General features: G+C 51.4%; 41 protein-coding genes and 1 tRNA gene. 22 read left to right on the top strand and 20 right to left on the bottom strand.

The window, feature by feature from the left end; translation table 11 throughout:
• Positions 1-130: 130 nt before the first annotated feature.
• Positions 131-204 (top strand) — tRNA-Asp (locus AC23NW_RS05305).
• Between the two features lie 126 nt (positions 205-330).
• On the top strand, positions 331-1,092 hold the full coding sequence (locus AC23NW_RS05300) for a DUF6602 domain-containing protein (RefSeq protein WP_487448158.1): 762 nt from the start codon (positions 331-333) through the stop codon (positions 1,090-1,092).
• A gap of 198 nt (positions 1,093-1,290) precedes the next feature.
• Here AC23NW_RS05300 and AC23NW_RS05295 read toward each other — a convergent pair whose 3' ends face one another.
• The 7 genes from AC23NW_RS05295 to AC23NW_RS05265 all read right to left on the bottom strand — a co-directional run bounded on the left by AC23NW_RS05295 (position 1,291) and on the right by AC23NW_RS05265 (position 8,125).
• The gene (locus tag AC23NW_RS05295; RefSeq protein WP_487448157.1) at positions 1,291-1,470 is read right to left on the bottom strand and encodes a hypothetical protein; all 180 of its coding nucleotides are present in this window, start codon (positions 1,468-1,470) and stop codon (positions 1,291-1,293) included.
• A gap of 41 nt (positions 1,471-1,511) precedes the next feature.
• Positions 1,512-2,624, bottom strand: a complete 1,113-nt coding sequence (locus AC23NW_RS05290) for an ATP-grasp domain-containing protein (RefSeq protein ID WP_487448156.1) — start codon at positions 2,622-2,624, stop codon at positions 1,512-1,514.
• A gap of 1,208 nt (positions 2,625-3,832) precedes the next feature.
• On the bottom strand, positions 3,833-6,025 hold the full coding sequence (locus AC23NW_RS05285; protein ID WP_487448154.1) for a DUF5906 domain-containing protein: 2,193 nt from the start codon (positions 6,023-6,025) through the stop codon (positions 3,833-3,835).
• Positions 6,026-6,136: 111 nt separating this feature from the next.
• A complete protein-coding gene (locus AC23NW_RS05280; RefSeq protein WP_487448153.1) occupies positions 6,137-6,325 on the bottom strand; it encodes a hypothetical protein in 189 nt (62 codons plus the stop codon).
• A 14-nt stretch (positions 6,326-6,339) separates the two neighbouring features.
• Positions 6,340-7,629 carry a hypothetical protein gene (locus AC23NW_RS05275; RefSeq protein WP_487448151.1) on the bottom strand — a complete coding sequence of 430 codons (1,290 nt, stop codon included), beginning with the start codon at positions 7,627-7,629 and terminating at the stop codon, positions 6,340-6,342.
• A gap of 59 nt (positions 7,630-7,688) precedes the next feature.
• The gene (locus tag AC23NW_RS05270; protein ID WP_487448150.1) at positions 7,689-7,907 is read right to left on the bottom strand and encodes a hypothetical protein; all 219 of its coding nucleotides are present in this window, start codon (positions 7,905-7,907) and stop codon (positions 7,689-7,691) included.
• A 2-nt stretch (positions 7,908-7,909) separates the two neighbouring features.
• Complete coding sequence (locus AC23NW_RS05265) at positions 7,910-8,125, bottom strand: helix-turn-helix domain-containing protein (RefSeq protein WP_487448149.1); 216 nt, start codon at positions 8,123-8,125, stop codon at positions 7,910-7,912.
• Between the two features lie 136 nt (positions 8,126-8,261).
• On the opposite strand from AC23NW_RS05265, the gene AC23NW_RS05260 reads away from it, so the two are divergent.
• Complete coding sequence (locus AC23NW_RS05260) at positions 8,262-9,035, top strand: helix-turn-helix domain-containing protein (RefSeq protein ID WP_487448148.1); 774 nt, start codon at positions 8,262-8,264, stop codon at positions 9,033-9,035.
• A 224-nt stretch (positions 9,036-9,259) separates the two neighbouring features.
• Here the strand turns inward: AC23NW_RS05260 and AC23NW_RS05255 are convergent, their stop codons facing one another.
• Positions 9,260-9,796, bottom strand: coding sequence for a hypothetical protein (locus tag AC23NW_RS05255; protein WP_487448147.1), 537 nt, complete (start codon positions 9,794-9,796; stop codon positions 9,260-9,262).
• Between the two features lie 260 nt (positions 9,797-10,056).
• Between AC23NW_RS05255 and AC23NW_RS05250 the strand changes: the two genes are divergently transcribed.
• A complete protein-coding gene (locus tag AC23NW_RS05250; protein ID WP_487448146.1) occupies positions 10,057-12,669 on the top strand; it encodes a fibronectin type III domain-containing protein in 2,613 nt (870 codons plus the stop codon).
• Between the two features lie 368 nt (positions 12,670-13,037).
• On the opposite strand, the gene AC23NW_RS05245 is transcribed toward AC23NW_RS05250, so the two are convergent.
• Positions 13,038-13,859, bottom strand: coding sequence for a hypothetical protein (locus tag AC23NW_RS05245; RefSeq protein ID WP_487448145.1), 822 nt, complete (start codon positions 13,857-13,859; stop codon positions 13,038-13,040).
• Between the two features lie 429 nt (positions 13,860-14,288).
• Here AC23NW_RS05245 and AC23NW_RS05240 point away from each other — a divergent pair, with 429 nt between their 5' ends.
• The 4 genes from AC23NW_RS05240 to AC23NW_RS05225 all read left to right on the top strand — a co-directional run bounded on the left by AC23NW_RS05240 (position 14,289) and on the right by AC23NW_RS05225 (position 19,936).
• Positions 14,289-17,456 carry a choice-of-anchor Q domain-containing protein gene (locus AC23NW_RS05240; protein ID WP_487448144.1) on the top strand — a complete coding sequence of 1,056 codons (3,168 nt, stop codon included), beginning with the start codon at positions 14,289-14,291 and terminating at the stop codon, positions 17,454-17,456.
• 132 nt (positions 17,457-17,588) lie between these two features.
• On the top strand, positions 17,589-18,167 hold the full coding sequence (locus AC23NW_RS05235) for a hypothetical protein (RefSeq protein ID WP_487448143.1): 579 nt from the start codon (positions 17,589-17,591) through the stop codon (positions 18,165-18,167).
• Positions 18,168-18,316: 149 nt separating this feature from the next.
• Complete coding sequence (locus AC23NW_RS05230) at positions 18,317-18,913, top strand: SHOCT domain-containing protein (protein WP_487448142.1); 597 nt, start codon at positions 18,317-18,319, stop codon at positions 18,911-18,913.
• A gap of 84 nt (positions 18,914-18,997) precedes the next feature.
• Positions 18,998-19,936 (top strand): alpha/beta fold hydrolase, encoded by a 939-nt coding sequence (locus AC23NW_RS05225; protein ID WP_487448141.1) that lies wholly within the window; start codon positions 18,998-19,000, stop codon positions 19,934-19,936.
• An 85-nt stretch (positions 19,937-20,021) separates the two neighbouring features.
• On the opposite strand, the gene AC23NW_RS05220 is transcribed toward AC23NW_RS05225, so the two are convergent.
• Positions 20,022-24,758, bottom strand: coding sequence for a translocation/assembly module TamB domain-containing protein (locus AC23NW_RS05220; protein WP_487448140.1), 4,737 nt, complete (start codon positions 24,756-24,758; stop codon positions 20,022-20,024).
• A 151-nt stretch (positions 24,759-24,909) separates the two neighbouring features.
• On the opposite strand from AC23NW_RS05220, the gene tsaD reads away from it, so the two are divergent.
• From tsaD to AC23NW_RS05155, 13 genes are all read left to right on the top strand, one after another.
• Entirely contained in the window at positions 24,910-25,923 is a 1,014-nt protein-coding gene (tsaD, locus tag AC23NW_RS05215) for a tRNA (adenosine(37)-N6)-threonylcarbamoyltransferase complex transferase subunit TsaD (RefSeq protein WP_487448139.1), read from the top strand.
• Between the two features lie 140 nt (positions 25,924-26,063).
• Positions 26,064-26,876: an MOSC domain-containing protein gene (locus AC23NW_RS05210; RefSeq protein ID WP_487448137.1), complete on the top strand. Its 813-nt coding sequence runs from the start codon at positions 26,064-26,066 to the stop codon at positions 26,874-26,876.
• Between the two features lie 207 nt (positions 26,877-27,083).
• On the top strand, positions 27,084-27,716 hold the full coding sequence (locus AC23NW_RS05205; RefSeq protein WP_487448136.1) for a DinB family protein: 633 nt from the start codon (positions 27,084-27,086) through the stop codon (positions 27,714-27,716).
• Between the two features lie 208 nt (positions 27,717-27,924).
• Complete coding sequence (locus tag AC23NW_RS05200) at positions 27,925-28,770, top strand: hypothetical protein (RefSeq protein WP_487448135.1); 846 nt, start codon at positions 27,925-27,927, stop codon at positions 28,768-28,770.
• A 13-nt stretch (positions 28,771-28,783) separates the two neighbouring features.
• Complete coding sequence (locus AC23NW_RS05195) at positions 28,784-29,722, top strand: D-2-hydroxyacid dehydrogenase (RefSeq protein ID WP_487448134.1); 939 nt, start codon at positions 28,784-28,786, stop codon at positions 29,720-29,722.
• A 35-nt stretch (positions 29,723-29,757) separates the two neighbouring features.
• On the top strand, positions 29,758-30,942 hold the full coding sequence (locus tag AC23NW_RS05190) for an aldose epimerase family protein (RefSeq protein ID WP_487448133.1): 1,185 nt from the start codon (positions 29,758-29,760) through the stop codon (positions 30,940-30,942).
• 25 nt (positions 30,943-30,967) lie between these two features.
• Positions 30,968-32,101, top strand: a complete 1,134-nt coding sequence (locus AC23NW_RS05185) for a cellulase family glycosylhydrolase (RefSeq protein ID WP_487448132.1) — start codon at positions 30,968-30,970, stop codon at positions 32,099-32,101.
• A 176-nt stretch (positions 32,102-32,277) separates the two neighbouring features.
• Positions 32,278-33,255, top strand: coding sequence for a type I phosphomannose isomerase catalytic subunit (locus tag AC23NW_RS05180; RefSeq protein WP_293836864.1), 978 nt, complete (start codon positions 32,278-32,280; stop codon positions 33,253-33,255).
• A 247-nt stretch (positions 33,256-33,502) separates the two neighbouring features.
• Entirely contained in the window at positions 33,503-34,516 is a 1,014-nt protein-coding gene (locus AC23NW_RS05175) for a FecR family protein (protein ID WP_487448131.1), read from the top strand.
• Positions 34,517-34,640: 124 nt separating this feature from the next.
• Positions 34,641-38,033: a SusC/RagA family TonB-linked outer membrane protein gene (locus AC23NW_RS05170; protein WP_487448130.1), complete on the top strand. Its 3,393-nt coding sequence runs from the start codon at positions 34,641-34,643 to the stop codon at positions 38,031-38,033.
• Between the two features lie 17 nt (positions 38,034-38,050).
• The gene (locus AC23NW_RS05165) at positions 38,051-39,718 is read left to right on the top strand and encodes a RagB/SusD family nutrient uptake outer membrane protein (protein ID WP_487448128.1); all 1,668 of its coding nucleotides are present in this window, start codon (positions 38,051-38,053) and stop codon (positions 39,716-39,718) included.
• Between the two features lie 23 nt (positions 39,719-39,741).
• Positions 39,742-41,244, top strand: a complete 1,503-nt coding sequence (locus AC23NW_RS05160) for a sulfatase family protein (RefSeq protein WP_487448127.1) — start codon at positions 39,742-39,744, stop codon at positions 41,242-41,244.
• Positions 41,245-41,370: 126 nt separating this feature from the next.
• Positions 41,371-42,045 (top strand): RNA polymerase sigma factor, encoded by a 675-nt coding sequence (locus AC23NW_RS05155; protein ID WP_487448126.1) that lies wholly within the window; start codon positions 41,371-41,373, stop codon positions 42,043-42,045.
• Between the two features lie 61 nt (positions 42,046-42,106).
• Here AC23NW_RS05155 and AC23NW_RS05150 read toward each other — a convergent pair whose 3' ends face one another.
• The 9 genes from AC23NW_RS05150 to AC23NW_RS05110 all read right to left on the bottom strand — a co-directional run bounded on the left by AC23NW_RS05150 (position 42,107) and on the right by AC23NW_RS05110 (position 54,424).
• Positions 42,107-42,937: a hypothetical protein gene (locus tag AC23NW_RS05150; protein ID WP_487448125.1), complete on the bottom strand. Its 831-nt coding sequence runs from the start codon at positions 42,935-42,937 to the stop codon at positions 42,107-42,109.
• Positions 42,938-43,039: 102 nt separating this feature from the next.
• Positions 43,040-44,365, bottom strand: a complete 1,326-nt coding sequence (locus AC23NW_RS05145) for a M20/M25/M40 family metallo-hydrolase (protein WP_487448124.1) — start codon at positions 44,363-44,365, stop codon at positions 43,040-43,042.
• 81 nt (positions 44,366-44,446) lie between these two features.
• On the bottom strand, positions 44,447-48,358 hold the full coding sequence (locus AC23NW_RS05140; RefSeq protein ID WP_487448122.1) for a PAS domain S-box protein: 3,912 nt from the start codon (positions 48,356-48,358) through the stop codon (positions 44,447-44,449).
• A 201-nt stretch (positions 48,359-48,559) separates the two neighbouring features.
• Positions 48,560-48,991, bottom strand: a complete 432-nt coding sequence (locus AC23NW_RS05135) for a DUF6331 family protein (protein WP_487448121.1) — start codon at positions 48,989-48,991, stop codon at positions 48,560-48,562.
• A 93-nt stretch (positions 48,992-49,084) separates the two neighbouring features.
• A complete protein-coding gene (locus AC23NW_RS05130) occupies positions 49,085-50,605 on the bottom strand; it encodes an MBOAT family O-acyltransferase (RefSeq protein WP_487448120.1) in 1,521 nt (506 codons plus the stop codon).
• Between the two features lie 13 nt (positions 50,606-50,618).
• Entirely contained in the window at positions 50,619-51,587 is a 969-nt protein-coding gene (locus AC23NW_RS05125) for a glycosyltransferase (protein WP_293839923.1), read from the bottom strand.
• 150 nt (positions 51,588-51,737) lie between these two features.
• Positions 51,738-52,400, bottom strand: a complete 663-nt coding sequence (locus tag AC23NW_RS05120) for a hypothetical protein (protein WP_487448118.1) — start codon at positions 52,398-52,400, stop codon at positions 51,738-51,740.
• 181 nt (positions 52,401-52,581) lie between these two features.
• Entirely contained in the window at positions 52,582-54,021 is a 1,440-nt protein-coding gene (locus AC23NW_RS05115) for a Gfo/Idh/MocA family protein (RefSeq protein WP_487448117.1), read from the bottom strand.
• A 106-nt stretch (positions 54,022-54,127) separates the two neighbouring features.
• Positions 54,128-54,424 carry an SCP2 sterol-binding domain-containing protein gene (locus AC23NW_RS05110; protein WP_293836966.1) on the bottom strand — a complete coding sequence of 99 codons (297 nt, stop codon included), beginning with the start codon at positions 54,422-54,424 and terminating at the stop codon, positions 54,128-54,130.
• Positions 54,425-54,549: 125 nt separating this feature from the next.
• On the opposite strand from AC23NW_RS05110, the gene AC23NW_RS05105 reads away from it, so the two are divergent.
• Positions 54,550-55,005: a hypothetical protein gene (locus AC23NW_RS05105; RefSeq protein ID WP_293836968.1), complete on the top strand. Its 456-nt coding sequence runs from the start codon at positions 54,550-54,552 to the stop codon at positions 55,003-55,005.
• 88 nt (positions 55,006-55,093) lie between these two features.
• On the opposite strand, the gene AC23NW_RS05100 is transcribed toward AC23NW_RS05105, so the two are convergent.
• The coding region (locus AC23NW_RS05100; RefSeq protein WP_487448115.1) for a putative Ig domain-containing protein at positions 55,094-57,671 on the bottom strand (2,578 nt) is incomplete at its 5' end.

Here is a 57,671-nt window from a genome sequence, read left to right as displayed (position 1 = left end):
TTACGATTTTTTTTCGCTGTTTTTTTTCAACTTTTTTTGGAGGAGGGCTTGCGTCGTATTGGTTTGCGCTATACTTTTGCACCACGATTTCACCACAACGGCAACGAAAAAATGAAATCGGAAAGCAAACGGTTCGGTAGTTCAGCCGGTTAGAATACCTGCCTGTCACGCAGGGGGTCGCGGGTTCGAGTCCCGTCCGGACCGCTGAAGTAAAGTAAACCCCTCAAAATTTAACGTTTTGAGGGGTTTTTGCTTATATACTGTACCCCATAACTGTACAACAAACACACCTTCTGAAAAGTACTGTTTTATTTTCTTATAACTTCTTCTATGAATCTATCAGAAAAGATCTCCAGGGCAGAAGCACAAATGCTCAGCACTATTGAGGAAATACGTTTAACCTACAAGCACGCAGGTAACAAAGGCACTTCAACTGAAAATATTTTTGCAGACTTTTTGAAACAGTACCTACCTAGAAAATACGAAGTTGGTAATGGGGAAATAATTGATTCGTATGGGAATCATAGTGGACAAACTGATATTGTGATCACCAATCAAGACCATCCTTTTACCTTTACACCTCATAAACCGGGTCTTTTTTTTGTGGAAGGTGTAACAGCTATTGCAGAAGTAAAAACCAATCTTACTAGTGCCCACCTTAAAGCAACTCTTGAAAATGCAGCTCAGTGCAAGAAGCTTACTCCAAAGTATCAAGATGGCGATCAGCTGTATGGTAACCCTGAACACAATAGATTTTATAAAAGTCCTCCTTTTTTTCTTATTGCATATGAATCTCAATTGACTTTGACAAAGGTTCATAGCATTATTTCCGAATACTGTAAAGACAAATCCATCTCATTTGAACAGTGTATCGATGCTGTTTATATATTAAAAAAAGGTTATTTAGTTAATCTAGGTGATGGGAAAGGGCCACTTGCAGGTATGGATGCTGATAGGAGACCTTTAACAGGCTGGCTTCAACATGATACACAAACAGTATTATTCCATCTGTTGGAATTTTTATCGTTATCTATGCCCACTATAGTAAGGTTCAAGCCTATTCTTAAAAACTATATGTTTATGAATCAATAATAGCGATAGATGAATATAAAAGGTAATGCCCTGAAAACAAGGCATTACCTTTTATATTCATCTATCGCTTCTCTTTATTCTCATTTACATATACATTCACAAACACAGTTGGCAGGGGTAATCTTGCATTCAACAAAACCTTGTTCACGTAAACGGATATGTGCTGTGGCTCCCTTGGCTTGCGTCGCTTTTTCATGCCTATTCTTGGTCTTGCCGGTCTGAATATGGCAGGCCAATTACACTCGCATACTCCTTACTTTTCTGCCGGTTGTGATCATAGAAACGCTTTTCATCAGCCGTTAACGCTTCCTTGCGCTTTTTCTTTCCCATGAGCTTTTTCATAAAACTCATGCCTTCTAACTCTCTTTCTGTTGACATTTCCTTTAGCTGTCTGAAATGTTGATGCGATATCCGGCTGGCTACTTCCAGAAAGGAATCCGGTTACGGAGCCAGGTCATATAGGCATGTTCCTGAATATCCAAACCAGTACTTTCCGATTTAGCTTTTAGCCGCTTATACTCATTTAGCTGCCGGGTTTGGGTTTCATCTATGTTTGTGCTTGCGCTGGCCTTTGCTTCCTTCTTTTCCTCTTTTGGCTTTGACTGAGAAGATGACCGTTTACCCGTTTTCTGCTCAATGTGTTTAACCAGGTCGATAAAGTAGTTATGGCCCGTAATGTCGATAATGCCCGTTCCCGGATTACCATTTACTTCCGTCGCATACGTTTTACCCTTCTTTTCCCGGATCAGATCGACGCCGGCAAATTCCAGCTTTACCGCTTTGGCCGCATCAATACACATTTGGGTTTCGTCGTCGGTTAATTCGATTTGACGGCCGCTACCACCTTTTGAGAGGTTCGCCCGGAAATCTCCGTTATTGGCGGTACGTTCCATGGCCACTACTACTTTCTCCCCTACTACAATGGCCCGTATATCGGTTGCCTGTCCGTTTGAACTGGCAAGGGCTTTAATAAACCGCTGAAGCTTAACAGGGATACCAGCCTTTGCAAAGCTCTCTAATGTGGTATTCGTCGAAAGCGGGGTTTCCAGGATCGACACGCCGGAACCCTGAGAGCCTGTTAACTGTTTGGCAACAACCGGCAAACCGCCTGATTTATCGACCAGAAAAGGCACATGATTAGGCCGTATGGCAAAGACCGTAAGCGGAGTTCGTACACCATTAGCACTTAATGCCTGAGTTGTCCAAAGCTTGTCCTGAGCCATTAAAAGTCCTAATGAGGTCTGCGGGCAGTAGATACCCAGATTCTCCGTCAGATGGCGCAGCGTTGAGACGCAAAGAGAGAGCTGATTCCCTATTCGGCTGATTACAGCGTCATAGTTCTGAACTACCAGCCGTTTGGGTGATTCGAGCGCCGATGAGCCGTTATAGATACGGTCATACCCGTTAACGCTCTCAGACGTGAACAGATAGGTATCACGTGCATCAATGGTGTCATAGGTATGCCCACGCTCGTCAAGAGCTTGCTTAAGGTACTTGGATGGTGTACCCGTAACCAGGTTCAATACATGCATAACTGTTATGCCTTTGGCTTTAAATGAATGGGACAAAGCTCACTCCAGTACCATCAAATCTAAAGGACCAATTTGCACAAGCTGAAAAGGATATATGGCTTTTAAAATTGGAAACAATCCGAGTTTTATACTGGAAATTTCCATATATCCGGATGTTGTCCTGCATACTCAAAAGCCGTCAACTCTTCTTTTCAAAGGCTGAGAATCTACCACTAACCGAGCGACAACAGGTCAAAATTTCCTACAGATATTCGGAAAAGGTTTCATTTTCATTTTCCAAAACTGTCAAAGGGCGGGGTCAATCAAGAAAAGGACGGGTCAAAAAAGTTTTAAATAGCAGTTAATAGTTTGATTATTAGCACTTTAAACTTTCAAAACAGTGCAACTTTTTTAAAGATAGTTAATCAACTGATTTTCAGAACTTTATCCATAAAAGGAAATTTCTTGGGGTGAAAACCGATAGAAATGGTGGTATTGGCCGGTTTTCCGGCACTCCAATAAGAAAAAAGGAAATTTCCATCTGCGGGCATCATCAAAACCGGCGGTGGCAGCTGCAATATGCGGTATTCAAAAGCCGGACAAATCACGCAAAAAAAATCTTGCAGCTTCGGTAAGGTAAACAGTAAGCATAACCGGTATCATTACCTGTGTTTCATTGACCATTCTTATACTTTATATAGTTTTCAGGCCTTGTCTGTATGGCTATCTACGGGGGAACCCCTCAAAAAGTTGTTACATTTGTTACATTGTTACACCTGTAACAAGTGTAACAAAATGTAACAAAATGTTTATGCTTTTGTTACACATTCAACAATTTGAATATCAATAATTTAACTACCTATTTTTATTATTTGTAACAAAAGTTTCAAAATTAAGAGTAGTTCAGTCATAAAAACACCGTTTTTTGCTCATTTTCGACTTAACACTTTAAAATTCAACCTATTACATACAAATAAAGACTTCTTTATATATACCCGTTTTTTCGGCCTCTTTTTTATATGGCTGTTTCAACATTTATTACGTTTTGTTACACCTCTGTTTCAAAACTGAAACAAATGCCCATTTTAGGCCATTTTTGGTCGATTTTCAGGTAAAAAAGCCGTCTCTTACACACGAAAAAACGCCTTTCTATTTTTGTACTTTTCTAATTTTTCGGGCATAAAAAAACCGGCATCGCTGCCGGTCGTCAATATTGTACTCTACCTGGGTCAGTAACTGCCGTAATCTGACCGTTTGAACACGTATGGCCGTCCGTTTCTACGCGCGTATAGCGGCTCTTCGGTATGTGACAATTGGTAAGCCCGTAAACTGTAATAATTGTAGCGTCTTTGCCCGTCTGGCACAATCTTGAAGTCACGCTTTAAGCTATTCCGGATGGTCGATTCATCAATGCCATACCGGCTTTTCTCTTTCAGCTCCTGAAACAGATCATTGATCGAAAAGCATAGCTCACGCTCGACCGGGAAAGCGTCAAAGCTATCGGCGAGTAGCTGCCGTAGTTCACGCTCGACCACCGATATATTAGCATCAATGGTATCATGTAGTTCCGGTGTCCTGAACACCTCAAAATCAAAATACATACGGCCTTTCCGTGGATGGTGCAGCTTCCGTTCTTGCAGATAATGAAGAAAAGCGGGTATCTCATCCCGCAGCTTCTCGAGCATATCCGCATCCGCCTTTTCATCGCCACCAGTAAAGGGCTCTATCGTCCGGACAAAGTACCGCGTTTCTCCTTTGCCGATGTATAATGAGGTATTTTCGTTATTGGTAATAAACACAAACTTCCCGATCCAGTCCGTTTCGTACTGCTGCATCCCTTTGGCATTTACCCATACTTTCCCCTGCTCAGTACTCATTTTCTTGATCGCTTCGGAAGTTACTTTTTTGGATAAGGCTGTTTCATCGACAACGATTAATAAACGCTCGACATAGGTGCTGTTAAAGTCTGATTCTAAATCCTGATTACCCAACTTTGAGGCGTTAGACTCAAAAATATCAATCAGCCACTGACCGAACGTTGATTTTCCCGTTCCCCGTTTTTCCGATTGTAGTAAAATAATGGGTAATAACTGGTCTGGTTTTGTGTACAGTAGCTGAATATAATCTAACCCGAAATCAGCTTTATCACGGAAGATATGGTTAACCATTTTCAAACTGTTTTCAATGGTACCGGGCGCCGGTTCATGGCTCAGCTTATGATAGGCATTATAGCAATTAGCAATCTCCTGCTGATAATTTATGTGAGAAGGTACCAGGCAAAAGGCTTCATACTTTTTAATGTGCTTGATCGCCATTACCCCATAATCATCAATAATTGTAGTCTTTGAACGCTTTTCAAGGCATGGTTCAAGCTTACCCGTTTTATCCGGTCGATAAATACGCTTATAGTAAATATCACCAATCCGTACAAACCGGTTAACTTCTTCACTGACAAGCATTTTAGGGTCTTTACCGTCGGATTGGTAATAGTAGCCCATAAACTTGAAAACTTTGTCAGTTATTATGTCTTTATAGCTCTCGAAGAAGGCTTTTACCCCGCTTAGGTGAAAATATCCCTTTAGGGCTGTAAGACTCTTATCAGTGATATTAAGCGTGTAGAAATACTTCGTTTTTTGCTTGAGTGAAATCAGATCTTCTACCACCTTTTTTGAATCATCAGGTAAACTACATAAAAGGTCATCAATACCTTTAGTGGTGAGATCAGTATTAAGGTGAGAGAAATAAACGTCACAATTTATACGCTTCGTATATTCCCGGAAATTCTTAACGGCCGTATAAAATGAATACGGCCGCTTTGCCAGGTCTTTATCCGCTTCATACTCGACGGTTAAACAATCATTATCCAGTAACAATATGACATTTTTAACCTGACAGGTTTGTATGATCGCTGTAATCTCTGTATTGAGGATATTATTGCCATTTTCGTCTTTTTCATGTAAATTATGAATGCCCTGTGAACCAAGGCAATATAAACCGTTCATACAGGCTTTAAAAGCCTTAAACTCTCCTTCCGTAATAACAAGCGTATTTATCTCTTTTTTCTCTGAATAGGCATTCAGAACCATTGGGGGAATAAATACCTGTGTTCCGGCTCCTTTTGGTGTTAAATAACGTGGTAAACCCTTTTTGCATTGCTCCGGATGGTTCCGGGTACGTACATAAGGTAGTTCTTTCTTGCCATTCTTTAAATAGCTTTTTACACCCTGCAAACCGACATATAAAATATCAATTCCGCCTTGTGAGTTTTCAGAAAATAACGGTACTTGTCTGGCCAAATAATCATCTAAAAAATCAAATTCGGCCGTAACCGTGTTTAATTCATCGGAAATACCTAATTCTGCCATCCTGGCAGAAAAATAGGTTTGATTAACATTGTTTTTAATTAATTTTTGCGTTTTCATCTTTAGCTGTTAAAAAATCTTCGTTATTTGCGTTGTAATCATTTTACTTAGCGTTAAAGAGTAAAGCAGAATATCAGGAAAGCCCCGCCAATAATGACGGGGCTTCTTTTTTTACAGTCTTTCAGCGTTTAGCTTCTCCGTTATTTCTCGTTCAGTAATTACGCGTCTTAGCTGGCATAATTCAAGGGTCAGACGGGCATTTAGGGCCAATAGTTCAATTATCAACCCCTTGATTTCCAGACTTGTATTAGACAGACCATCAACAGCTAAAACTACAGTGGTAAATTGTTCCTCACTCATAGGGGTATCACGATTTAAGCGGCTTTGTCTTCTGACTGATTACCGTCTATTTGTCCATTGCCAAAAATCTGCTTAAACTTGACAATAATCGGTTCTCTACGACGGCTGTAATAGTGTTGCTCTGTCATTGTTGCCGTTGTATGACCCATCATAGTAGCCATTTCATTCAGCGTAAAGCCCATATCTTCCACATATCGGGTAAATGTCTTCCGCCCTATATGGGTAGTTATTACCTCTTTAATTCCGGCTGAAATACAGATAATTTTCAGCCATTGATTTGCTTTCTGATTGGATATGCCTGGTAATAAATTACCGGATAATAAACACCGTTTATCTTTAGCATACTTTTCGAAAATGGCCATTGCATCAGGAAAAACAGGAACAAAAGCCGATATTCCTTTATCACGGTTTTTTACTCTTGGCTTAAGCAAACATTTTACACCCTGGAAGTAAAAAAAGTGACTAGGCGTTAGTTCTGAAATATCTGCATAGGCAAAACCGGTGTAACATTGAGCAAGAAATATATCACGGACTAAAATGGCGGAAGGATCAGTTAACTCTAATTTCCGAATGGCTGTTAATTGTTCCTCAGATAGTACAACCGGGTCTTTTTTATATTTCTTTAAGCGAATGTGCTGTAAGACATTTCGGTCAGCCCATTCATTGGCAACGGCATAGTTCACAGCAGATTTCACATACTGAAAAAGCTTTAAGGTATAATTATGTGATAGCTGTTTTTCGCCTTTGAAAAACAATAATAAATCATACTGTATTGCTGGCTTAAGATCTTCTATTCTATCTGTCTTTAAGTACTTTTTGAAGAACTCTTTAAGCAGGCTTGTAAAACGCGTATAGCGTTGAAGAGTACAAGCCATTATATTATTTGCGGCTTGCATTTTCTCATATAAAGCCAAATAAGCGTCCAGTACTTCACTCATACTGGGACCATCAACTTCATGTCCACGCCTGCCAACTGCGATCCCGTATATAGTGCGGGCATCTATTCTTTTACCCAGTATATCCCTCTCTGTAAAGGCCTGAAAGCAAGCATCCCGTAGACCTTGTAGTTTACGGCTTGCTAATGGATTACCCTTAATTACCATCGCTTTACGGTCGAAGTCATCAGGATTGGCGGGCATTCTGATACCGGTCGATACAACCAGCTCCGTTTTATTGGCCCGAATCCTGAACCGGATCGTTCTGGTACGTTTACGGGGACTTAATGCGCAAAGGCTGAAAGAATTAGCCTTTAAACGTAGGGTGCCATTAGCTAAAGCACGTTCGATTTTTCTTAAATTTGTCATATTAATTTGAATTTGAATTAGTAAAGCCCTTCGGTCGTGTACCGATGGGCTTTCTTGTTTTATATGAGTTCAGTTATTTTAATTTGAAAGAAGTCAGCTACTCTTCTGGCTTCTTCAAGCGTAAGAGCTTCACTTCCAGACAGAAGGCTTTCAAAGCGTGGTTCAGGAATTTCTATGTGTGTGTAAAAATCTTCTCTCTCTTTGGGCTTCATCTTTCCGCCTCGAGAGGACAAGTACGATGCAAATACCTGTGCTAACTTTACAGATGGGTTAAACATGGTTAGATCAGGTCAGTAACATTAATCTGAAAAAATTTAGCTAACTCTCTGATTTCGTCAGTAGTAGGTGATTTCTCCCCCCGTAGGAGTTGAGCAAATCGCTTACGATTAATGCCAATTCTTTCATAAAACTGACTATTTGGGCGTATCATCATACCTACCCTCTGTTGATACGCATCATAAGCCGATGCAATAGGTGTTCTTGCTTCTGTTCTCATATACTTTGTGATCATTTACCAGACAAATATATCGGTACGTGATGAATAAAAACAAATTTTGATGAATATTTTTGGTCATATTGTATTAATCTATATTCTCTATAATTAATTACTATTGCACAAACAATCAGTTACTATGATGGATATATCAGAAAATATTAAAATCATTAGGGAAGGCCGCAAGGTCAAACAAAGTGATTTAGCACGTTCTTTGGGTATAGAACCTACCAATTATCCGCGTTTGGAGAAAAGAGGTAATAAACTCAGTATAGAACAGCTTAATGCAATAGCAGATGGTCTAGGAGTTTCGCTGCTGGAACTGATCACAGGAGGTAAGCCTTTGAATGGGCTTGATAATGACGGTAAGACAATATCAACTTACCAAGCAGAAAGCGCAATTGAATGCTCTGAGTTAAAGAAAAGAATTAAAGAGCTAGAAGCTCTTAATAGGGCAAACGAGAGGTATATCGACGTGGTTATCAGCACCCTAAACAATCACTTTAACTCAGCTTTCCACAGTATAGCCGAACGCTATGACATAGGAGAGCTTGAAAAGATAGAAGATGAAGAGTTAGACAGATTAGCCATGCTAGATTCTAAAGATTCACCTAATGGCGAAGTCGTAACTTACGATTCGTATGAACGGAAATATAAAGAGAAGGATTATAACGAAATAATCGACAGAGCTTTTCATTCTGATAATGAGCTATATAGGCTACTCGTAAGTATATCAGAATTAAATGTTGTAACAGAGCCTAATCCTTTCTTAAATGCCCTTCGGAAGAACAGGAAAGAGTCTTTTGGCTTAGTCAGGATTTACCAAGATAGGTATGACAGTTCAAGAGCCTCTAAAAGCACTTGGGATACATTTAGGGGTGACACAGAGAAGAAGGGGCCCCCAGAAAATTAAGTTTTTGATCTATTCAGAGTGCAAATTAGGGTACAATTAAATAAAGCAATCATGTAAAATAAAGACTAAAATGCTGAATTATAGACATTTAACTCTAAAATTCAGCGATCCCGTCCGGACCGCAAAAAGCCTCAAAACATTCGTTTTGAGGCTTTTTTGTTTCAATACACCCCAAAAAGGGGACAAAGAAGATTCCGGATGCGGCAAAGCTCCTCCTAGCAGGCTCACGCAAAGGGGCCGGGTTGTGGTATTTGTGGCAGCGTCAGGTTAAACGAGTGCTGCACCCCGTTGCGGACCCGCTTATAGATGTGCATCAGACTGTCCTCCGTAACATCTTCCTCCGAAAGATCGTAGCGGTCCACCCATGCACGCAGCACTTCGGCGTCGGGCTGACACCGCCGGTCGTTAGCGGCCAGCAGCTGCACCAGCTCGTTGTTCATCGTGTGGATGACAAGCCGGTTAAAGATGCCCACCTCCAGCTGATTGAGCAGCATGCAGCGCCTTGAGTGATGACGGTGTTCAATCATGACCGGCAGCAGCTCACTGTAGACGGGTTCGTAGTAAATCCGCCGGTGACTGCGCCGCTGACGGCCGACCACAACCGCCTTTTTTTCGATCTGGCACAGCAGCCAGACCATCGAGCCGAACGGGGGGGTATCCACGTGGGCCACAAGGGGATTGCCCTCCAGTTTTACGCTGAGAAATTTGCGCACACGCGGCAGTACGGGTACCGTGTAGTGCAGGGAAGTGTTAGCTGTCATGAATGGGGAATATAGTCATAATATAACGAAAACAGCCGGCACTTCCAATGTGTTCGCGTACAAATCACACAAATAACGCGCCAGTGATACCGGCAACCCTGCATTTTATCAAACCGAACGGTACCATGCAGTTTACTCAGCTACCGGCTCTTGTCACAGTTACAAACAGCTTTAACCAATATATTAGCAGGATTTTCACTTACTTTTGCAGGATTTTTCAATTCAATTCCACTCGTAAACACATCCAATAATTCCGGTTTATGCATTCACAACCAGTTACTATCTCATTAAAGCATCATCTACTCATCCGCTTTTTCCACCTGAATGCCTTTTTGCTACTACTGATCACTTATCCGCTTTTGGGACAAACCCAACAGGTTATTTCCGGAACTGACAACCCTACGCTTTACGAAAAAGCATCCGTCAGTTCTACTAGTGATCATAGCACGTTCAGTATTACTATTGCTCCAAATAATTTAACAGGTGATAGCCTGCAGGCTGAAACTGCTTATTTGGCTTGCGACCTGACAACAGGCTTGTCAGAAGATGTTGGCTCCTATAAGGCAACTCTTAAATGGAATCATTTCAACACCAGATCTTATAATATACAGTGGAGAGCCGTTGGAACAACTGACTGGCAAACAACATCGGGCGTTTGCTGTTCAGAATTTACTATTTATAACCTGGAGAAAGGGCGTACTTATGAATGGCAAATCCAGAAATATTGCTACGACGTTACACTTTCAGACTTCACTCCGTCAAGACAATTTACCACAACCTGCAGCGCGACAAACATAATTTACGGAGAATCACCTACAAGTAATACTATTAAACTACAATGGACAGGGAACAGGTATTATACCTATAACCTTCGCTATAGGCCCACCACCAACCCGTCAAACTGGTCAGTCATAACAGGTATTGAGGCCCCAAATCCGGAGAATGTATATACGCTCAAAAATCTTACAGGTTACACTACTTACGAGATACAGCTACAGACTGCCTGTGACCGGAATGATGTTTCTACATTTACATCCAGCTATACTACGACTACATCTTGCCGTATACCCAGTGTTTTAGAGGTTTCATCTTCTTTAAATCAGGCAACCTTTTACTGGATAGCAGAACCGGATGTAAAGTATTCAATATTTTATCGGTCCGGCAACAGTGCCCCCTTTTTATCTATAAGCAATTTAACTACATCGCCATTTAACCTGACAGGCCTATCACCTAATCAGTTGTATCAAAGTTTTATTCAAATCAACTGCTCAGATAGTTCTTCAGCAAGAACCAACTTTGTAAATTTTTCAACCATCTGTAAGGCGCCAAGCTACGGATATCAAAAAAAAACATTCGTGATCGCCTGGCAGTCATTAGGAAGTGGCCTGCTATACGAAGTGCAGTATCGTCAGTCAGGGCAAAGCACCTGGACCAATAGCATGACAACTACAGTAGCAGAAACAAGCCTTCCTGGCCTTAACCCAAACACGCAGTATGAGTGGCGTGTCAGAGTACAATGTAACCGTCAGACTTCATCAGATTGGTCCCAGGTCTTTACCATGCGAACCGGTTCATGTAATCCTCCTGTGAGCCTGAATGCTTATTTCGTTGAAGGTGGTGCCACGGTTTTGGACTGGAACACGTGGGAAGATGAAAAGTACATACTACAATGGCGATCTCAGGGCCAGTCAGAGTGGGTTACTGATACTATAGAGGGTGACCATTATTACCTGACAGGCTTAATGGCTGGCAAGACCTATGAATGGCGTGTAGCATCCCGCTGTGGCAGGGATATGATTTCTGCTTTTTCTACCATTAGAACGTTTACTACCGAATGTTCTAATAGGTTTTTACCCATCGGCATCTCTTATGCGACTAATAATGATGCAGAAATATACTGGTCAGGTCTTCCCGGAGTAAGGTATCAAATCCACTGGCGTAAACGTGGTACAAATGACTGGAATGTATCAAAGTACGTATCACCAGGTTACATAGGTGACGCTTTTTATAAACTCTCAGGCCTCTCTCCGAATACCGCTTACGAAGCAAGGGTTCAGGCATTTTGCTCCGATGGCAGCACTTCATCCTTCTCAGAGACACAAACGTTTGTGACACAATGCGGCTACATTGGCTATGCAAGAGAATTAGTTAAAACCCCCACAAGTATAAGCATCTGGTGGGGAGGTCCGGAAACCGGAACAAGTTATACAATACGGTGGGGACGGTCTATGTTCAGTCAATCCTGGAGCGGCAGTGCAACCGTCAATACTAATAGGTATACGATCAAAGGACTCAGTCCTTTTAAGACTTATGCTATTGAAGTTAAGTTTGACTGCTCCGGTAGCCAACCCTTTTATCTAACCACAGACACAAATACGGAATGCGGCTTTTTTAAACCTGCCAATACAATCAGCTCGCTGTCGTCTACCTCATTAGCCATGACGCTTAGCGATAGTGCCATAGGTTTTGATACAAAAATTTATTATTTATCATTAAATCGCTCACGATCTGACGCACAACCGATATCTATCAAAAAAGCACCCACGGCCAGCATTTCCGGCTTAACACCAAATGATATGTATCTGGTCCAGCTACTCCCTGACAGATCCGGTTGCCAGGAACTTCAAAGTATCGTTTATGTGCTGCCTCCTTCCTTAACCCGTTCTGCAACCATTTACTCGGTTGCCAACGGTAACTGGGATAATCCCGATACCTGGTCAGCCCGCAGAATACCGGACAAAACAGATACTGTCGGCATACGGCATACGGTCACCATACCGGACAACACCACGGGAACGGCAGAGTACATTCTCTATTATAAAGCCGGCAGAATCATTCAGAAATCCGGTGCCCGGCTACAAACCGGATATTAAGTAATACTTTCCTGAAGCCGTTTTGTATAACGGCTTCAGGAAAGTATGCTTTGTTAGCCCGGCACTGCTTTACCGGCTGGCGGTACTTTTCTTATGCACTCTTTTAGGTAGCGCGGGAAATACCCGTTCAATCGCGCGGGCAGCTTCAGCCGGCGTGGCGTAGGCCCTTGTCTTATAGCAGACCACCGTGAGGTGGTTCGATTTAGCAGCACACTGAATTTGTCAGATTTTTAATATATTCCTGCTCAAACTGTTCAGAGCTTCAGGCCTGTCCGGCCACGCCCTTTGCGGTGAGGCTCAGGGCAGGGCATAAAAAAAGCCCTGCATAGTTGCAGGACTTTTGTAGGGGGCAGGACTTTTACCCGATATTATAAATCATTTATCTTACCGGCTACAGGGCTTATACCGGACTTATTGCCACAACCCGAACCGCTCACAGTGACAACCTGAGAAGCCGTCAGGCACCCGTTTGTAAACGCATTGACTACATACTGTCCGGAACTCGTAATATTGGCAGCAATAAACGGATAGGTGCCCGCCGTCCGGTGCACATTACTGAATACATAACCATTCGGCCCGGTTACGACAAAATTGTCACCGAAGGCAGTCCCTGTAAGCTGAACAGGGTTGGTACAGTCCGCTGAGCCGCTTACCGATATGGCAGGAATTCCGGTAACTAGTGTTGTTAGCAGCCCTTTTACTACAAATGAATAATCCCCCGTTCCTGATCCTCCTCCGCTCATAATTACTACCACAAAAGACGTATTGGCAGGTACACTGAACACAATGCTGTTAGCAGTCAGACTATTGCCGGCATCAGCCAGATAATTGGTGCAGAGGCTGGCCGGATTAAAGGAAGTCAGGTATACGGCATCAAATAAACTAGTTCCATCACCTGTCAAATGAGCTGTTTCCAGGGTATAACACTGCGGAGAGCTGGTAGCATTCGTAAACGTATAGGTATCATAATAATATGACCCACCACTGCCGAAATTGCCGGGGCACGACTTAGGCGATGCACAGGATGAGGACTCAGTTCCGTCTCTGAACAGCCGATCGTTCATAGTAGCGTCTCCCGGACCAATAGAGCCATTGCCTGAATTTTCACATTGAGCGCTGGCGCTGGTTACCATACCAAACACAGAGAACAAAACCGCCAGAAGCGGTAGCAAACGGAAAGTTGTTTTCATAAAGCTTACAGATAAGTGTTACAACCCTGAATATTAATACAAATAATTCAGTTTTCTGTAAACAAAAACACCAGTATCATACTTACATAACAGATAAAATAGACTTAAACTTAGCGTATGTAAGATTTTGAGTACCAACAAACTGCTTAAACCGGCACTTCGTATAAATACCACCTTTGAGATGCCTGAAACCAAATTCGTTTTGAGGCTTTATTTTCGTTATATCCTGTAGGTAGCTCAAGCTGACAGCCACCTATACCAACAGCTTCCGCCGGTTACCCGCTCAATACCTGTGGGGCGGAACTGTCATTACCTGGTAGTACACGTACCACAAAAGCCCCTCATTATCAAATACTTATAAAATGTCTACGCCATTTATCTATGCCTGAAAATTGCATCCGGTGCCGGTAAAGCGCTTTTTTGCATGGTATGCATCGCTACCATCTTGTCATAAACCGGCTGCTGGCAATAAGCCTGCTCCTGCTGTCTACGGGTGCTTTTGCCCAAACCAGTCTTACAACGATTACCGTCACAACCAACGCGAATGACGGACCGGGATCGCTCCGTGCTGCCATCACTGCCGGGAACTCAACCAGCGCGCCGTATACCATCAATATTACGGCAACCGGATCCATTGGCCTGACCGCTGCTTTACCGGAAATCACCGAATCCTGTACAATCACAGGCAGAACGTCACTCGTACCGGCTACCGGAAGCGGCGGAACGCTTATCGAGCGTGTAGTCTCTCAGGAATTCCGTATTCTCCGCATGGTTCAGCCCAACAAAAGCCTGACACTACGCGACTTGATTCTGGGAAGCGGCCGAAGTATGCCGGCGGCTGTAGACGACGGATTAGGCGGCGCCGGGCTGCTGGCGTCTCTGGGCACGGGAACACTGACCATGACCCGGTGCCTGGTCATCAACTGCAGGGCGATGTTTGACCCGGATGCCGGCGGTGTCAACCTATTATCCGGAAATGCCGTAATCACCGACTGCCAGTTTTCCGGCAATGAAACAACTAGCGGCAATGGCGGAGCCTTCCGCTGTGGCGGAGGAACGGCTACATTTCAGCGGTGTACGTTTGTCGGGAACAGCTCAACCTTTGACGGCGGGGCATTTGTACAGGTAAATACCTCAACAACCATGACCAACTGTACCTTCTCAAGCAACTCCACCTCGTTTGGTGCGGGAAATGCCATCTATTCCGGCACGAATTCTTCGCTGAACCTGATTCATTGCAGTTTCGTTGCGAACTCCGGAGAATCACAAACGATCAACCAGCAAGGTTCTGTCAAAATCCTGAATTGCCTGTTCGACGGTAATACCTTCAGGTCAAAACCAGGCAATTTTGATTCACCGTACGGCATTACGTCGCTGGGCGGCAATATCAGCAGTACTGATCTGGATAATGAGGTGCTCACCAGCACGAGCGATAAAACAAATCAACCGATACGCAGTGGCCCGCTGCGCCAGAACAACGGGGGGCTGGTCAGTACCCATGCGCTGGGTGAATGTAGTCCTGCCAGAAACGCAGGTATATCACCCGCCCCGTTAACCCTGCCGCCAGGCGATGCGAACGGCCGTTCGCGCTCCATCCCCCCCGATGCCGGTGCCTTTGAATATACCGGTCCGCCCGTCAGTGTAGTATTATCGGCCGCCAACGACGGACTGCTCACCTGCGCAGATGCCAGCCTGACCCTGACCGCTGCCGCTACCGGCAGCAGTTCGTTTCAGTATGTATTCAGCGGCCCCGGACAAAACACGGCACCCACCGGCACGGCCACGACATCGGCAAGTGCTGTAGGTACGTATTCTGTTACCGTTACCAGTGCTGAAGGCTGTTCCGCATCAGCTACGGTTTCGGTGTCGGGCAGTACGGTCGCCGTTGGTGCCGTGGGGCTTTCGTCGGCCGGGCTGCTGGGCTGTAATCCGTCGGCTGTAACCCTGACCGCCTCGTCGGCACGCGCCACGACCTACAGCATTTCGCCCGCGGCTGCCGCCACCCTGAGCGCCGGCGTGTACCGGATTACAGCCGCCCGCACCTATACCATCAGCGCCGGTAACGGTCTGGATGGATGCAGTCAGTTTACCACCATTACCATATCGTCGAATACCGCCACACCAGGCATATCGCTGACGGCTACCGACAACGGCATACTGACCTGTGCCGTCCAGGCACTGACCCTGACGGCCGGCAGTCCTACGGGCGGTGTCAGTTACAGCTTCAGCAGTCCGGCGGCCTTTACAACCACCGGTAACCGTATCGCGGTAAACACAGCCAGTACCTACTCGGTGACCGCCACCAACCCGACAAACGGGTGTCGCAGCTTTACCAGCACGGCCATTACCAGCAATACCACGGCCCCCGGTGTCTCGCTGAACGCTACTAACAGCGGTGTGATAACGTGTGCCTTCCCCGCGCTAACCCTCACTGCCGGAAGCGCCACCGGTGGCGTCAGCTACAGTTTCAGCAGCCCGGCGGCCTTTACAGCATCCGCCAGCCAGCTCACGGTGAACGCGGCAGATACTTACTCCGTAACCGCCACCAATCCCGCCAACGGATGCCGGAGTTTTACGAGCACCACCATCACCAGCAACACTGCCGCACCCGGCGTCTCGCTGACCGCTACCGGCAACGGCGTACTCACCTGTGCGGTCCGGACGCTGACGGCAACGGCGGCAAGCGCGGCCGGCGGTGTTTCGTTCAGCTTTGCCGGACCGGCCATCACCAACACAACCGCCACGGCCATCAGCCTCAACGGCCCCGGACCCTATTCCGTAACGGCCACTAATCCCGTCAATGGCTGCGTCAGTTCTGCCACCACCGCCATTACCAGCAGCACCGAAACGCCCGGCATCTCGCTCATGGCCACCAATAACGGCGTACTGCTCTGTGGTATCCAAACGCTTACCCTTACCGCCGCCAGCCCTGCGGATGGTGTCAGCTACAGCTTTGCCAGTGCAAACAGTTTCACCACGCAGGCTGCTGATGCCATCGCAGTAAGCGAAACCGGTCCCTATTCCGTTAGTGCCATTAATCCGGCAACGGGCTGTTTCAGCACGACGTCGCTCAATGTGAGCAGTAATCTGGTACCACCGGGGCCCGTCAGCATCAGCCGCACGGGCGCCATCGGCTGCGGCCCCAACAGCGTTACCCTCTCGGCAACCGCCGGCGGAGCCACCAGCTTCAGCCTGTTACCCGGCAATCAAACCAATCTCACCGGTCAGTTTGCCGTCACAGCCATTGGCACCTACACCCTTGTAGCGGCAAACGGCCGGGGAACCGCCTGCCAGTCGCTGACAACCAATACAATACGGCAGGGCACCAGTGCTGCAGCGGGCAACATCACCGCCGACGGCACGGCTGGTTGTAACGCGCCCGTCCGGCTGACGGTGCCGGCCACCGGTAAGTCGTTTGTTTTTACCGGACCCGACGGCTATGTGTTCTCAACTGTTTACCGCCAGACGGGAGCCTATACCGTTTTTGCCGGCAACGTCGTGCTGGGCGGCACCTACACCCTCACCGTACAAAGCGATGAAGGATGCCCGGCCGTTACCCGAACCGTTGTGATACAGGGGCCGGGGAATTGTCCCTAGGTCAATCCGTTGATGAGAAACGGGCGCCGTTCCTACTCCTGATCAGGCGTATGAACGGCGCCTGTAGTTTCCCTCCTCTCCCATTCCAACCTTTTTCTGCTCCGGCGGGTCAGGAAAGAAACGGAGATAACGATGAAACGAGGGTTACTTTTTCTGATTATCAGCTATGTGGCTGTTTTGTCCTGTAAAACGGATGAACCGGCCCCGGTTTCCATCACCACCGGCCCGAAATCCGGTTGGGTGACCATCAACCTGAATATGGATTATACGATCCAGTTTCCCCCGGCAACGTATCAGGGCAACAGTTATAGCCTGCGTACGCCTGGATCCTTTGGTGACACGCCTGCCAGCATCAACCGGAACGATGGCCAGGCAACCCTATACACGTTCTGCAATCCCAATGCCTACCCGTGCCTGCTCATTCCGTATGCGCAGACACTTCCCTCTCCCGTTCCGGCATCGGTGCCTTATCTGAACGCGAAGGGAGAAACACGGGAGCTGAATAATACGACCACGTTTTTTAAGAGCGGGAAGCAGATTGCTATGCTCTATTATGCCCGTGACCCCGAAGCTACGGAGCAGCCGTATACCGGCCATCTTTACCTGCGCGCCAAAGAATCAGGTCAGCTTGAGTATGCAAGCCGCATTTCCTTTACAGAAGCAACCCTAAAGGAAATTCAGGATATCCTATCGACACTCTCCCCCAGATAACGGGCTTGTATACATGCACTTACACCCTGCTACCTCCCAAACAAATCCGCTAGTCCGTTGCGCTGGCACACCTATATAAAAGCAACCTACTTTCGTTATTTCGTTACTTGTTATATTTTAGGGCGTATTAGTAACACACACAGTATACCATGAAAAATCAACGTTTTCCTTTACGCGCCGGCAGATCCCTGCTTGCTGCCTTACTCATATCCGGCGTCAGCATGGCCGTTGCCCAGACACCAACCCCTAAACCCGTAACAGCCGATGATCTGCGCAAAGGCCCTGTACTGCCCAGCCACCTGCACTGGGGATACTCACCGAAGGCGGCCCCGGGCTGGCGCATCCAGAAAGGCGATACGCTCTCACTCGGTGAAGGCAGCATGCCTAACCACAGCTTTACCTTTATTTACGTGAACCACTCATGGCCCCGTGTCTACATGCCCACCAACTACATCAACGGACGGGCCGTTGTTAAAGAACTGGTACAAACCGGCACAAAAGAACAAGGGTATACGATGGGCGCCATTCTGAGTGTCGGCCGGTCGAAAAAGTATTTTATTGAACTGGAAAATGCGGTCAATGCCGGTGAACTCATGCCTCCGCCACAAATCCGCGGCACAGTCATTACCAGCCTCAAGCCGTTCAGTATTGCTGATGAAATCAGGAAACTGAAGACCCTTGCTGATGAAGGCGTACTGACACAGGCCGAGTACGAGACGGCCAAACAAAAACTGCTCAATAAGTAACGGATAAACGGTGAGGTGGGAGCCCATAAACAGGCACCTGCCTCATTTCGTGGAACACAATGCCGGAATTTGTGTTTTTCAGATATGAAAGCGTTTATCCGGGCCCTCAAATGGGCATTATATACCATCCTCTTTTTAGTCGTTGCCGGCATCGGCGTTTCCCGGTTTATTGTGTTGCGGGACAGCGATGCCGACCTTATGGACGAATTTAGTCAGCAGCGGGTTAAGCCGTCGATCCACCGCTACCAGGTGGGTGACCGGACCATCCGGTTTATGGAAACACCGGCCGACACGACCAAACCCACGATTATTTTCGTGCATGGCGCGCCCAGCTCGCTTTCCTTCTTCAATAAGTTTTTTGCCGATACCAACCTCGTTAATCACGCTCAGCTGGTTTCGGTTGACCGGCCAGGCTATGGGTATTCTGACTTCGGGCGGGTCGAAACGTCGGTTGTCCGGCAGGCCGAACTGCTCCAGCCACTGATCGACCGCTATAAAAAGGCACCGTTTCTGGTCGTGATCGGTTCGTCATACGGCGGGTCGGTGTCGGCCCGGCTGGCGATGAACAACCCGAATGTGATTGATCATGTCGTGTTTGTTTCCTCAGCGCTCGGCCCTGGTCTCGAACGTACCTATGGCATCAGCCATTTTATTGACAAACCGCCGCTCCGCTGGTTCGTTTCGCCGTTTCTGCTCCTGGCCAACGACGAAAAACTGGCCCACCGCAAAGCCCTGATGGAAATTATGCCTGACTGGCCCAACATTACGGCAGCCATTACGATGCTGCATGGTCAGCGCGACGATCTGGTGTATCCGACCAATGTCCGGTTTGCCCGCCAGCATCTGGTTAACGCACAGGTAAAGGAGTTTATCCTGCCCGAAAACCGCCATGACATTGTGTTTAACAAGCGGGAGTATATGACCGAGATTATTCTGGACATCCTGAACCAGTGGCATATTCAGCACAAGCCCAAGGATATGGTGCAGCAGCTGGCACCGGTGGCGGTAGAAAAGGGGTCTTGACGTTGGTTAAAGAGGCGAAACCCGTACCTTCCAGGAAGTTTAGAACCGCCAGGCGACCCTGTTCCTGGAAGGTACGGATTTCTTTTTATTTCTCTTTCAGATTCACCAGCGAAGACGCGCGCGAGGCCGGTCGTGGCGGTAACTCATCCGCGTCAGTGGTTGTAGCGCCGTCAGTTACGGTATCTGTATTTACCGTCGGAACGCCGGGGGCAGGCTTCCGCGCTTTGCCAAACAGGTGGTTAAATGTCCGCGTATAGAGGAAGCTGATACCACCACCGGTTGTAATCGTACTGGCACCGGTTCCCTGCGGCATCATGCTTTGCTGGTTCCGGTTATACATTTTAGCCCGCATCCGGCCGTCGGGTGTAATCCAGTATTCCAGGGTCCATTCGCCCAGCAAACTCGCCGTATTAGTCTGTACCTGTCCGTACTGGTTCTGCCCATAGGTGAAGCCACCGTCGCGGCTGATGCGGAAACGGTCGTTCAGGAACCGGTACGAGAACCGGAGCTGCAGGTTGTTGATCAGGCTTTCGTTTTGTGCATTGCTGGTAAACCCGCCGAATGATACACCAATATCCAGGTTCTCATTCAGATTCGAGGCCAGCCGGCTGATCTGGTTCGACAGCAGCTCGCTCACGCTGTTGAACAGACCGGCGGTGTTGTTCTGGCTGTCGAAAAAGCCGGAGCCCTCCGGCATCAGCTGGTTGAACAGGAGCAGACTGCTCACCTGCCGTGTCAGTTCCTGCTCGTTGCTTTGCAGTTTGGTTTCAAAGGCTGTTACCGCCTGCCGCGACTCGGCCGACGCCGGATACTCCTTAACATCAATGTCGTAGGTGATGCCCGGTTGCAGCAGGTCACCGTTCAGTTTAATCAGCAGATCGACCGGATAGCGGCGGGTGTTTTCCGCCGAACGGGTATCGCCGCTGGTAGACGGGCTGGTGATGCTGTTCAGCACGGGGGCCAGCGAGGTATACTGGGTATAGACCGCTGTTACGTCGAGCATGGCTTTGTACGGGTCGCCGGTCCAGGTAATGCGGCTGTTCGGCCGGATCTGGAAGCGTTTGTTGATGACGTTTTCAAAGGTAAACGTGTATTCTCCGCGATCAATGGCATAGGCCCCGGTCATTGAGAAATCGCCTTTGGTGTCAATCTGCATGGCAATCACCCCGTTGCCGTATGCCTTGATGATGTCGCCCGTCTGCCGGTCAAGCTGAATTTCGCAGTAAGCGTCCGGTGTAATGTTAAAGGTAAAGTCCATCAGAATACCGGACAGGTCTACCGTCGATGCCGTTGATGGGTTTGGTGTCGTAGCCGTGGCAGCGGCGGGTTGTGTAATCCCCTGCCGGTTCTGCGCCCGGTTCACAAACCGGATCACATCCTGCGAGGCCACGCTGGTGGCGCCATCGAACGGAATATAGATTTTTGTTCCCTTATTGCTGGTCACATTGGCACGGATGGTCAGGTTATCAATCGGGCCGAAGAGTTCGGCTTTTCCGGTTGCATAGGCCACCCCATAGAACATGTCATTGTCTTTGGCCGTCGTGTTCATGATCCGGAAGTTTTTCAGATCGGCATCAAACCGTAGCTGAAAATACCGGAAGCTGTCGTGATAAACCCCGCCCCGAACCACGGCCGTATTGCCCTGCGGATCACGGACCAGAATGCGGCGGGCAATAATCTCGTCGGGACCAAAGTATATTTTATCGTCGAACGTCAGATCGGCCTTCAGGTAGTCGAGGGTCAGTTTACCGCCCTGTACATCGACCGTACCTTTCAGGATCGGATTCTTCGGTGTTCCGGTAATGTCGATCGCCCCGTTTGCCACGCCGCCGAAATTAGACGCAATATCTTTGGCAAATGGCTCGAAGATGCGCAGGTCAGCCTTGTTGAGGGTTGCCTTCAGGTTAAAGGCATCGGTCTTCTGATCAGGGGCATATTTACCGGTCAGCGTCATCAGGTCAGCACCGTCGCGGTTTACCCGGGCGTCGATGTTCAGCCGCTCGGCTGCAGGGTCCCAGGTCACGTCACTGGTTACATCGCCAATCCGGAAATCGTCGTAGCTCAGGTCCATGATTTTACCGCTGCTCTCAACAATGGCGGTCTCATACAGATTCCGGATGGTGGCCATCCCGTTGAGCGTTCCGCGTATGCTGGTGTTCAGCACCGGATCAAGGGTTTCAAGCGAGAAATTGTTGGCCCGTACCTGTACCATCTGCGAGGAGTCGCGGGATATTTTGCCCACCGCCGAAATCAGCTGATTTCCGTTCAGGGCCGACACATTCCGGAAGGTAATTTCGTCGCCGACCTTCCGGATCAGGCTTTGCGGATTCAGACTCCAGTCGCTTTCGAGCAAGTGGAACTGTGCCCGCTGGAAGGTCATATCGATGGCATCGCCTTTAAACCGCATTTCGCCGTGCAGGTCGGCGCGGTTAGTGCTGTTCTGCTGCTGAATATTGCCCCGGAAATCAATGTGGTCTACATCCCACGTGGCATCGATCACCAGTTTTTCCGTCGGCGCCATGGCACTGAACTGCTGCTTTTTCGAGGAAAACTCCACCGACGCCAGCACTTCCTGGCCAGTCGTGAACTTAGAGGTCGTCAGCTCGGCTTCACTTTCGCCCAGATAGACTGCTCCGACGCGCACTGAATCTGTATGCACATTGGCCGTAAACAGCATGGTATTATCAACCGACAACTGGCCTTCGATGCGGGTACCGCTGGCAACCTGTACCGATGGGTCCAGAAACGTAACCAGCGGCCGTACCTGCTTGGCCAGAAACCAATAGTCGATCTGGTACGGCGAAACCGGCGTTTTGGCCAGCAGCTGTTGCTTACGGGCATAATAGGTCTGCCGCGTGGCGACATCGCCCATGAAATAGAGTTCGTATTCGTGCCAGAGCCGTGCGAGATCATCCACGGTCTGATTCGGCAGGAAATTACCTTTTACCTGCGCAATCAGGAAGTCGGAGTTGACGAGCAGGTGCCGCCCCGATGGCCGGATAACCGATACCACCGACAGCGTATCAATCGGCAGGTTGCGGCGGTTCAGACTCAGCAGACCGTTTCTGAAAAACGCCTGCCCCTCAAACTCGTCGAGGGTATTGCCCTGCATCTGCACGTCCAGTTCCGTTTTCACCACCAGCGAGTCGGGCATCAGGCCCAGTGCCCGCAGATCGGCATGCTGTACCGCCCCCCGCAGGTCATAACGGTTAATTTTATTGTTGGCGGCCGAACCGCCCAGATCGCATTCGCCGTCCAGGTAGAACTGCAGGTTCGGATCGCGCAGGCCTACATGCCCGTTAAAAAATGCCTTCTGTAAATTTCCCCGAACAACCAGATTCCGGTAGTTATAGCCCTGTACACCGACCTGCTCAAACGCGCCGTCAACATCGACATTGGCCTTATCGACCGAAAACCCGCGCCCCGAAATCCGGCCGTGGCCGTTAATGGTCTGAAAGAGATCGGGCCGGTCAATCAGCTCGCCCAGTGCCAGATTTTCGGCTTTCAGGTCAGCCGAATAGGTGGTTTGCTGCACCGGCTTTTTTACGCTTTCGTCTGCCAGTTTCAGGTCAAGTTTACCGAACACATTCCCCATGGCCGTCCGGAAATTCCCCGATGTATGGAAATTGTCGAATAACCCCGTAAACCGCGCGTCAAAATCGACGGTGCCGAGCTTCTGAATGGTATGATTAAAGCCTTCTTCGGGATAATATTGCCGGATATCGGCCATGTTCACCTGCGACGGATGGAACCAGAAATCTACCTTCAGACCGTCGGTTTCGGGCAGGCCCTTAAAGCCCAGCTCCCCCCGCAGGCGGCTGCGGAACGCCGGACCAAACCGCAGGTCTGTCCGGCTGATGCGGAAATCCTTTACCGTGCCGTTGAACCAGCCTGAGAGCAGCCAGGTTTCCCGCAGCTCACGGATGTAGTCAGAGAAAAAGCCAAGATCGGCCGACGACACACGGCAGTTTTCCAGATTGCCCTGCATCAGAATACGGTCGTTGTATTCGCCGAAATCGCGCGGATGGTCGTAGAGAAAGACAATATGATCGCGCACCAGCGAGTTTCCGATCCGTGCGGTCAGGTTGGCCATCTCCATTTTTTTGGCGCAATACAGAAACTTCGTATCCATCCGGTGAACGGTCAGCTTCGAATCACGGTCGACCGTCCGGAGTTTGGTTACGTCAAGTGCAATGGTATCGCCGAGAGCCAGAAAATTACGGACATTGCCATTCAGCTTTTCGAGCGTAAAGTGATTATAATCAAAGCTTTTCGGATCATTCATCAGCTTTTCACGCGGGTCGTCGTAGGTAAACTTCCCGTCGATAACCGACGCTTTGCCGATCGTGAACGGCACGTTATTATCCGGCTTAGCGGGTTGGTTTGGATCCGCCGCCAGCAGGTTTTCGATATTGGCAATAAACTCGTCGATATTGAGGTCACCCGTTTTCGGGTTCTTGATCAGCCGCACGTCGGGCTGGTAAAGCAGCACCTCATCAATGTGGATATTATGCGCCGAGCTGTCGATCAGATTCTGTAGATTATAATCTACTTCCAGCCGGTTGACCGTAATCATAGGCCGGCGTTTGAGGTCAAGGACGCTTACGCCCTCCATCACCAGCGAGTCGAACCAGCGGATGTATACGTGTTTGAAGTGAATCGGATGGTCCAGTTTTTCAGATACATAATCGGCCAGCCGGTTTACGACCACGGTCTGTACCGCCGGAATCTGCAGGCTCACCGCCACCGTCACAAACAGCAGCACTACTGACAGCGTCAGGTAGAGCAGCGATTTCAGAAAGACGGCAAAAAACGAGCGCATTTTCGGGTGTTAAACAATTATGTATCTTCTACTCACTTTTAGACAACAAAACCCTCTCAAAAGTTTAGCTAATCCAGCAGCTGTATCAGCTATTTATGCTTTCAACAGGCTACTACAATAAACATTCCAGGAGAAGCCGTAATTTTGTACCATGACAATTTTAGCCATTGAATCTTCTTGCGACGAAACATCGGCAGCCGTTTTAGTTAACGGTCAGATTTGCTCCAATGTTGTTGCCGCGCAACTGATTCATGAACAATACGGAGGAGTCGTTCCGGAGTTGGCCTCACGGGCCCACCAACAACATATTGTACCGGTTGTAGAACGGGCCCTTGCTGATGCAAAGGTACCGAAATCTGCGCTTAACGCCATAGCTTTTACCCGTGGTCCGGGCCTTTTAGGCTCATTATTAGTGGGCACCTCGTTTGCCAAAGCCATGGCGCTCGGGCTAAACATTCCGCTGATCGAAGTGAACCACATGCAGGCCCACGTACTGGCCCATTTCATTGATGATCAGAGCGGAAACTGGTCACCGCCGAAGCTCCCGTTTCTGTGCCTGACCGTCAGCGGCGGACACACGCAGCTGGTGCTGGTCAAAAGCCCGCTCGACATGGAAATTATCGGCCAGACGCAGGACGATGCGGTCGGGGAAGCCTTCGACAAGTCGGCCAAACTGCTGAACCTACCCTATCCCGGCGGACCGCTGATCGACAAATATGCGCGTCAGGGCAATCCGCTGGCGTTTCCGTTTCCGCTGGCCGAAATGCCGGGGCTGGACTTTTCGTTCAGCGGCATCAAAACAGCCATTATGTATTTTCTGCGCGACAATCTGAAGAAGAATCCCAACTTCATCGACGAAAACCTGGCCGATATTTGTGCCAGTATCCAGCACACGCTGGTGCAGATGCTGCTGGGTAAACTGAAACGGGCAGCCCGCGAAACCCGTGTCCGCGACATTGCCATTGCCGGCGGTGTGTCGGCCAACAGCGGCCTGCGCACCGCCCTGCAAGCGCTCGGCGACGAACAGGGCTGGCGGGTGTTTATTCCCCGTTTTGAGTATTGTACCGACAATGCCGCGATGATTGCCATGGCCGCTAAGTTCAAATACGACCAGGGCGATTTTACCAGCCAGGCCGTCAGCCCTATGCCCAGAATGGCGTTTTAAGTTGACCCCATCCCCGACCCTTCCCCTGACATCAGGGGAAGGGAGTAAAAACGAGTTTACTCGTTTTGCATCCAACGGCGAGGACTGTTCACTTACTACCTCTCAGGGCACCCCATTCACTCTTTCGCTCTTTAAAAGACATGCCTACTATTCAGGACATTCGTATTTATCCCGTAAAATCGCTCGGGGGCGTTTCGGTTACCGAGGCGGTAGTTGAGGAAAAAGGATTCCGCTACGACCGGCGGTATATGCTGGTCTCGCCGAACGGGATCTTTATCACCCAGCGGTCATGCCATCACATGGCACTGGTCGATGTGGCTATAACTGACAACAGCATTCGGGTCTGGCACCGCCATGCTCCCGACAATGTGTTTGAGCTGCCGCTGGACCCCGCCGCAACCCCGTCGTCGGCCAGCATCAACGTCACGATCTGGGACAGCCACGACGTGCCGGCCACGGTTCTGAGCCGGGAGGCCGACGACTGGTTCAGTCAGTTGCTGGGGCAACCGTGTCATCTGGTATTTATGCCTGAAACGACCCGCCGGCTCATCGATGCGAAATATGCCCGACATGAAGAGGCGGTCAGTTTTGCCGACGGCTATCCGTACCTGATTATTGGCCAGAGTTCGCTTGATGACCTCAACAGCCGCCTGGCAGAACCCATCACCATGACCCGTTTCCGGCCCAACATCATCATAGACGGCGCCCCTGCCTACGATGAAGACACCTGGAAGCGCTTCCGGCTCGGCGACATAGCGTTTTACGGCCCGAAACCCTGCGCGCGCTGTGTGCTGACGACCATCGACCCCGCTACCGGCGAAACCGGCAGGGAGCCACTCCGGACGCTGACCCAATACCGGAAACAAAACAACAAAATCCTGTTCGGCCAGAACGCCATTGCCACCCAAACCGGCACCCTCCGCGTCGGCGACGAACTGACTATAGACGTTTGACCCTTACAGGGTCTTGATTTGCGGGTGTCAGTAGTTTGTAGGCGGTTTACTTTGGGTGCAGTCTTTACTGCGCCTGTAAGCTCCGGCTTAGGCTACAGGCAGGATGTCGCATTTTTACAATACGCCCGATTAATGCTTTGCTACTTTTGATCAGCAGAGATCAGTTGGCCAATGTAGCTCATTATCAATCACGTATGTATATATGCCATGCAAAAAATTTACATTTTGTTTTGCCTGCTACTGATTAGCAGTACATTACCGGCTCAGACGATAATACCTGCCGGATCGAAACTCTGGACGGAAACGGACCGGCAGTACACTGTGGACAATCTCCGTCGTACACGGGACGCCATTGTCGGGGAGACACAGGACCTGACACCATCTCAATGGGCGTTTAAAGAGTCACCGGATCGGTGGAGTATCGGTGAAATCGTGGAGCATCTGGCGCTATGGGAAATTATCTGGGCAAGGGAAATCAGTATGGGAAGCCGCAGTAAACCCAGGCCCGAACTCAATCAGACAAGCAGGCCGGATAGTTATTATACTACATGGATCATGGAAGAAACGCCCCATGTATCGCCTGACTTTTCCCGGCCAACCGGGTTCATAGCCGGAAAAAACAACCTGACTTTTTTTCTGAAACTAAGGGAGCAGACTATTGCCTTTGTTGAAAAAACAGATGCCGACATGCGTGCTTATTTTGAACTTACAGGCACAGATAATCCCCGTAATATGCACCAGGTTTACATTTATCAGTGGGGCCACGTTGACCGGCACCTGCGACAGATCCGTAAAGTAAAAAGACACCCTGACTACCCGGGCGCCCCCGCTGCTAAATAAGAGACAACCCGTCTTCGGGTTCACACCAACGCCTGTTGAACCGGTAAGCCGGAACCTAACAGGCGTTTATCTTTTCCCTACTCTCTGCAATACGCATTAAAAAACGCCCCCATACCTCAAAAAATACGGTTAGTCTGCCTGCGTTTCAACACAAGCGGTATTTTTGTGTTCTGCCGGCAAGCATTTTGCCGGCCAACTAACCTGTATTTTGCTGAAAAACCTGCTCAAAAACGCGTATTATCTGAGTCTGCCTGTGGTATTCGGAGCAGTACTTTCGCATAAGGCAGCGGCCCGGCTGTCGGGCGTTGACTCGCTGCACTGGGCTACCACCATTGTACTGGCGCTGGCCGTCTGGGTAATTTATACCGCCGACCGGCTGCTGGATGTCCGGAAGCCGGGTTTCCCGCCCACACCCCGCCACCTGTTCCACCGCAACCATGCGCTGGTACTCTGGCAGGCCGTCGGGGCAGCGGCCGTACTGGCCCTTATCCTGACGTTCTGGCTCCCCACGACGGTTATCAAATTCGGTGCTGTTCTTTTTCTGATCTGCGGCCTGTACATCGGTATGGTATTTAAACTACCGGCTCATCATCCGGCATTGCTGCTGAAAGAACCGCTTGTGGCCCTGCTCTATTCGGCAGGGGTCTGGGGCAGTGTCTGGACACAGCGGCCGGCCATTGGCTGGGTCGATATGACCGAAGCGGCCATGTTTGCGGCCGTCGCTTTTCAGAACCTGTTGCTGTTTTCCATCATGGAAATACAGGAGAAGCCGCGCCAAACTTCCTTTTCTATTGCAACCGGCCTTGGCCTGCCGTTCAGCGATATGCTGCTGCGCTGGCTGACGTTTATTGTCGGTATTGCAGCCATGATTATCTGCTTTACCAACAATGATCCCGGCGGCGGTCCGCGGTTTGCCCAGCGGCTGGCCATTATGCTGGCCATCATGAGTACCGTATTGTATGTGATTCAGCGGTATCCGGCGTATTATCTGCGTCATGAACGGTATCGCTGGCTGGGCGATGCTGTTTTCTGGCTGCCTGCTTTAGTACTTTAATTTGCCCATAACCATGCACATTTACATCACTTTCCGACTGCCTGACGCCGCCCGTGCGCTGGTAGCGGACACCTTGGGACCCGACGATGTTTGTATCTGGGGACAGGATCTGCCCGAAACGGAGCGAAAAGCGGCTTTTCTGCAAGCCGACGTGGTATTTGGCAAACCACCCGCCGACTGGCTTACCGAAAGTCAGCAACTGCGCTGGGTACAACTCTATTCGACCGGCTTTGACGATTACCTGCCGCTGTACCGGAGCGAACAACGGCCTGACATAACCATCACTAACCTGAAAGGCTTTTTTGCCCAGCCGGTTGCTGAATCGGCCATTGCCGGCCTGATGGCGCTGTATCGCCGGATTGACGAACTGGCGCGGCTTCAGGCAGAAAAAAAATGGGTTGGCGGGGCCATGCGGCCGACCATGCACCTGCTGCACCGGAAACACGTACTGGTGCTGGGAGCAGGCGCTATCGGTCAGGCGATTCAGCAGATTCTGAACGGCTTCGACTGTACGGTTACGTTTGTGCGCAACAGTCAGCCCCCTACCATGGCCGACCTTGATGCGCTGCTGCCGTATACCGATGTCGTCATCAGCGTGTTGCCGGAGACCGTTGGCACTACGGACGTTTTCAACGAATCACGGTTTGCCCTGCTGAAACCGTCGGCCGTGATTGTCAATGCCGGCCGTGGCTCCCTGATCAACGAAGATGCCCTCCTGACTGCGCTGCAAAGCGGTCAGCTGGCAGGGGCCGTCCTCGACGTTACCCGGACCGAGCCACTGCCCGCCGACAGCCCGCTCTGGCACTGCCCGAATGTGCTGCTGACACAGCATACCGGCGGCGGTTACGACGAAGAAGATATGGACAAACTAAGGGTATTCCTCAAAAATTTTGTCAAGTATAAAAAGGGACTGCCTTTAGACAACATTGTCGACTTTGACCGGGGATATTGAATACTGAAACTCAAAATCGATTAACACTAAACCCAATGCAAAAACTAATTGTCCCGATGGCCCTGGCTGCGATGCTGTACATAAGCGGTTGCCAGTCATCTAACAAAACCACGGAAGAAACGGCCTCGACCGACTCAACCCAAACCATTACTGCCTTGACAACCGCACAACTGCCGGATGCGAAAAATTTCGAAAGTGACATCGACGGCAAGAAGACCGCCTTGTATGTCCTGAAAAACAAGGACATGCAGGTAGCCATCACCAACTACGGCGGCCGCATCGTCGGGCTGCTGGTACCCGACAAAAACGGCAAGCCAACCGACGTAGTGATCGGCTTTAACAAAGTCGGTGACTACCAGAGCGCCGCCGAAGTGTTCTATGGCCCGATCATCGGCCGGTTTGGTAACCGGATTGCCAAAGGACACTTTACCCTCGACGGTAAGGAATACACACTGGCGACCAACAACGGCGCGAACCACCTGCACGGCGGCCCCGGTGGTTTCCATACACGGGTGTGGGATGCCAAACAGATCGACGACAAAACCCTGGAGCTGAGCTATGTCTCGAAAGACGGCGAAGAAGGTTACCCGGGCAATCTGACCGTTAAAGTCGTTTACTCGCTGACCGACGACAACGGCCTGAAAATCGACTACACGGCGACAACCGACAAAAATACGCCGGTGAACCTGACCAACCACGCCTTTTTCAACCTCAACGGCGAAGGCTCCGGTACGGTCAATAACCACCAGCTGACCCTGTTTGCCGACCGTTATTCGCCGGTAGACTCGACCCTGATCCCGATGGGCGATCCTGCACCGGTTGCCGGCACGCCATTTGATTTCCGCAAGCCAACAGCCATCGGTGCCCGCATCAGCGAGCAGAATGAGCAGCTGAAATTCGGCGGTGGCTACGATCATAACTTTGTGCTCAACAAAACCGGCAACGGCATGACCAAAGCCGCCGAAGTAATCGGTGACCAATCGGGCATCAAAATGGACGTAATGACAACCGAACCAGCGATTCAGTTCTACGGCGGTAACTTCATGGGCGGCAAAGACACCGGTAAGTACGGCAAGCCGTTCAACTACCGCGAGGCGTTGTGTCTGGAAACGCAACACTATCCGGATTCACCGAACAAACCATCCTACCCGACAACGATCCTGAAACCAGGGCAGACCTACCGTCAGACATCGGTATATCAGTTCTCAACGGTGAAGTAATCTTTCTTAACCTTTTCCCATTTTTATGAAACGCATATTGGTTTTACTGGCATTTGTATGCCTGACCCTATCCCAAACCTACGCCCAGCAAGGTCGCTGGACGGCCGAAAAAGCCAATGCGTGGTATGCAAAACAGCCGTTCCTGTTCGGCCCGAACTACAACCCGGCCAACGCCATTAATGAGCTGGAGATGTTCCAGGCCGAAACGTTTGACCCGAAAACCATCGACAAGGAGCTGGGCTGGGCTGAGGCAATGGGTGTGAACACGCTCCGTGTCTTTTTACATGACCTGCTCTGGCAACAGGATCCGGAAGGCTTCAAAAAACGCCTTGACCAGTTTCTGACCATTTGCCAGAAGCACAAAATCCGGCCGATGCTGGTCCTGTTCGACTCGTGCTGGGATCCATATCCGAAACTCGGCAAGCAGCGTGATCCGCAGCCGGGCATTCATAACTCAGGCTGGCTGCAAAGCCCGGGCGCTGCTGCGCTGACAGATGTCTCGCAGTATCCGCGTCTGGAAGCCTATGTAAAAGGCGTGATCGGCGCGTTTAAAAATGACCAGCGTATCCTGTTGTGGGATCTGTGGAACGAACCGGATAACACCAACAACAACAGCTACGGCGACGAAAACCTGAAGCAGGAGCCAAAAGGTAAGCCGGAGATTGTGACGCGTTTATTACCGGAAGTTTTCCGCTGGGCACGCGCCGCCGGTCCGGCACAACCCCTGACGTCGGGTGTCTGGATTCTGTGGGCTGGTCACGACTGGAGCAATCCGGCAAAATGGTCGGCTATGGAAAAAGTTCAGTTCGAAAACTCGGACATCATCACGTTCCACAACTACATGGAACTGCCGGCATTCGAAAAGTCGATCAAAGACCTGAAGAAACTGGGCCGCCCGGTAATCTGTACGGAGTTTATGGCACGGGGTGCGGGCAGTAAATTCCAGACGCACATGCCTGCCGCCAAACGCGAAAAAGTAGGTATGATCTGCTGGGGCTTCGTAGCCGGTAAAACACAGACCAACCTGCCGTGGGACAGCTGGCAAAAGCCGTACGTGAACCGTGAGCCGGCGGTCTGGCACCACGAAATTCTGCGTCCGGACGGTTCGCCGTATGATCCGGCCGAAGTCGCTGCCATCAAGCAGGCCATGGGTAAATAAGTCTCTGCCCGATTACCGACGGGGTGAACAGGGTGTTTTGGGTAAGCCAGACATCCCGTTCACCCCGTAATCATGTCTAATTTGGCCTTATCGGTCGAAATTCCGCCCTAATTCATCAACAATCCGTTTACTTTGCCGGTTAGTTGAGCAACCCATTTACTCAACGTCTATACGTTATGTTGTATCCGCTTACGTTTAAGACCATCTACAAGGACAAAATCTGGGGTGGCAACAAAATCAACACGATTCTCGGTAAAGATTTCTCTCCCCTGCCTAACTGCGGTGAGACCTGGGAAATTTCGGGGGTCGACGGCAATGTGTCCATTGTAAAAGACGGCGAACTGGCCGGCAAAAGCCTTCAGGAACTGCTCGAAACCTATCAGGATCAGCTTGTCGGCAAACACGTGTACGAGCGTTTCGGCAATACCTTCCCCCTGCTGGTTAAGTTCATCGATGCCAACGACGATCTGTCGATTCAGGTGCATCCGAACGATGCCCTGGCCAAAGAGCGCCACAACAGCTTCGGCAAAACCGAGATGTGGTACATCATCCAGGCCGACGAAGGCGCTACGCTGAATTCGGGTTTTAACCGGGAAGTCACGAAGGAAGAATACGTTCAGGCCGTTGACGACAATACAATCCAGGATATTCTGAATATCGAAGCGGCTAAGCCGGGCGATGTGTTTTTCCTGCCTGCCGGCCGGGTACACTACATCGGCAAGGGCCTGCTGCTGGCCGAAATCCAGCAAACGTCTGACATCACGTACCGGATTTATGACTTCGACCGGACCGACGATAAAGGGCAGAAACGCGAACTGCACACCGAACAGGCCGTCGATGCGATTGACTACCACTACTACGGCGACTACAAAACGCAGTACGAGAAGGTGCAGAACAAGAGCGTTAACGCCGTGGCCTGCGACTATTTCGTGACCAACGTGCTGAACTTTGATCAGGAGGTCCTGCACGATTATACCGACATCAACTCGTTTGTGATTCTGGTTTGTGTGGGCGGTGGTGTACAGATTCAGACTGAGCAAGGCTACAGCCTTAACCTCAAAACCGGCGAATGTGCCCTGATTCCGGCCGACGTACAACAAATCACCCTGATTCCGGAAGGCGACATGACGCTGCTGGAAAGCTACGTGCCTTAATCATCACCCTGTTTGAGTAAATATCAGCCAGTCAGTACCACGAAGGATACTGACTGGCTTTTTTATTCGGGACACCTTAGCAATCCGGCGTCCATCGCCCTCCCTGGATTCGGCGCATAACTCTATCCATTGGATCGGGTACCCGCAGTAATAGAATTTTTTTTTGATTTTTTTCAATAAAACCGATGAGATCCGACGATTATGTTTGTCTTATCCATGAGCAGACCGCTATGGGATGCCCGTTGGTATGGATTTTCAGCACAGCACAGTCACCGGTTTCGTTAAAAACCCGTCATTCCAGAAATGGGTAATCGACCCGGACGCCGATACAACGGCGTTCTGGGAGGGCTGGCTGTCCGCGAATCCCGACCAAAGCGCGGCCCTTCAGGAAGCCCGGCAGCTGATCCTTGACCTTCGCTTCGGCACCGACTATGCGGCCAACCAGGCTATGATCGAGGTCTGGCAGCAAATCCAGGCCCAAAAAACGGCGGAACCCGTTGTTTACCGGCAGCCTTTCCGCCAACGCAGTATGTTCCGGGTTGCCGCCGCCGTATCGGGCCTGCTCCTGATCGCTTACGCGGCCTATCACTATACCCGTCCTGAACTAATTACAACGATCTCAACCCGCTATGGAGAAACAAAAACTCTTTCACTGCCCGACGGATCCATCGTAACCCTGAATGCCAATTCGCACTTGTCCTTTCCGGCTACCTGGGACACAGACAAGCCCCGTGAGGTCTGGCTCGACGGCGAAGCCTATTTCCGCGTTCAGGAGAAAAAAGGCACCGGCCAGGCCAAATTCAGCGTACATGCAAAACCCGTTACAGTAGTAGTTGTCGGTACGGTGTTTAACGTGAAGCACCGCAAAAAACGGTCGCAGGTTGTCCTGGAATCGGGCAAGGTAAATCTGCTGGTTCAGCAGACGGGCCACCGCGAACAGCAGGTGTTCATGAAGCCCGGTGAGATGGCCGACGTCGGCGAGTCAGCGCCGGTACGCGTTCGCTCCGTCGATCCGGCCTCGTTTACGTCCTGGCAGTCGAATCAGCTGGTTTTCCGTAAAACCACGTTGCAGGAGATTGCCACGCAACTTGAGGAGACCTACGGGTATACGGTCACCTTTACGGATCCGGCGTTACCGGACAAACGGTTTTCAGGCAGCGTACCTGCACAACAGCCTGATCTTCTGCTCATGACATTGAGTAAACTGTATAATCTGAATATTTCAAAACAAAACAATCAGGTAACTATTTCCCCCCGATAACCGGACGCAGCCCTGGTAATCATCGGTTTGTAAAAGCAAAAGAGAAATAGTCTACTAAATCCATCTTGTATACCTTGTAATAGTTATGAGAAACTTTACCTGTAGAAAAAGTACCTGGCTCTTCATGGCATTTGCCATAACCAGTGCGCATGCGGAGGAGGCTCAACCGCTGGCCTTTCAGAAAGCAGGGGCACTGACCACCCTGGAACAGCCCCGTCAGAAGGCAGCGAAATCGCTGACAACTGTGTTGTCGCAACTGGGGAGCCATTACGGTGTCAGTATCAATTATGACAGCGATCTGCTGGAGGGCAAACTGATTAAATCGGGGGCTCCGGTGATGAAAACGCGGCAGGAAACCGAATTAGAGGCCAGTCTGACCTCCCTGCTTTCGCCGCTGGGTCTGCGGTACGAAAAACTCCGGACCGGCTTTTACCTCATTTTTGCCGAACGCGACCGGCGCCAGCCGAAGCCGGGCAGTACAGAATCGGGGCATGTGAGTCCGGTACCGGCAGCTGTGCAGGAAGCCCGCGTCCTTCAGGTGGGCGGAACCGTCACCGATGAAGACGGTCAGATGTTGCCGGGAGCCAGTATCATCGTAAAAGGCACCACCAACGGGACCGTTACCGATGCAACCGGCAAATACACCCTGTCGGTGCCGGATGCCAACGTAACGCTGGTCTTCTCATACATTGGCTATATCGCCCGTGAACTCCCGCTCAACGGGCAAGCCACCCTGTCGGTAAAGCTGGCAAAAGATGTAAAATCGCTGAACGAGGTGGTCGTCGTCGGGTACGGTACCCAGTCGAAAACCAACGTCATCGGGTCGATTGCCCAGCTCAACGGCGAGAAAATTAACACGCGGTCGGTGGGTCAGCTGTCGCAGGGGCTTACGGGCCAGTTGCCGGGCGTAACCGTCATCCAGCGCTCGGGGCAGCCGGGCAGCAGCGGTGGCAGCATCCAGATTCGCGGGGTCGGGTCGTTTGCGGCCTCAACGGCCCCGCTGATCCTTATCGACGGCATTCCGGCCAACTCGTTCAATAACGTTGATCCCAATGATGTCGAGTCGATTTCGGTCCTGAAAGATGCGTCATCGGCGGCTATCTACGGAGCGCGGGCCGCCAACGGCGTCATTCTGGTAACGACCAAAACCGGCAAACAGGGCAAAATGCGGATTACCTACAACGGCTACGTCGGTATTCAGAAAATGACCGCTACACCGCAGTTCGTTAGCTCCGCTGATTATGCGCGGCTCCTGAACGAGGCCGTCCCGAACTCGTACACCGACGCGCAGATCGCGCTTTTCCAGAACGGTACGGACCCGGACAATTACCCGAACAGCAACTTCATCGCCTCGACGCTGAAAAAGCAGGCCTCACAAACGGGCCATAACCTGAGCATTTCCGGCGGCACCGACAACACCCAGTACCTGCTGTCATTCGGCTTTCTGGGTCAGGCCGGCATCCTGGAGCGCAACAACTTTGACCGCTACAACGTCCGGCTGAACCTGACCAATCAGCTGTCGAAAAAGCTGAAACTGACCACCCGCCTGTCGGGTATTCAGTCGGAAGATCACCAGCCGGCGCCACCTGCCACGCTGGATTTTAACGACATGAGCGGAATCATCAGCAACACCATCCGGATGCCGTCGATTTACACGATCCGGTACAAAAACGGTGACTGGGGTACGGGGGTATCGAACAAGGGAACACCGGTTTCGTATTTACAGAACGACTCGTTTTATAAAGCAAAAAGCACGGATTTAGGCGCAAACCTCCGGTTAGATTACAAAATCATTCCGGATCTGACCTTTTCCGTTCTCGGCGGTTATACGCAGCTGAACCAGCGGGGCTCGCGCTTCCTGGCAGCACAACGGCTGAATGCAACCATTGCCCTGGGGCCGTCGTCGCTCAACGAAACCATTAGCAGCAATAATTACCGGACCCTTCAGGCCTTTGCCGACTACAAAACCAATATCGGTGACCATGAGTTCGGAGCACTGGCGGGTTACTCGTTCGAGACCGCGTTCAGCGAGTCGATGGCACTGGGCCGGAGCAACCTGCCCGGCAACTCGGTGACCGTTATCAACGCCGGTGATGCCAGCGCGCAGACAACCAGCGGCAGTGCCACCGAGTGGGCACTCGAATCGTATTTCGGCCGCGCGCAGTACAACTACCAGCGCAAATACCTGGTAGAAGGTGCGTTGCGGTTCGACGGATCATCGCGGTTCCCGAAAAACCAGAAATATGCCCTCTTCCCGTCGGTGGCCGTAGGCTGGCGTATTGGTCAGGAAAACTTCATTAAAAACAACCTGACGTGGGTGGATGAGCTGAAACTGCGCGCCTCGCATGGTACGCTGGGCAATCAGAACATCGGCTCGGATTATCCGTACCAGAACCTGCTCAACACCGGCTACAACTATCCGTTTGGCGGGATCATCAACACCGGTGTGGCCCGGACCACCATCACCGACACGACGCTGCACTGGGAATCGACCCAGACAACCGATGTGGGGCTGGAAGCCAGTTTCTTTAAGCGGTTGCTTAGTGTCAGTGCTACCTATTTCGATAAGTATACCTACGATATTCTCGTCAGTCCTGCTTCCAGCGTGGCGCAGGTACTCGGGTTTACGGTCGGGCAGAAAAACTCGGGCCGCCTGTCGAATAAGGGCTGGGAATTTACGCTCGAACACCGCCACAAGCTCGGCAATGTCAGCTACTCGGTCGGTACCAACCTGACCTACACCAAAAACACGGTGCTTGATCTGGGCGTCGGTAACGTAAAACAACCGAACGGGCTGGTCGGTAACGGCAGTGACCTGTTCATCGGCTATCCGCTGAACCTGTACTATGGCTACGTGGCCGACGGGTTGTTTACCAACCAGGACGATATCAACAGCTGGGCCAACCAGACCGCCATCGCCCCGAATCCGAAGCCCGGCGATATCCGCTATAAGGACATCAGCGGGCCCGACGGCAAACCGGACGGCAAGGTTGACGCGCAGTATGACCGCACCTTACTGGGCAGCACCATTCCGAAGTTCACGTACGGCATTAACCTGACGGCCAACTATAAAGGCTTTGACCTGGGCGTTTTATTCCAGGGCGTCGGCGGGGTAAGCGGGTACCTGAACAACTACGCAGGATGGGCTATTTTCCAGAACGGCAACATCCAGAAGTGGCAGATGGACGAGCGCTGGACAGCCGCCAACCCCGACCGGAATGCCGGCTATCCACGGCTGGAACTGATTTCCAACACCGGTACCAACAACACCCTTACGTCGTCGTTCTGGGTACTGAACGGCTCCTACCTCCGCCTCAAAAATGTGCAGCTTGGTTATACGATTCCATCGGTCCTGACCAAAAAGCTAAACATCGCGACGGTACGCGTCTATGCCAACGGCGAAAACCTGAAACTCTGGAGCAACTACCGCAAGGGCTGGGATCCGGAAATCAATACGGGCGGGGCCTATTATCCTATTATGTCCAATTACACGTTTGGCCTCAACGTAACCTTCTAACCTGATCGTTCACTGACATGAAAGCACTGATAAACAACATACGTACGGTTTCACTCGCGCTGTTGCTGGCAGGCACCAGCTCCCTGTGGTCCTGCAAAGACGAATTAGATAAAAGTCCGCTGAGTAACTTCGTTAACGAAACGTTCTGGACCAGCGAAAACAATGCCCTGCTTGCGCTCACGGGCGTATACCGGGGGAATATCCAGATGCTGGCCGCTCCTGCTACCGGGGCAGAATTTTCGGCAACCGACTGGTGGTCGTACCACGGCCTGATCATGCTCGACGTCGCGACCGACAATGCCTATGACCGGCGCGGGGATAACTCGGGCATCAACCAGCTGACCAACGGCAATCTGGTTGCCACCAATGCCTACCTGGGTAACTACTGGAGCGCCAGCTATTCGCGCATTGCCCGCTGCAACTACTTTCTGGAAAACGTAGCCAAAACACCGGTCGATGAGGCGAAAATCAAACGGATGATTGCGGAGACCCGGTTTATCCGCGCCTGTCAGTTTTTCTACCTCTCACAGACGTTCGGTTCAGTGCCTCTGGTAACCCGCACGCTGTCGCTGGACGAAGCCAATACCGTAACCAAAGCAACTAAGGCAGAGGTGCTTAAGTTTGCGACTGACGAATTTACCGCCGCGGCCGCCGATCTGCCACGGATGAAAGACCTGGCGGCTACCGAGCGGGGGCGCGCCACCAAGCAAGCCGCGCTGGCGTTTCTGGGCCGTGCGCAGCTGGCCGCCTACGCCTACAGTGACGCAGCAACAACCTACAAAACCATCATCGACTTCGGCGACAACTTCATCGATCCGAGCTACCCGAGTCTGTTCAACGGCACCAACGAGGCGAGCCGCGAGCTGGTGTTTGCCACCCAGTACGTGAAAGACCTCGCCCCGAATGCCATGGACCAGCATTTCTTCCCGGCCGTCAACGGGGGCTGGCACCTCTTTAATCCGCTGGGGAGTCTGGTTGAGTCGTATGAATTTACCGATGGCACGCCGTTTTCATTCACCGATCCCCGCTATTCGGTGACCGACCCGACGGCCAACCGTGATCCTCGGCTGCGCTACAACGTGCTGTTTAACCAGCAGACATTCCAGAATATCACCTACATTACCCACCCCGATTCGACCCGGTCGGTGGATCAGCTGACGACCACCAAACAGGCAACCCGTACCGGTTTCGGCCTGCGGAAGTACAACTGGGACGGCCTGACCGGCGATTTACAAAATTCCGGAATTGACCTGCCCATTATCCGCTATGCGGAAGTACTGCTCAGCTATCTGGAGGCCCGGCTGGAATCCGGAGCGGTTGATCAGGGATTACTCGACCAGACGATTAATGTCGTGCGGGGACGGCCGGGCGTGAATCTGCCCCGTGTAACGGTTACCAATCAGGCACAGCTCCGCACCATCCTCCGCCGCGAGCGCCGGAACGAATTAGCCTTTGAAGGTATCCGGCTATGGGATTTACAGCGCTGGAAAATTGCAGGGGATGTGTTAAAAGGCGATTTTTACGGAGCTGCGTTCCCGAATGCGAAAAACCTCCGCAAAAAGAACACCGCCACCAACGATCCGTATGGCCGCTGGTTTGTCACAACGAAAAACTTCCGGACCGGCACGGACGAAACGTGGCCGGTTCCGCAGAGTGAAGTCAATATTAACCCGAACCTGAAATAAGGTTTTCACACAAACCCAACTGCATGAAGCGTTACTTTTCAGCCCTTGCGCTCGCCGTTTTTGCGTTGAGCGTCCATGCCCAGCAAAAGCCGAACATCGTCATCATTTATGCCGATGACCTTGGTTATGGCGATGTCAGCTGTTACGGGGCCACCAAAATCAAAACCCCGAACATCGACCAGGTGGCCGCCGCCGGGTTGCGGTGCAGCAATGCCCATGCCACGGCAGCGACCTGTACGCCCTCGCGTTTTTCGATGCTGACCGGCCGCTATGCCTGGCGGAAGGCAGGCACCGGCATTGCTCCCGGCGATGCGGCCCTGCTGATCCCGACGGATAAGGTTACACTGCCGGGTGTGATGCAGCGGGCCGGTTACCAGACCGGTGTAGTCGGCAAATGGCACCTCGGCTTAGGACCGCAGGGTGGTCCGGACTGGAACCATGACATCAAGCCGGGGCCCCTCGAAATCGGGTTCAGCTATTCGTTCCTGATTCCCGCAACGGGCGACCGTGTACCGTGCGTGTATGTCGAAAACCACCGCGTCATCAACCTCGACCCGGCCGACCCGATTCAGGTCAGCTACGGGAAACCGATCGGCAATGAACCCACGGGTAAAGACCACCCTGAGCTGCTGAAAATGAAGTTTTCGCACGGGCATGATCAGACAATTGTAAACGGCGTCAGCCGGATTGGCTATATGACCGGCGGCAAAACCGCCCGCTGGGTCGATGAAGAAATGGCGGATGTGATTACCGGCAAGGCCAAAGCCTTTATTGAAGCGAACCGGAAAGGGCCGTTTTTCCTTTACTTCTCAACCCAGGACATCCACGTTCCCCGGATGCCGCACTCCCGGTTTGCCGGCAAAAGCGGCATGGGTCCCCGGGGCGATGCTATCCTGCAACTCGACTGGTGTGTGGGCGAGCTGATGAAAACACTGGATAAGCTGGGGCTGAAAGAAAACACCATGGTGATCATCAGCAGCGACAACGGACCGGTGGTCGATGATGGTTATCAGGATGAGGCAGTTACGAAACTGGGCGGGCATACACCGGCAGGACCACTGCGGGGCGGCAAATACAGTGCGTTTGATGCCGGTACGCGGGTGCCGTTCATCGTCCGGTGGCCGGGCAAGGTGAAACCGGGCACGTCGGATGCCCTGATCAGCCAGATTGATTTGCTGCATTCGTTTGCGGCGCTGACCGGCCAGAAACTGAGCCCGCAGGAGTCGGCCGACAGTTTCAACAGCCTGAATACACTGCTGGGTAAAGACCGGGCCGGACGGGCCTACGTGGTCGAACAGGCGCTGAACAATACCCTGTCGATTTTGAAAGGCAACTGGAAATACATCGAACCAAGCGACGGACCTGCCTATCAGAAAGTGACCAGCATGGAATTAGGAAATCTGCCTGAGCCGCAGTTATACGACCTGAAAGCCGATATCGGCGAACGCACCAACGTGGCCGGTAAACACCCGGAAGTGGTTGCGGAGCTGACAAAGCTGCTTCAGGCAGTACGGGATAAGCAGTAGGTTCCTGACCATCCACATAACGCTCTGCTTCAGGCTGTTTGCCTGAAGCAGATTTTGCATATACGGGACAGTACGAATTGACCGGAGTTTTACTTTTTACGTATGCCATTTGCACGTCAAACGAAGATGACAGCACGTTTAACTGACAGTTACCAGGAGGGGTCACCCGTACCGACGGACCGCCTTACCGAACCGGAGAACGAACACCGGAGCGCTGCCGATCAGGCCGATGCCTTGCTGTGGCAGGAGATGCAGGCAGGTTCGGAACGGGCCTATGCGCTGCTGTACCGGCGCTATTTCAGCCTGTTATACCGGTATGGCCTGCACCTCAATCCCGATGAAGATGTGGTCAAAGACTGCATCCAGGATTTGTTTCTTTACCTCTGGAACCACCACGATACGCTGACCGGTGTTACGCTCGTAAAACCGTATCTGCTGCGGGCACTTAAAAGCCGGCTGCTCAATGTGTTTTCGAAAAATGCACGGTTCGACCTTCTGACAAGTGACGAAACAGTGAGTGAGCTGGAAAGCACCCGTTCGGCCGAACAGGAGCTGATTGATCTGCAGATTTCGCAGGAACAGCAGGACGCCATTGTCCGCGCCCTCGACAAACTTACGGGCCGGCAGAAAGAAGCCGTGATGCTTAAATTTTACAGTAACCGCCGGAATGAAGAAATTGCGGCCGAAATGGCCATTTCGCTGGATGCCGTCTACAACCTTATCTATCAGGCCATTGGCCGGCTACGCAGCAATGTGGAGAAAGTCTATGGTATCGTTCTGATTCTCTGGAATATGTTTTAGGCAGGTGCTCCAAAACAAAACCGGACCTCCCGCAGGAAGCCCGGCTACGTTCGTGTGTTAGCTAAAACCGCAGCGCAACCCCTACCCCCTGCGTACCTGGTGTAAGCTGTAACGATGTTGCCTGCCGTCCGTTATACCGGTTTGCCGCCCGGCGGAAGTTTACCGCCGCCCGATGGTTCAGCCAGAGTGACGTCAGTCCGAGCAGAACCCCGCCGCCAACCAGCGCGGCCCCGGCGTGCCGCTGACTGATCTGATCATGTCCGCGCCGGCCCCTGTCTCCGGGATCATTGGTCTGTTGTGCCTGCGGGTCAGGCCGCCCCATCATCCCACGGTTATCCCAATGGCCCGCCACGGCAGTACCTACCCCCGCACCGATCAGCACAAGCGACGAAACACCCGTTCCCAACGACCAGTTGCGTAAGGTGCGGCCACGATCAAACGCCTGCCGCGCACCAGACTGCATCTGCATCATGGACCCCGTTTCCTGCATCGACATCCGCTGGCCGGCTCCTGCTTCAAAATGCCGGTTAAACCACCGGTTCCGGTACCGCAACTGCTCTACATCACGCACACCCGGACCAGGTATAGCAGGTCCCGGCCGGTCCCCGCGCATTTCGTCCGGCCGTACACCCGGACGGGGTCTGTCGTTCCGGGGACCATTACCGCCAAACACGTCTTTGGTACCATTGGCGTATTTAACAAGGAACACATCGCTTAACGGAGCCGTATACACGGGCCCATCCGGATTGGATGACTTTTTGTATTTTAACTCCTGCCGGCCAACTTCGAGTACTTTTGCCGGAATCTCGTCTCCGTTACGCAGGATGATGTTGTCCTGCGCGTATGCCGCCGATACCGACAGCAGCGTTGCTAACATAATGAAAATCCGCATGGTAATTGGTTGTTGTTATGCCTTACACTAACCAATACGGAATCTCATCTGCTAAGCGCTGCCTGCGTCTGAATAAAAATATACGAATCTGTCAGTCAGCCATTACGGATTGGCAAAACCGGCTTCCCCTACTAATGTCAGCAGTGCCAGCTGAATGGCCTTGTAGCTTTGCTCATCGTAGAACCATTCGTTCAGGGCATGGGCATTGCCTGCCTTACCGCCCCGCCCCAGCGTTACGGCCGGAATCCCTTTTGAAATCGGGATATTCGAGTTGGTCGACCCGCGCCCAACCGCCGGTGAGACGCCGAAATACGCCGTTGCCGCCATCGCCCGCTGGATTAGAGGCAGGTTATCCGGTAATTCGCCCGAGGGCCGGTCGCCGATTTTTTTTATGTCCACCGTCAGTGCCGGACCCATGCGTTTCATCGCGTTGTGTTCCTGTAAGGCCTGTTGCACCGACGCTTTCAGAATGGCGTCAACCTGGTCGAGGTTTTCCGGAATTTCGGACCGCATGTCTACTTCCATCCACGACTCAAACGCAATGGAGTTGACCGACGTACCGCCACCGATCCGGCCCACGTTGTAGCTGGTACGGGCACCGGTACGGGTATATTTATCGGCTGCTTTTGAGAAATAGTGAATGGCTGAGCCCAGCGCATGCTGCGGGTTGGCCAGACCGAAAGCACCCCACGAGTGGCCACCCGGCCCTTTGAATGTAATCCGGTAACGGTATGAGCCGAGGCCCATCGTGCTGACGCGGCCGATGTCGCCGCCGTCAATCGAAATCCAGGAATCGATGCGGGGGCCTTCGGGGCTGAAGAGTTGCTTTACGCCGCGCAGATCGCCAAGGCCTTCTTCGCCTACCGAGCCGATAAACAGCACATCTGACTGCGTCTCAATCCCGGCCGCTTCCATTGCCCGCAGCACCGACACGACCATTACCAGCCCGCGCGTATCGTCGCCGACGCCGGGCGCATAGAGTGTATCGCCTTTATATTTGACCTTTACGTCGGTTTCCAGGGGGAAAACCGTATCCAGGTGGCCGTCGAGCACAACCACGCGGCCGCGCTTTTTACCTTTCCGCAGCGCAATGACGTTGCCCACCTTATCCGTCCAGACCGAATCGGCACCGGCTTCTTTGAGCATGGCGGCATACCGGATCCCCCGTTTTTCTTCCATAAACGGCGGGGCCGGAATCTCGGTGAGCATAATCAGCTCAGTACGGTTACGGGCATTCTGGTTGTAGATCGATGTAAAGGCGGCCTGGACTTTCTTGTTTTTTGCCAGCCCGTCGATCTCTTTGGTATACGACGCTTCGACATTGCCTTTCCGGCCGCCTTCGTCTTCCTGCGCGAAGGCCGGCGTCAGGATCTGTGTCAGGCAAAGCGACAGAAGCCCGAGGGTAACGTTTAGTTTGTTGCGTTTCATTTTCCGGTATTGTATGAACAGTTTTACTAAAAAACGGCCGAAACGCGACAAAGGCAAGGGACGGACAGCGGAATCTGCCGGTTACGTATTAATCGCTCCCCTGATCAAACCAATTTCTGCCTGTATATCCGACACCAGCCCGGCTACGGCATCAGGATCGTGGTTTTCCAGGTATTCGAGTTTGCGGGCCAGATCGGCGAGGGGTTTCATGCCTGCCGTAATGGCCATCCCATACAGTTTATGCCCTTCGCTGCGGACAACGTCCAGGCTCCCCGTAACCAGAACAGGCAGGCGGTTGGTCTCGACATCGTCCAGTTCCTCAACGGCTGCCTGAATAAAGGCCGCCGTCAGATCCGGATCGCCGCCGGCCATCCGCTCCATCACCGAACGGTCAAAGGACAGCTGACTAACCGCCGGAGCAGGTGGCGCTGCCTGTCGCCGGCCCCATTCGCCGAACAGCCTGATCAGTGATTCTTCGACAATCGGCTTAGCCAGAAAATCATCCATGCCTGCATCCAGGCATTTCTGTTTTTCTTCCAGCGTACTGCTGGCCGTGAGGGCTATAATCGGCACATGTGTATCCCGCTCGGCAGCGCGGATACGGCGCGTGGCTTCAATGCCGTTCATAACCGGCATCTGTACATCCATCAGAATCATATCCGGCTGCTGCTCCCGGTAAACAGTCAGGGCTTCAGCCCCGTCGAAGGCCGTCAGCACCTGCGTATCGGGCAGAATCCGTTTCAGAATCGACTGCACCAGCAGCTGGTTGATGCGGTTATCTTCTACGACCAGTACCTTGCCCATACGCCCGCCCGGCACTACTCCCTGTCCGGAGCTGACAGTCTGCGGGGCATCTGCCGGAGCTGTACCGGCCGGTGCAGACCCCGCTTTCGGATCCTGACTGCTTTGCTTTAACCGGCTCAGCACGTAATACAGATCCTGCATTTTGATGGGCTTCACCAGCCGGTGCTGAATCGACAGCCGCTGACTGCCTTTCTGGATCGCTTCATCGTTAGGTGAGCTATGCAGCAGAATAACCGGCTGTTTATCAAACGAATCGCTGAAATATTCGTTGATTTTCTCGACCGTTTCCAGCCCGTTCATAAACGGCATGTTGTAATCCATCAGAATAGCATCGAAGCGCTGGCCGGTGGCCAGAATTTTCAGTGCTTCAAACCCGTTACCGGCCTCTTCCACCAGAATCTGACGGATCAGCAGCATCTCCCGGAGAATAATCCGGTTGTTTTCGTTGTCGTCAACGATCAATACCTGCTTCAGCGTATTGTTGGTATCCCACACAATCGGATCGCCGTTTTCAGCCTGTAGCCGGACCTCAAAAAAGAAGCGGCTCCCCAAACCGGGTTCGCTTTCCAGTTGCAGACGGCTGCCCATCAACCCGAGTAATTTGTTCGAAATAGTCAGGCCCAGCCCCGTACCGCCGTATTTTTTGGTGATTGACACATCTTCCTGCGAAAAGGCGTCAAAAATCTTTGCCTGCATGGCTGGTTTGATGCCGATACCGGTATCACGAACCTCAAACCGGAACAGGCCTTCCCCGTCGCGGAAACCGGTTACGGTGATTTTCAGCTCAATCTCGCCGCTTTCGGTAAATTTCACCGCGTTTCCTAACAGATTGACCAGCACCTGCTTGAGCCGTACCGGATCAATATTGACAAAGCGGGGCAGATTCGGCTGTAGGTTCAGCAGCATCTCCAGTCCCTTGTTCTGCACCTGGTAGGTGATGATATCGGCGGCCTGACTGCTGATTTCGTAAATATCCGACCGGACAACATCGAGTTCGAGTTTGCCGGATTCAATTTTTGAGAAGTCGAGAATGTCGTTGATGATACCGAGCAAGGTATTCGCCGACTGATTCACAATGGACAGGTACTGCCGCTGGGTAACGTTCATTTCTGTTTTCAGCAGCAGGTCCGAGAAACCGATAACCCCGTTCAGCGGCGTCCGGATTTCGTGGCTCATATTAGCCAGAAACTCCGATTTGGCCTTGCTCGCGTTTTCGGCCAGTAACTTCGCCCGTTTCAGTTCTTCGCGCTGGGCACAGAGTTCGGTGATGTCCTGGGTAAACATCATAATCCCGCCGATATCGCCGTTATAGTCGAACCAGGGCCGCACTTCCCAGCGTAAGTGCTGGTTATGCTCCCAGCCCGGCGGTTGCCAGATGTCTTCTTCGCACTTCTCAACAGCGCCCGCCAGACACCGCTGGTGAATGGCTTTCCAGTCATCAGTGATATTGGGGAAAATCTCGTAATGCGAACGGCCGATAATGTCCTGCGTAACCTTATACTCCTCCAGCCACTGTTTGCTGACAGCCAGGTAGCGAATTTCCTTATCCAGCATGGCCACGGCAGCTGGGGCATGTTCAACAAACGCGGCCAGCCGCATTTTTTCCCTTATCAGCAGTAGTTCCGCCCGTTTCAGCTCGTCGATGTTCTGAATTGCGCCGAACAGACGAGTGCATTTACCCTCTTTAAATTCAGGCTTGCCGAACGCGCGCACCCAAATTGTGTTTCCTTTGGCCGTTTCAATCTGTAATTCAACATCATAGCTGATTCCTTCGGTAATAGCGCGGTAGGATAAATCCGTAATGCGATCGAAGTCATCACCTTTGAAAAAGGTCATAGCCGATTCATTCGTCGGCACAAACGTGTCATCAACCTCATGGATTTCCCGCGTTACCTCCGACCAGTGAATCTGATTCCTAACCAGATCGACCTCCCACGCGCCGACTTTGGCAATTTTATTTGTCTGCTCCAGCATTTCCGACGTCCGCTGTAGCCGCAGCTCCAGCCGGTGGCGTTCGGTAATGTCAATCGCGTTGCCAATCACATACGATGGCTGGTCTTCATCGGATTCGATAATGTTATTGAAGTACCAGATATGGGTTTTTCCATTGCGGTGACGGGTGTGCATCAGTCCGCTTGCCTGACCATTGTGCTTAATCTGAGCCAGATAGCCGTCAATCTGCGCGTGCAGGTGATTCGGCACAATATTAAACAGGCTCATGCCGATCAGTTCGCCGGATACATACCCCAATGACTGGGCACCGGCTTCGTTCACATCCAGGAACTTACCGTCCAGATCGTGAATGCACATGAATCCCTGCGAGTTTTCGAAAAACGTCCGGAATTTGTGCTCGGAATACTTGAGCGCTTTTTCTTTCCGCTTGATGGCCGTTACGTCGCGGGCAATGGCATACAACTGGCCCGTTACCGGATCGGGCGTAGCTACCCATTGCAGGTAGCGATAGGTACCATCGCTGCTCCGCATACGGTGTTCGAAGTTGATCGTCAACTCGCCCTGCGCCAGTTTGCTGATTTCGTTTTGGGTCGACAGCATGTCGTCAGGGTGTACCAGATCAAAAAAAGACGTATTTAGCAGGACCTCATTAGTCCAGCCCAATACCCGCTCAAATGCCGGGTTCAGCTCCTTGAAAAATCCGTCTGTTCCTGCCACACAAAGCAAATCGTTGGAATAGGCAAACAGCTTCCGGAATTGTTCAAGTTCCTGTTTCTCCGAGCATTTGATAATTAAATCCGTAACGAGTTCTGCCAGTTGGGCCAGCATATCCCGCTGCTGTTCAGTGAGTCTGGCCGGTTCATAGCCCAACATACACAGGCAACCGATTTTGATACCCGTCGGGTTAGTCAGCGGTGCTCCGGCATAGAACCGGAAATGAGGAGTTCCCTGCACAATGGGCAGGTGCTGAAACCGGCTATCTGCCAGTGTATCCTCTACTTCCAGGAAAGCGTTCAGCGCTACGGTTTCACGGCAAAACGAACATTCGTCAACGGCAATTTTCTCCGTCAGGCCAAATACGGACCGTATGACCTGACGGTCTCCGTCCAGCAAAATGATATAGGCAACCGGCAACTGACATACCGTAGCGGCAAGCGCGGTCAGTTGCTGAAATTCTTTTTCAGAAAGCGAATTCAGGGTATAATACCGTTTCTGTGGATCCCGGTTTGTATGCATAACGTTATAGCTTTATTCCCCCCAAATGAATTGCACAAAGATCAATAAAAGTATCTTAAATTTTCATTTGTTCAAGCAAACGTTTACTTACCAGTAAGCTTATAGACTTTTTATAATAGTTTAGTATTCTAAACTATCAGCAAAACTCCCCGAGGGTTTTGAACCGCCAGGCGGCCCTGCCTCGGGGAGTTTTTATTGCCTCTATACCCACTGTTTTACTTCCGTAAGAAGATAATCCATCAGTTCCAGAAACGTGACCCGTGCAAATAACCAGTTAAAGCGATTGTAGCAAATGATATCAGCATCACTGGCTAGTACCTGCTCGTTAATCCGTTCCAGCTGCCAGATGATAGTCTGAATATCAAGATACTTTATCACATCAACGATTGCTTCCGGGGCGAAATCGAAGGCACCAACCCCACAGCAGCCGACCACACATATTGTTTCTAGTCCATACCAAAACTCCTGTAACGGATCCCGTATGTTACTGTATTTAAATGTCAGATCGCTGGAATAAGGGCCTAAATCCTCATTTACTGTCAAGACGGTACCATTTTCACTGTCAAAATCAAGTAAGATGAGTTCCCGACCCGGGTATAATTCAAGTGTATTTAACGGATTAGTTTCCGGCATAATTTTCTGGTGTAGCAAAAGTATATTAGTCTAAACTCCCCGAGGGTTTTGAACCCTCGGGGAGTTTAAAAAGTCCCGGCCGACGTTGGACCCCTAAAACTGGAAATAAATAAACTGATTCGACGTAAAGACGCCGAAGAAGTAGGTCACAAACAGGATCAGGGTCAGTAACAGAATAAACCGCAGCGTGTTGCGGGTCGGGATGTAGAGGTAGAGGTGCTCTTTGATCAGCAAAAACGCGATCAGGAAAAAGCTGAAGATCAGCTCGGTGCTGTTCAGTGTGGTTTGTAACGGATCGCTGAACGACAGGGTGGCAATCCGGCGGAAGATCAGCAGGGCGTCCCCCACGCTTTTGGCCCTGAAAAAGACCCATGTCAGCATGACCAGCCCGAACGTCAGGAGCATATGCAGGGCGATACGGGGGATGCGCTGTGCCGGACTTGCTTCCGGATTAATGGCCACCCGGAACCACGGCAGATGCTTGTCGCGCAGGCCCGCCCCTACCTGATACGCCCCGTGCAGGCCACCCCAGATCACATAGGTCCAGTTAGGCCCGTGCCAGAGGCCGGAAGCCAGAAAGACAATCAGCTGATTCAGGTTCCGGCGGACTTCGCCTTTGCGGTTACCACCCAGCGGAATGTACAGGTAATCGCGGAACCAGGTCGACAGGGAGATGTGCCAGCGCCGCCAGAATTCAGTAATGGACCGGGCAATATACGGCGTCCGGAAGTTCTCCATCAGCGTAAAACCCATCACCCGAGCCGCCCCGATAGCAATGTCTGAATACGCCGAAAAGTCGCAGTAAATCTGGATGGTAAAGAAAAACGTGGCCAGCAACAGGGTCAGGCCGTTGTATTGCCCGGGATGGTTAAATGCCGGATCGACCAGCAATACGAGCCGGTCGGCAATGACGCACTTTTTGAAAAAGCCGAACGCCATCTGCATCAGTCCGGCCTTCACATTTTCGGCGTTATACGGGAAATAGGTATGAAACTGGTGCAGCACATTCTGAGGCCGCTCGATAGGCCCTGCCACCAGCTGCGGATAAAACATGACATAGAGCGCATAAATACCGAAATGCCGCTCGGCCTTCTGGTTGCCCCGATACACTTCGATGGTATAGCTCATGGCCTGAAACGTGTGGAACGACAAGCCGATGGGCAGAATACTCATGTTGTCCTTAAACGACGAAATCCCGCTTTCGCCGAACAGGTGCAGCACCCCCACAAAAATGCGGTTGGTCAGGGCCGTCACCTGCTCCGCCATGTGCGAAAACCCGAAGAGGTCAAACGCCCCCGCCACGTTTTCGGCAAAAAAACCGAGGTATTTAAAAAAAGCCAGAATGCCGATGTTCGAAATCAGGGAAATGATCAGCAGCCACTTCCGGGCTTTATTACCGGTGTTAGGTTCGCCCGTCCGCTCAATCCAGAGCCCGGCAACATAGTCGATAACAATGGTGCCGAACAGGATAAGGATGTACGCCGGCTGGAACACCATGTAGAAATAACAACTGGCCGCCAGCAATAACCGCCACCGCCACCCCAGCGACAGGCTGAAATAGAGCAGCGTAACAACGATAAAAAACAGAATGAACTGTAGTGAATTAAATAACATCGCTGGAAATCGGTCAGTACACTTTTTCGACGCGTTCGAGGAAGTCGCTGTATTGTTTAGCCGGAATGAAATGGATCTGCGTACGGTAGGTCAGCACGATAAACACCAGCAACAGCGAAATCAGAAACGCCTGAAGAATCACGATAAAAAAGGAAAATACCAGATAACTGGCCCAGCCCGGCACGTAGGCATTGGCAAAAAAGCGCAGGTAAACCACCACGCCGATGCCCGCCGCCGAAATCCCCGATGTAATGACACAGAACAGGAGAATCCGAACGGCCGTGGTGTCCATCAACACCGAAACGGCGCTCAGGCCGTGCATCAGCAGCGACACAAAATTCATTTTGGAGGTCCCTGCCAGCCGCCGACCCCGTTCGATGGGCGTGGCCGTATACGGCAACCGCGACCGGATAACGCCTCCCGGATAGTTATTCCAGATTTCGGAGACGTGCGCCAGTTTCCGCAGCAATGCGGCCGGAATCAGACTGTAGTTACCAAACGTGATGACCTTGCCGGTCAACAACCTGAAAACCGTTTTATAAATTTCGTAAAATACCCTGAACGTCAGACTTTCGTGGCGCTTGGCACGGTGGGCAAATACGACGTGGTTGGGCTTCTGCTCCGACGCCTCGATGAGCCGCATAATGTCTTCCGGCTTGTCTTCGCCGTCGGAATCCATGACAATCACCGGAAACTGCCCGGGTTGACTGGCCAGGTGCGACAGGCCAATGGCAATCGCTTTCTGGTGGCCGACGTTCCGGTAAAGCCGGAGGATCGACAGCGACTGGCCAATGCCGTTGGGTAATTCGGTATAATCGGTCGATGAGCAGTCATCAACAATCAGAAAAGCCAGCTTTTCCAGCACCGGGCGGTCAACGACCTGACGGATGCGTTCGAGCAGCAGGCTGACGGCTTCCCAGTCGTTAAAAAGCGGAATAACAACGTTTATCGTGGGCGATTGGGCGGTTCGCGTATTGTCCAAAGTGAATGGTAATTGTCCGCGGCAAAGGTAAGCGATTCTCCGCACACTTATCCGCGGACTTACTAAACGTCCCGGCAGATCACCTGAAAACACGAAATCCCGCCTCTGCCAAAGGGGCAAAAGCGGGATTTCCGATAAGATAAAAGCTGCTTATCGGGTCGGGCAGGCAGTACCGCCGACCTCAATGGTATAATACTGTCCATCGCCCGCCGCCCGACGGCCGGGTATCGGCCCTTGCGGAGCCTCTTCACGGTAGATTTTAAGGGTATACGTGCCCAGTTCTTTTACATTCTCCGCGAAAATGGTGATGTTCTCCTGGCAGTTTCGATAAACAACGCTGTGCACATACCCATTCGGACCTGTAAATTCGAAGTGCCGGCCCGATACCAGCGCCGATAGCTGTATTGAGCACTTGTCGCCGCCCAACGTTCCGACCGTTTGCAGGTTGCTGGCCGTGGGGGTTACGTTGCAAACTTCAACACAGCCCCCAATGACCGTGACGCTCACAGGCTCGGACTCATTCACTTCGTCGGAGCAAAGTACCTCGTACACGTTTACCCCTGGCTCAACCACTAAATCAAACGTGCGGTTTCGGTCGGGCCAAACCGGGAAAATAGCTGACGAACTACCACAAGAGGCTGTCAGCGTCAACGGAGATCCTGCACAAAGAGAAAACGTATTAGGGGCGATCATGCCGGATGTACCACCTATATCCGTAGGCGGATCAACCTGTGCTTTAGCAATGTTACCAACGCCTGTTACAACGAACAGAAAGAGAGAGAGAGCGAAAAAAGCTTTTGTAAACCTTGACATAGTAGAGCAGTGAAATGTAAATGAATACCAAAACTGCGAATCAGTATCGTAGTTTTCTATTTCGCAAATACGCAAATTTATATCACTTAACTATTTACCTGTTTTGCATTTTGACAAACATCAAAAAAGAAGATAACATACCTTTTTTTTGATGTTTGTCTATCCGTCATCATGAACCGGTTTACAATGTATAGCCGCCGTTATACTGCCGCTTCACAAACTGGTTGGCGTAATCGAAGTTAGTGATTTTCATGTTTTCGCCGTCCCATAACAAGCGCTCCCGACCCGGAAATTTATTCCCGTCTCGGTACATGTAACTGCGCGTCGCCAGGTTCCCCATCAGCACGGTTTCGGTCAGCGGACCAGATTCGTCGAACGACGAACTGGTGTAGGCGCCATAGCCTTGTTTGCAGGCTTTGACCCACTGCTGCTGGTGCCCTTCGGTTTTCCCGTCGACCAGTGGCTTTTGGGGGACAGGCAGTTCTTTGCCCAGAAACTTGTTTTTCGGCAACAGAATCGGGTCATTTCCGAAAATATTGCCGGCCAGCATCCCTTTGGTGCCCATAAACAGCATCCCGCCGTCCTGGGTCCGGAAAAGCTCATTGTAGGAAACACCTTCGGGCAACTGCGGCCGGATACCACCATCAAACCAGGAGAGCTTGATTTCCTTTACTTTTTTGTTGTCCGACGGAAAGGTGAGGTGAATTGCTGACGACGGCGGGCAGACATCATCGAAAAAGGCTTCCTTGAAGAAATCGGCGTATACCGAGCCAACGCTGCACTCCACAGAAGTCGGGTATTTCAGTTTCAGGGCGCGGAACGGTACATCCATGAAATGGCATCCCATATCGCCCAAAGCCCCTGTTCCGAAATCCCAGTAACCACGCCAGCGGAACGGCATGTAGGCTTCGTGGTAGCCACGGAACGGCGCCGTTCCCAGCCACAGGTTCCAGTCGACTTCGGGCGGAACAGCCATGGTCTCGCCACGGTCTTTCGGCGATTTAACGCCCTGCGGCCATACCGGCCGGTTTGTCCAGCAATATACGGTATGCACCGGCCCGATCACGCCACTCTGAATGGCGGTTTCGATAATCCGGGTCGCGTCGCCGCTGCTGCCCTGGTTGCCCATTTGGGTGACTACCTTGTATTTACGGGCAGCCTCGGTCAGCATCCGGGCTTCGTAAATGTCGTGGGTCAGTGGTTTTTCGACGTAGACGTGTTTGCCCAGCTGCATGGCAGCCATCGCAATGGGGGCATGCATGTGGTCGGGAGTTGATACGATAACGGCATCAAAGGTCTTACCGGCCTGATCGAACATCTGCCGGTAGTCTTTGAAATAAGGTGCGTTGGGGAATTTGGCGCGGTACTTTTTGGACTGCCGGTCGTCGACATCGCAAAGGGCTACGAAGTTATCGGAGCCATTGTTGTAGGCCTGCTGGATGTTGTAGTCGGCTTTACCGCCACAGCCTACGGCCGCAATATTGAGTTTATCCGAAGGCGCGACATAGCCTTTTCCCAGTACGTGCCGCGGCACGATCGAAAAGGTACCCGCCGCCAGCGTCGACGCGGCCAAAGCGCCGGTCTGCAGGAAGCTCCGGCGCGTAGTTTTGTTGGAAGACATGTTAAATGAGTGATTGAGTGATTTGCGATTGAGCGAATGAACAAAAAAGAATGCTATCGCCCAAGTCTATTCAATCATTCGACAATCACTCATTCAACATTTCTGTTTAACCCATGATCTGGCCCATTTTCATGGCCACGCCCATGTCGCCTTTTACTTTTAGTTTGCCCGTCATCACGGCCATCATCGGGTTCAGGTCACCGGTACCCATTTTTACCAGGTTATCAATCGATACATGCAGCTCGCAGTCAGCTGCCTTATCTTCGTTTGATACCGTTACCGGTGTCTGATTGCCATCGATATAGATAACACCCTGATCGGTAACCACTTTAATAGTCGCATCGATGCTATCCGCATTCGCAACGCGGTTGCTGATCTGTCCGGTTAGTTCTTGTAAGGTCATGCAGAAATAAAACTTTTTGGTTTGTTTTGTGGTAAAACTATGCCGTAAAGATAAGGTTTCAAATAGTACCTGTGCGTTATAGCCGGTTATTTAAGCCAGCGGCAAACCGATCTGATTCCCGTTTTATGCGCCCACAATTTCTTACATTACTCTGTGTGCTGTCGTTTTTAGGCGGCGGTATTGGCCTCATTGACAGCATCGTAGCCCTTACCCACACACGCGAAGTGGCCAACACAACCCGCGTAGACCGGAAGCTGTCGCCGGAAGAAGCCGAACAGGCGAAAAAGCAATATTTTGAAGACCGGGCATCCGGCGATGCGCCCATGCCCGCTGATCCCGATGAGATTCAGCCGCTGGCGGTTGCGGGGCTGATCTACAATGCCTTGTGCGTTGCCGGTGCCTTTCTGATGTTCCGGCTCCGGCGGATCGGCTTTTATGTCTACCTGGCCGGTGTAGCCGCCGGATTGATCCTGCCTGTCCTGTTTGGCGGCTTTTCGGCACTCAATTCGTCCTTCGGCGCATTTTTCAGCGTCATTTTTGCCGGACTGTACTGGTATAATTTACCGGCAATGAAATCGTAAAGGCAAGTACAACCACATGATATTCGTAGGGGCGGCCCCACGTGGCCGCCCGTTTTTTATCACACGTGGGGCCGCCCATGCAGATCCGTTACGGACAGGCCGTGCCGGTCACGGCAACCGTGCGTGTCACCACGCAATTGCCGCTGTAGACCGTCAGGGTATACGTGCCGGGGTTGACCACATCCGGGAAAACCACCGCATGATCCCCGACCGTCCGGAACACTACCGAGAAGACATACTCCGACGGACCCGTCAGTACGTACCGGTCACCGTAACCGGCACCCTGTACTGATACCCGACAAGCGCCGCTGCCTAACGCTCCCGCTGCCTGCACGCTGCTGATCGTTGGCTGGGCCCCGCCTTCAGCGACCACCACCGTATTCGATGCTACACAGCCCGACTGACCGGCAATACCTGTGTAGCTCCCGCCGGCGCTCACACTGAATATGCCCGAGCTGTTGGTCTGGTTATAACCGTTTGGCCCCAGCAGCGTAAAACTGGTTGCGCCCGTCGCCTGCACCCGAACCGTCGTGGTCGTTACCCCGCAACCCAGCGATCCGCCGGCGGTTACGGTAGCGTTGCCTAATAATGAGGCAGAGACGACTACACTAGCAACAGCCGTACAGCCGCCGCCATCGCTCAACGTCACCGAATAGGTATCTGCGAGCGATACGGAAATCACCGCACTCACGTCTCCTGTTGACCAACGGACTGGCCCGGTACCCACCGCTGAGAGGCTTACGGCCGGACTGGCACAACTGATGAGGGTGGAAGAAGGATTGATGCTCAGAGCCGGTGCAGCCGTCGCACTCACAACCGTGGCTGAGTTCACGCTGGTGCAGCCGTTGCCGCCCGTCAGCGTGACCGAATACGTATCGGCCGAGGCCACACTGATCGTGTTCGACACTGCCCCCGTTGACCAGCGGGCATCGCCCGAACCGACCACCGACAAGACCGCCGACGGACTGGCGCAGGTCAGCGTCACCGATGACGGGGAAATGCTCAGGCTCGGCGGGTCATTATCCGCATTAATTACAATACTGGTCTGGCTGGTGCAGCCGGCAGCATTCGTAACCGTTACCGAATAGGTCCCGCTCATGTTCACAACGGCCGTACCGGCGGCAGCGTTCTGACTGACAATACCGCCCCCGCCTGCCCGGACAAATGTATAGGAATTCCCCCCCGAAGCCGTGAGCATTAAGCTGGTTCGCGCACATGTCAGGGTGCCGCCATTACCGGCCGTCAGCACCGGCGTTGGTGCCGCCGGATTAGTCAGCGAGACAGTGGCATACTCCTGTAACACACAGCCAAGCCCGGGCTGACTCAGTGAAAAGCTGCTGTAACTACCGGCCGTGAGACCAGTTAAGCTAAATGCGCCTCCGCTAACGGTAACCGGTTTCGGGGTCCCGGAACCGCTGTAACTCAGTGAATAACTACCGTCCGGCAGCGTTGTTGCAAAACTGATGCTACCGGTTGCACCGCAGGTAGCCGGATCAGCGGTTGTACTAATGCCCATTATAGCACAGTTGACCGTTATACTGAACGGTGGGACTACAAATGAGCAACCATAGTCAGTGGTCACTGTCAAACTCACTGAAAATACACCCGCTTGCGTCGGAGTACCAAGAAGTCTCCAGAAGTTAGGGCCTGGTGAATCGACATGAAGCCCGGGAGGTAAACCGCTAAAAGCAGAAGTATAGTTACTCGTACTGGTAATCAGCCACTCGAAGCTGTTACCAGGCACGCTTTCTCCTACTGCGGCTGTCGCTACTACCGGTGCGGTCACCGTCAGGCTCGGACAAACAACTACCACGCTCAGATTAAAGGGAGGCGCCACAAATGAACAACCGAATTCATTGATCACCGTCAGACTTACCGGAAAGACACCTGTCTGCGTCGGTGTTCCGACAAGTCTCCAGTAATTAGGGCCTGGGGAATCAACAATAAACCCTGGAGGTAAACCGCTAAACGTAGAAGAATAGCTACTGGTACCAGCTATAAACCACCCGAAGTCGAAGTTATACACCCCTTCTCCTACTGCTGCTGTAGTTACTGTCGGTGCAATTACCGTCAGGCTCGGGCAGTTGATGGTCAATGAATAACTGCTCAGGGCAGAGCAGCTGTTGGCATCGGTCGTCAGCACCGTAACCGCAAATGCGCCGGTTTGGGTAGGTATGCCATCGATCGAACCGCCCGTAGTAAGCGTAAGCCCCGGGGGCAGTGCTCCCTGTAACCGTGTAAAGGTATAAGGCTGGACGCCGTTGGTGACCGAAAAGTTCTGCATAAAGGAGACACCGGCGGCACCTGTCGTTACCGCCGGCGCAGTCACCGTCATCGCCGCCGGATTAGCCAGCGAGACGGTAGTATTCGCCCGTAACACACAGCCCGTCCCGGCTTGGCTCAGCGAAAAGCTGTTATAACTACCTGCCGGCAGATTCGCTACAATAAATGTTCCCCCGCTCACGGTAACCGGTTTCGGGCTTCCGGAACCGGTGTAACTCAGGGAATAACTGCCATCCGGCAGCGTTGTGGTAAAACTGATACTGCCGGTTGATCCACAGGTAGCCGGATTAGCGGTTGAACTGACACCCATCGTCGGGCAGTTGATGGTAATGTTGAACGGCGGCGCTACCAATGAACAGCCGTATGCATTAGTCACCGTCAGA

This window comes from Arsenicibacter sp. R0_47, assembly GCF_057652235.1.
Note: the sequence above shows the minus strand (reverse complement) of the source record. Positions and strands in the feature narration are given on the sequence as shown.

Coding starts and splice junctions, on each gene's coding strand:
- AC23NW_RS05300 (WP_487448158.1), top strand. CDS start 331: ATGAATCTATCAGAAAAGATCTCCAGGGCAGAAGCACAAATGCTCAGC.
- AC23NW_RS05295 (WP_487448157.1), bottom strand. CDS start 1,470: ATGTCAACAGAAAGAGAGTTAGAAGGCATGAGTTTTATGAAAAAGCTC.
- AC23NW_RS05290 (WP_487448156.1), bottom strand. CDS start 2,624: ATGCATGTATTGAACCTGGTTACGGGTACACCATCCAAGTACCTTAAG.
- AC23NW_RS05285 (WP_487448154.1), bottom strand. CDS start 6,025: ATGAAAACGCAAAAATTAATTAAAAACAATGTTAATCAAACCTATTTT.
- AC23NW_RS05280 (WP_487448153.1), bottom strand. CDS start 6,325: ATGAGTGAGGAACAATTTACCACTGTAGTTTTAGCTGTTGATGGTCTG.
- AC23NW_RS05275 (WP_487448151.1), bottom strand. CDS start 7,629: ATGACAAATTTAAGAAAAATCGAACGTGCTTTAGCTAATGGCACCCTA.
- AC23NW_RS05270 (WP_487448150.1), bottom strand. CDS start 7,907: ATGTTTAACCCATCTGTAAAGTTAGCACAGGTATTTGCATCGTACTTG.
- AC23NW_RS05265 (WP_487448149.1), bottom strand. CDS start 8,125: ATGAGAACAGAAGCAAGAACACCTATTGCATCGGCTTATGATGCGTAT.
- AC23NW_RS05260 (WP_487448148.1), top strand. CDS start 8,262: ATGATGGATATATCAGAAAATATTAAAATCATTAGGGAAGGCCGCAAG.
- AC23NW_RS05255 (WP_487448147.1), bottom strand. CDS start 9,796: ATGACAGCTAACACTTCCCTGCACTACACGGTACCCGTACTGCCGCGT.
- AC23NW_RS05250 (WP_487448146.1), top strand. CDS start 10,057: ATGCATTCACAACCAGTTACTATCTCATTAAAGCATCATCTACTCATC.
- AC23NW_RS05245 (WP_487448145.1), bottom strand. CDS start 13,859: ATGAAAACAACTTTCCGTTTGCTACCGCTTCTGGCGGTTTTGTTCTCT.
- AC23NW_RS05240 (WP_487448144.1), top strand. CDS start 14,289: ATGCATCGCTACCATCTTGTCATAAACCGGCTGCTGGCAATAAGCCTG.
- AC23NW_RS05235 (WP_487448143.1), top strand. CDS start 17,589: ATGAAACGAGGGTTACTTTTTCTGATTATCAGCTATGTGGCTGTTTTG.
- AC23NW_RS05230 (WP_487448142.1), top strand. CDS start 18,317: ATGAAAAATCAACGTTTTCCTTTACGCGCCGGCAGATCCCTGCTTGCT.
- AC23NW_RS05225 (WP_487448141.1), top strand. CDS start 18,998: ATGAAAGCGTTTATCCGGGCCCTCAAATGGGCATTATATACCATCCTC.
- AC23NW_RS05220 (WP_487448140.1), bottom strand. CDS start 24,758: ATGCGCTCGTTTTTTGCCGTCTTTCTGAAATCGCTGCTCTACCTGACG.
- tsaD (WP_487448139.1), top strand. CDS start 24,910: ATGACAATTTTAGCCATTGAATCTTCTTGCGACGAAACATCGGCAGCC.
- AC23NW_RS05210 (WP_487448137.1), top strand. CDS start 26,064: ATGCCTACTATTCAGGACATTCGTATTTATCCCGTAAAATCGCTCGGG.
- AC23NW_RS05205 (WP_487448136.1), top strand. CDS start 27,084: ATGCAAAAAATTTACATTTTGTTTTGCCTGCTACTGATTAGCAGTACA.
- AC23NW_RS05195 (WP_487448134.1), top strand. CDS start 28,784: ATGCACATTTACATCACTTTCCGACTGCCTGACGCCGCCCGTGCGCTG.
- AC23NW_RS05190 (WP_487448133.1), top strand. CDS start 29,758: ATGCAAAAACTAATTGTCCCGATGGCCCTGGCTGCGATGCTGTACATA.
- AC23NW_RS05185 (WP_487448132.1), top strand. CDS start 30,968: ATGAAACGCATATTGGTTTTACTGGCATTTGTATGCCTGACCCTATCC.
- AC23NW_RS05180 (WP_293836864.1), top strand. CDS start 32,278: ATGTTGTATCCGCTTACGTTTAAGACCATCTACAAGGACAAAATCTGG.
- AC23NW_RS05175 (WP_487448131.1), top strand. CDS start 33,503: ATGGATTTTCAGCACAGCACAGTCACCGGTTTCGTTAAAAACCCGTCA.
- AC23NW_RS05170 (WP_487448130.1), top strand. CDS start 34,641: ATGGCATTTGCCATAACCAGTGCGCATGCGGAGGAGGCTCAACCGCTG.
- AC23NW_RS05165 (WP_487448128.1), top strand. CDS start 38,051: ATGAAAGCACTGATAAACAACATACGTACGGTTTCACTCGCGCTGTTG.
- AC23NW_RS05160 (WP_487448127.1), top strand. CDS start 39,742: ATGAAGCGTTACTTTTCAGCCCTTGCGCTCGCCGTTTTTGCGTTGAGC.
- AC23NW_RS05155 (WP_487448126.1), top strand. CDS start 41,371: ATGACAGCACGTTTAACTGACAGTTACCAGGAGGGGTCACCCGTACCG.
- AC23NW_RS05150 (WP_487448125.1), bottom strand. CDS start 42,937: ATGCGGATTTTCATTATGTTAGCAACGCTGCTGTCGGTATCGGCGGCA.
- AC23NW_RS05145 (WP_487448124.1), bottom strand. CDS start 44,365: ATGAAACGCAACAAACTAAACGTTACCCTCGGGCTTCTGTCGCTTTGC.
- AC23NW_RS05140 (WP_487448122.1), bottom strand. CDS start 48,358: ATGCATACAAACCGGGATCCACAGAAACGGTATTATACCCTGAATTCG.
- AC23NW_RS05135 (WP_487448121.1), bottom strand. CDS start 48,991: ATGCCGGAAACTAATCCGTTAAATACACTTGAATTATACCCGGGTCGG.
- AC23NW_RS05130 (WP_487448120.1), bottom strand. CDS start 50,605: ATGTTATTTAATTCACTACAGTTCATTCTGTTTTTTATCGTTGTTACG.
- AC23NW_RS05120 (WP_487448118.1), bottom strand. CDS start 52,400: ATGTCAAGGTTTACAAAAGCTTTTTTCGCTCTCTCTCTCTTTCTGTTC.
- AC23NW_RS05115 (WP_487448117.1), bottom strand. CDS start 54,021: ATGTCTTCCAACAAAACTACGCGCCGGAGCTTCCTGCAGACCGGCGCT.
- AC23NW_RS05110 (WP_293836966.1), bottom strand. CDS start 54,424: ATGACCTTACAAGAACTAACCGGACAGATCAGCAACCGCGTTGCGAAT.
- AC23NW_RS05105 (WP_293836968.1), top strand. CDS start 54,550: ATGCGCCCACAATTTCTTACATTACTCTGTGTGCTGTCGTTTTTAGGC.